Genomic DNA, 57,671 nt, shown 5'->3' with positions numbered 1-57,671 from the left:
GTAGCCTCATACCCATCCATATAGGGCATCTGAAGGTCCATCAATATCAGCTGGTAGTCTTCACGCAAAACGTGGTCTACTGCATCTATTCCATTTTCCGCAATGTCGTACGCCACGCCCCACCGTTGAAGATATTTAGAAACAACCAGCACGTTTACAGGGTTGTCTTCCACAAGCAAGAGTTTAACACCATCAATGGAATGCTCTGGCCAAGTGGCTATATCTTCTGCTATAGAGACATGTTCCTTAGCAACTTTAAGACGAAGGTTGAAGGAAAACTCGGTGCCCCTACCCTCCTCGCTTCTAACCGAGAGCCTGCTGCCGTACAAGGCAAGCAGCTTTTGGCTAATAGCTAAACCCAGACCTGTTCCACCGTACTTCAGGTTTATATCGTAACTGGCCTGCGTGAACTCTTCGAATACCTTTTCCAGCTTGTCCTGCGGAATGCCCATGCCGGTGTCTTCAACCTGAAAGTTTACAGAAACTTCCTCATCTGTCAGCTCCTGCACTTGCAGTTTTAAAGAGACGGAACCCTCATCGGTGAACTTTACGGCGTTGCCGAGCAGGTTGGTGAGAATCTGGCCGATTTTCACCGGGTCACCCAGTACCTGGTCCGGCAGTCTGTCGTCCAGGTCTACCTTCATGGCAAGCCCTTTTTCCTCTGCCGTTATACTTACGCCATAGAGAAGAGAATAAACCTGCTCTCTCAGATTCATGCTTCTTTCGACAAGTTCTACCCGGCCAGCCTCGATCTTGCTGTAATCCAGAATGTCGTTGATGAGGTGAAACAGGTTATCGGCAGATAGCTTAAGGGTTCTAAAGTACTCTTTGTGATCTTTTGTATGGTCTGTTTCCTGTAGTAGGTTCGCAATACTTACAATCGCGTTCAGAGGTGTGCGGATTTCGTGGCTGACCGTGGACAGAAACTCGGCTTTTACTCTGGCCGCCTCTTCCGCCTCTTTCTTTGCCCTGAGCAGCTCCTGCTCGTACTTCTTACGGTCCGTGATATTAAAGACCATTGTACGGTTTAGCAGCGGTTTTCCGTCGTCACCCTTAATCTGTGTGGTATTTATAAGAACCGGGAGCCGTTGGCCTTGCTTTCCTTTCAGATCAAAGTTTATTTCGCTAACAGAACCCTGCATCTGAAGCAGTGGGCCATAGTGCGTCTCATAATACAACTTACCGCCTACGGGCAACAGGTCCTGAAACTTTTTTTGGTGCACAAGCTCCCCTGCCTCATATCCGAGCCAACGCAGTAATGTCTTATTTACTTTAACAATAGTGCCGTTCGGCAGCGTAGAGAGATAACCACAAGGAGCATTCTCATAAAGATCCTCAGCACTTTCCTCTATAAAATCTTTATAATCCATTCTGTTTTCTTCATTCTCTCTTGCCATGCTTTATCTGTTACGTTCCAAGAACGTCTTCATTGCAGCTATAGTTTCTTCAGGCGCACTTAGGTTTGGGCAATGGCCCGTAGCATCTAGCACAACCAGCTCACTTTCTGCAACCTGCTCATGCACATACTTCCCCACTTCCATCGGTGCGATCACATCTTCGGAACACTGCAGAATAAGCGATTTTGCTTTGAGTTTCTGTAAATCCGAACGGTTATCGGACAGGAAGGTGGTGTGGGCAAAGTGCTTGGCAATCTCTGGGTTTGTCCTGCAGAAGCTGTTAGTGAGTTCCTCCCCCAACTCCGGTCTGTTCGGGTTACCCATGATCACTGGTGCCATGGCTGCGGACCAGCCCAAGTAGTTACTGTCCAAAGACTCTAATAACTCATCAATATCCTCTCTAGAGAAACCACCAATATACCCCTCATCGTTAATGTAACAAGGGGAGGGGCCTATCATAACCAGTTTATCAAATCGGCTGGGGTCTTTCACAGCGGCAAGCGCTCCAATCATAGCGCTTACAGAGTGGCCGACAAAAATAGCATTCTCCAGGTTCAGTGTTTCGCATATGGCCAGTACATCATCTGCGTAACCTTTCAATGTTTCGTACTTTACCTTATTGAATGCAGCGGTATCAGATTTACCAGCGCCTACATGGTCAAAAAGCACGATTTTGTACTCATTCTCGAATGCAGGTGTTATGAACCGCCACATGTTCTGGTCACAGCCATAGCCATGGGCAAAGACCATAGCCTTCTCGCCTCTGCCGCTTACATGTACATTGTTTCTCTTAAGAACTTCTATCATTGTATTCATGAAATTTGTCAAAGGGAGCATTACTCAATATTCAAATATAGAAGTTTTTTTTCTGGCTTATCAGTATTGAGGCGTATTTGTTTTATCAAGTCCTGTTTGATGAACACAATAAAAAAGTCTTCTTAACAGGGAGTTGCACAAATATATAGCTGCCATGGGTAATCTGCATAATCGAATTCTGGCAATCTAAATCAGGGCATCATCGAGATCCAAACTGACAAGTCATGTGTTACAAGTAAATATGTCTGGGAGTTTTTAGATGCCTGGTACCCTTATTACTAATGGTGTCGGCTCCCCAACTTTAGAACTATCTGAGTTCCTCCCCGGTTTTAGAATGAGCTCCTCCCATTTTTAGGACTGGCCAAAAGTAGAGAATTCGGACTTCACTATATTAATTTTTACCCACTCTTCCGGCGTTATGTCACCCAATGAGCTGTGGGGACGGAAGTGGTTATATTCTTGTCTCCAGGCTTCAATCTTCTCTTTGGCATCCTCCAGGGAGAGGAACCAGTTGGTGTTCAGGCACTCGTCTCGAAAGCTACCGTTGAACGACTCGATAAAGGCGTTATCCGTAGGTTTCCCAGGTCTGGAGAAGTCCAGCGTCACCTTGTTGTCATACGCCCATTTATCCAGCGCCTTGGAGATAAACTCACTCCCATTATCTACCTGTATACGCTTGGGTACAGCATTGTTTTCCTGTTTTAGCTTTTCCAAGGCAGCGACCACGTCTTTTCCCTTCAGGGACTGTCCCACCAGAATAGCTGGGCACTGTCGGCTATAATTATCCACTACAGTTAAGCAGCGGAACTTCCTGCCGTCAAATAGCTGATCGGCTACAAAGTCCATACTCCAGCACTCTTGGTTAGTGGAAAGCTCTGGACGCTCCTGCCCCCCCAAGGAGTCTACGCAAGGAATGCTTGTCAGCACTTGGCACAGAGTCTATTTGATTGGCCTAACCAGGAATGAGCTAAGGAAAGACTAGTAAAGTCTTTTTCGCTCTGACAGGTATGGGATTGCTCATTTGATGAAGATTTATTCCTCAGCTTTCTCTGAAGAATACTTTCTATCGAACATATCCACTTGCTTGTAATTATAACCCATTGGAATAGTCAAAGTGACATGGTGTGTTAGGCTGCTTCACAGAGAGCGCTTGAGTATCAAAAGCAATTCAACCATTTTGACAAACCGTGTCTCCTGCTTTAAACAACCTCACATTTAATAAGATGCATTAGCTGATTTTTATTTACATCTGCTGCACAAACCTGTCGATATGTTCACTCGCTGTTTCTGCTCCGTTTTCTTGCCTGACTACCTGCGCTGCCTCCTGAGCCGCCGCCGCGTAAGCAGCATCATTTAACAATAACTGTAGCGCCTTCCCCAGCCGTTCCTTTGTAAAATGGGCACTGTAAATGTAACGCCCTACTCCGAGCCGCTCCACCCGAAGCGCATTATCAGGCTGATCGAACGAGTGCGGAATAACCAACATAGGTTTTCCTGCCCGCAAGGCTTCCATGGTGGTGCCAATACCTCCATGGTGGATAATTAAAGCACTCTTCTTGAACAAGGAAGCATACGGGAGATAAGGCCCCAGCAGTATATTATCGTTGTGCGCATACTTTGCTTTTGCTTCGCCACTCAGCGTGTGGGCGGCACCGACAAAAATGGCTCTTTTACCCATTTCCGTTATTACCTCCTGGCAACATTGGTATACCGCTTCTGCATTTAACACTACAGATGAGCCAAGCGCAACCACAACAGGAGGTTCCCCCCGCTGAATAAACTGCTCCACCTCCATCGGCAATTCTTTATTTTCCTGGAAAAAAGGAAAGCCTGTAACGCTGGCATGAGCAGGCCAATCAGATTGTTTACGGGCCATCACGTTAGAAAATAAAGCCAATACCTGGTAGGGAGAATGCTGCCCCTCCATCAGCGGGTGCTTACGATTGGGTAAACCGAGTTCTTTGCGGAACTGGTAAATAGGCGCGCACCACTGATGCGTCACCATCCTGACTGCCTGCATGAGCAAGCGGTTAGGCGTAAGCCCCAGGCCTGGCAGGTGCACCATCCATGGGTACATAGGTATAACCGGCGAATCGTGGGGTGACCAGAAATTGTTCGGCGACAGGTTGCAGGAAATCCAGGGGATACCTGTTTTTTCGGAGACGATAGGGCCCGCAAAGCAATAGGAATGATTGATCAGTAAGTCAGCTTGCTGCACCGCCTGCGTCAGATCGTTATAGTTCTCCCGGATGTACGGAAAAATAAGTTTACGTGCTAAGGTTTCTGAACCAGTCCGCAGATCCATCGCCGATTTCATGGTAAGGCTGTCGCTGAGGTCCAGGTTGGGGCGCAGCGGGGCGAATGCCAGACCAAGTTCTTCTACTTTCTTTTGCAACGACACGCCACCCGCAATGGTTACCTGGTGCCCTTTATTTGCCAAAACCTGACCAATAGCAAGATATGGGTATAAATCTCCTAAAGACCCGTACGTACTGATAACAATTCTTTTTGTCGCCATAGTTAAAAAGGTGGTGTGGTAAACCTGTTTGATACATGATTTTCGACACCTCTTCAGAGCATCCTCGATGATGTGGCTAAGTTCTCTATCATTTCAATTTCCAAAGGTTTACCGTTCAACATACAGACGGGATGTTGGTCGTCTACCACCAATCCCATATGAAGCTCCTGCGAAGGACTAAGGTAAGCTGCACACCAGAAGTCCAGTAAAAAGGAAAAGGTGTCATTGGCCTGTTCCAGGCAGGGAGTTATGGCGTCCAGCAGCGGTCCTGGGTCAGACTGGTTGTTATCAGCTTTCCACAGGGCTTCTTTCAGTACCCAGTAACGGTACAACTCATCCCGCTGCACCCGCTGCTGCTCCAGCACTGAAAGTCCCTGAAATACATGCTCTACCTGTATCGTCTCCTCTACCTGCACATCCACCCCTATGGCATGGCGCGCTACGGCAATAAGCACATGCCGCCCCGAATGTGCCAGGTTAAAAGCAAAATCGCCCTTCAGATAAGGCTTCTGCTCTTTGGTATAAAGCAGCTGAATCTCTTTGGCCGAACCGCCCAGGTACCAGGAAAGCACTTGCTTTAATAAGGCTCTCCCGAGCACAAACTGGTGGCGTTTGATGGGGTTTAAAAGACGCTCGTAGCGCTGAAATTCCTTAGCATCTAAATACTGCAGTGCGCTTTCCATTGAACTACTAAAATAGCGGTCTGTCTTAAAGTACCACAGGTGTACTTCATGCTCCGCCAGGTGGTATATAGGTTTTTCAAGCATGATGGTCCAATATTTCGTTTTCAGAATAAGTTGGTAAGGCTACAGAAGCGGACACTCCAAATGCCTTTAGTAGCTGGACACGCTGCTGCAAAGCAGCTTCCTGAAGAAGCCTTTTAGCGACTTCAGCCACTTTCCTGTTTTCAATGGCTTCCATAGGGCTTCCTTTTACCCAATCGTTAAAGGCACCCATGGCCGGGCCGCACCAAATCTGATAATCCATGGCTCTTTCAGCCACTCCTTTCACTGCCCATTTAGAAGATAAGCCCAGGTACCAACGGAATATCAGTGCCATTTTCTTCTTCGGATGCTGACGGGCAGCTTCTAGTTTATGCGGATCATTTTTCTGGAAAAAGGTCTCCACATCGCTCCATATTTCTGAAACAGGCCGCTGCAACAACTGCTTTTCCAGTTTAGCCATCTCGTCGGCAGGTATATCTGATAAAGAATCATACTGTGTGTACAACTGGTAGAGTTTCTTTGCCCGGTTTGCGTACAGCGTTCCCCGTTTCAGCACCTGCACAGAAACACCCATTTCAAACATATCTGCCGAAGGAGCCAACACCACATCCACGGAAGTAGCTTTTGCCAGTAGCTCTTTTACCTTCAGGGAAGTACCAGACTCCATGCAGGATTGGTTAACCGAACCCGTCACTACATAATCGGCACCCAAGGCAAAAGCAGCTACCACAGCAGCAGGAGTACTGATACCCCCGGCTGCCCCTATGCGTGTTGGTCTGGCATAATTATGCTCCTTCTGTAGGCGCGCTTTCAGTCGGATGATTTCTGGCAAGGAGCACACCAGCGGCTGTTGGTCTGTGTGCCCCCCCGAATCTGCCTCCACCGTGATATCGTCAGCCATAGGAATAGCTTTTGCCCACTGCATTTGCTCCGGAGTGATTTTCCCCTGCAACACCAGTGCCTCCAGCATGGTATCAGGAGCAGGAAGCAAGAACGGACGCGCTACCTCAGAGCGTGAAATTTTAGCAATGACTTTATTCTGTGCCCTTATCTTACCATTGGCATCTTTCACCAGTCCTACGGCACGGTAATAAACAAGGGGCAGCGAAAGCTCCATAAAAGCCGAAGCCTCCAAGGTGCGTACTTTGTACCGCAAATACATTTCTATTAGCCGCATTTCCAGCCCATCGTCTGCTGGCGAGTGAATGAGGTTGAAAGCATATGGGCCTTCAGGTAACGCTTCCTGAATTCTGACAATAGCCTGTTCTACCCTGTCCGGGCTTAAACCTGCCGCTCCGAAAGATCCCAAAAACCCTTCCTGCCCCAGCGCAATGACCATTTCTTCAGAAGCAATGCCATTTGCCATTGCACCTGCCATATAAGGGTACTTTACATGATGCGCCTCTAAGAATGAGGCATTGCCCAGCTTTTCGACAGGGAGTGCCGGCAAATGCCCCACTACTTTGTACACGCTGTTGTGGGAGTTACTGAACGAGAGGTAATGGTTTGTATCGATACCCTGGTATAAATAACAAGACCTGTTCACTTCCTGTAGCACCCTTGCACTTTCTTTTAACCGATAAATGCCTTCATGTTGCTTCGGTACTGTACCGCCTGCAGTTGCCACATAGTTTAGCTGCTCAAGCACTTCTTTGTCAATAACAGGTTCGATTCCTCCTGAAGAAGCTGGAACCGCAACTGCTGGCTTGGCAATAGGCACTTCATAGAACGGAAGGTTTATTGGGACGCCATGGCTACACAGCACACTACTCATCTGCAGCAACGACTGGTAGTCAGACACTCCTTTTTGATTGATGGACATGGCAACATGGCGCTGATCAGTCAAAATTTCACCTACCAGCCGGGAGCACCAGGACTTTGGCCCTACCTCAATAAACACATTAACGCCATCCTGGTACGCTTTCTGAATCTGCGACACAAAATCTACGGGCTGGCAGTAAGTATCTGCTGCGTTCTTCGCCAGCAGTACTTTATCCAGGGGCAGCACCTCCTGCGTAACACCTGAATAAAAACGCACCTTAGGTTCTTTCTCGATATCAAGCAGGTGCATCTGCTCAAGCTTTTCGTGCATAAAACCTATGGGCGGGCAGTGCGCCACATTATATAAATCCACCATCATTCCTTCATAATGGTGCCGCTTCATCCAGGCCTCCCCCTCTGCTCTGTCACCAGAAAGAATGACGTTTCCCGGGGAGTTGATAAATGTTAGATACAGGTTTTCGGATTCTGCTAATTGAGGCTCCACTTGCTCGGCAGGAACGTTCAGCACCCAATGCGTCCAATTTTTAAAAGATGCATCAAGCTGAAAAACAGGAGATTGCCTTACCCTGTCGCGCAGGTGCTGGAAACCCCATACTTCCATGGCAAAAAACATCGTGATGCCGCCCATACTATAGCCAAGTGCTGCCTCTGGCTCCAGTTTAAACTCTTTCCGCAGCACCTGGGTAGCATAAACGCTCAACGAGATACTACTTTCAGCAGCTGCGACTGTATTGTTCAGGAACTGTGCTTCCCGTTTTTTCCGCACCTCCGGCTCGGGCTGCTCTAAAAACCTTGGATGCACCAGCGGCTGATGCACCAGTTCATGCAGCTGATCCAATTTTGAACTATAATAGTCGAAGTGTTGCGGGAATAGCTGGATGTTATCCTTTATCATGCCCACATAAGCACTTGCCAAACCAGGATAAACGAAACCAATTTTGGCAGACTTCCCTAACGGCTCAGGAGAAAAGTAGGACCCCATTGGTGTCTGCCACGTTTTGCAGGTAGCAAAAGCAGCCTCAAGGCCTCTCCGGGCAAATGAAATTTCGCGTAACAGCTGTTTTTTATTGCCTGCTATCAGGCTTATGGTATACTTCCCTGCTTTCGCCAAATGCTGCTGGTATAGCTGCTCAGCCCATTGGTGCGAGAAGGAATCAGCCTCTTTTTCCAGTCTCTCCAGACCAGCCTGCAGCTCCGTAGTATCGTTACCTGATACAAGCAGCAGCTTTCGGTCCTGTTGCCTAATATAGGCCATAGACTTGCTGGCTGCAGGCTCTGCCTCCTGCAGTTTCAGGAGCACCTCTTGTGTATCGTCTTTGAACACGATGGCAGCAATTCGCTTTTCGTCACTGTTTTCTGGTATCCAGGTAAAGGAATTCTCAGGTGCATAAAACAGCTGGGCATCCCAAGCTGCAAGCTGTGTCATATTTTGATGCTTTCGAAGTGCCGGAATGAAACGATAGTGCAGACACAGGCTTACTTTTATCAACCTTGCCAAATCTTGCAGACCTGCATGAGGTACTATCAAAGTTCCCAAAGCACACCTGGGTATTTCCTGGTGTCCATCAGGAGTAAGGGCCATGTTATCGGGCTTTATCGTTGGATCCACATCCAGGTAGTTTAGCTCCGCCATTAGCGCATCGAGGCTGGAGGAGGTAAACGGCTGTCCATTGCTTAATACGGCATAAGGTGGCTGTTCTGCTTTTTGGGCTTCGGAAGAAACCATGAGCCTGACCATCGCCTCTCCTCCTGCATGCTGCGCGCAAATAACAATACTACTGTCCTGGTTCTGGTGCAGCCAGCTTTGTGCTGATGCCATAGCCTCCGGAAAGGTGGAAACAACCATGATTTCTTCCGGACCCATTTCATCAACTAAAATCTCTCTCAGATCTCCGATATGTACCATCGCCAAAGGCTTGTCCCCTCCCGCCTCTTTGCGCATTTTCTGGTACATGGTAGCAAACGAGGCCGTCGCTTCGGATGCCTCTAAAGAAAGGGCATCTGGAAATATTCCGTCGTAAACAGTACGGTGAAACTGGTCGAGATTCTTTATACCTGGCAGGTGTATGTCCATACCTACTACCGCCAGTGAATCGGTAGTTTTAGGGAACATAGCGAGCAGTTCCTTGCTAACTGTAAGCGTTATACCTTCAGCTGCTACCAGTACTTTTCCAGTGGAATTTATGGCAGTGGCGTTGCCTACCACTTTGTGCCCCTGCTGCTCTGTTACTTCCAGATGAACCCAAAAAGATTCATCAAATGGCAGCGGCTCATAAATAATCATACTTCCCATACTGGAGGGAAGGCAGGAAGCATCCAGGTGGTGGAATGCCCACACCAGAAAGCCCTGGCACATGGCATCGGTCGCAAAGGTTTTGGACCTCTGCAACGGAAACTGCCCTTGCATCTTTGCATCAGGTTCAGCCAGCGCGCAGGTATACCACAGCTCCTTTTCATCCATCTGCCATAGTGCTTCTATGCCCTGGTAGGTAGGTCCATGAAACAAGCTGCCTTCTTGGTATAGCGTTTCGCGGGTTTTAAGAGGCGTTTCGCCAAAGGCAGGTAACTCCCGTGTTGGTGGCAGCACTGGCGGTGCCGACAGCAGCAGTACATCGCTACCGTAGTGGTAGCGGCGGCGGCCCTGCTCGTCGTTACTCCACACTTTACCTGTTAAGCGAATAGCCTCTTCATCCTGTTGCACCACCTGTAAATCCAGGAAATATGCGCTGGACTGCTTTCCGTTAAAAATGATACCGTTAAAGAGCTTACTATTCTGGCACTGCACCAACTGGTAACTCGGGAACAGCTGCTCGGAAGCATTGGAAATCCAGGCTATACCTGTAACGAAGGGCATCACGGGAAAACCTCCGATTACATGATGCTCCAGAAAAGGGTTTTCTTCCCGTTTCACCCCTTTTTTGAGGTGCAGGATCTGGCCATTTAGCGGGAATAACTTTTTAGGTGCAGGCATTTTATTGTTGACGATGGTTACTCCTCCTCCTTTTTCCTGAGAAAGCAGGTTCATGAAATGTGCTACTCCTTCCTCTGCCTGAATGAGCATCACGCCTCTTTTCTTAAATTCCTGCTGCACATATGGCGTGATCATACCTGAATTCCACGGCCCCCAGTTGATGGCCGTCACCTTTGTCTCAGGGTGTTGGTTTTGATAGGAAATGGCCCATTTATTCAGCGTGTCATTGGCTAAGGCATAATCTATTTGGCCCTCATTGCCATAAAACCCTACGATGGAAGAAAACAGCACCACGTTTTTTAGCCGTGTAGCATCTACAGCATTTATAACATTCAGTAAGCCATGTACCTTGGTGCCATATACTTTAGCAAAATCCCCTTCCGTTTTTTTCTCTATAAGCTTATCTGCCAGGGCTCCCGCACCATGAATTACTGCTGTTACCATTCCCCATTTTTCCTGTTGATCAGATAGTTGCTTTTGGGTGGCACCTGCATCACCTATGTCGGCTTGCAGGTATACAGCCTTTCCTCCTGCCTCATGTATAGCCTGAATGGTCTTTTTTATACTTCTGGATGAAGTTAGCTTTTGATAAACTTCCTGAATCTCGACTGGACGAGGCATTTTACCAGACTGCTGCAACGATCGAAAGATCTTTTGCTTCAGCTCTTTCTCATCTTTAATGCCATGTGCCCAACTCGGTTCCTCAGCATGATAAGAAGTCCTACCCATCAGAATAAACGTACACGGACTGGAATTCGCGAGCGCAATAACACACTCCGCCGTTATACCACGCGCTCCTCCTGTAACCACTACCACATCAGAAGGTGCCAAATTAACAGGAGGCGTTACTGCCTTTGGCGTAAAACCAGTATCTTCCACAGCCAGTGTTAACCTTTTTAAAGCGGCATCATAACCTACCTCTGCCAAGGCAAAATCGATATCCTGCAGTTCTGTCAGAAGGCAGTCAACCACTTGTTCAGGGGCTAATGACGGATGAAGATCCACAGTTCGGCAAAACACATGCGGCCACTCACGGTTCAACGACTTTATAAGGCCTGATAATCCTCCTGCCTGCCAATCGAAGTCAGTTACCGAACCATACCCAAAGCTACCATTCAGGCGAGTGACGACTAAAAAGCTACAGCGACTTTGCGGTTTCTTGTGAAAGTTAGCCTGCAGGTGCTTAGCTAACCAGAATATTGACTTAGCCAGATCATCACGCTGCTGACCAACAGGATGCAGGTGGATGAACAACTGAACCTCTCCTAGCTGCTGTACCTGGTGCACTATGTTTCCGATGGCGTTATCACTGCTGTCATCCAAAGAAAACACTGTTACGTTCTCCAGTTTTATACTTTCTATACCTGGAAAATTTAACACCACTACCCGCAGCCCCTGCTGAATCAGGACCTGGGCAAGCTGCAACGTAACAGGCGTACCGTCATTGGTAAGCAATGCCAGCTCACCTTCCGCCCAAGTCTGTTCCCATTTGAATGGGTGAGGCAAAGGTTTTATTCTGACGTGATATTGAGGGACATGAGCGTGTAATTCTGACATAGCTATAGGAATTATGAACTGTGAGAGTTAATGAATTGAATTGTATAAGTTAAGCAGGACGGTATAGGGCATAGCATCAGGTTTAGCAACAGATTATCAATAGAGTATTCTGCAAGAAATGAAACCATTCCTACTGTTCATGCCGCAGCACCTTTATCGGATTATGTTCGGGCGAACACCTCACAGCAGAAGCTTTGCTGGTGATGACAAGGCGTACCTCACCCGTTCTGGAAAAGAAGCCAATAGTAACTGTAGTGCGTCATAGCCGCCCCAGCTCCTTTGCTCCTCTTCCTTTTGCCTTATCTATCGTACAGCACTCAAATGCTGCGCGACTAGTTGTCCTGTGACTGAGAGTTTACAGTGCGGTTGTCAACACTTTTTTTTCAGTGCCATACATGATGAGGTCTATCACGTCGCTGATCGTTTTTAACCCGATTAGCTGTTCAGGGCCCATCTTACTAAGCGTATGATACTTTTCTCGCACGGCACCCATTATTTCCACCTGCTTGATAGAGTCTATACCTAAGTCTGCAGTCAGCTCCATATCCAGGCTCAGCATCTCGGCAGGATATCCTGTTTTTTCGGCAATAAGCGCCAGTAGGGCTTCGGTGACAGCATCTGCGTTGAGGCCTGGTGCCGGTGCAGGAGGAGTTGGTGCAGGTTTATGAAGTACCTGCCCCACCGTTTCTGTTACAGGCGAACTTGCCTCCTGCTTATCTACAATATTGCTGGTATGATCAACTGGCTTTAGAAGAGATTCTTCAGGAACACTTGGAGAAGCTATATTTTCAGAGGGTTCTGCAGCAGCTACAGCCTGAGGTGGAGATGCAAAATGCTGATTCACCTTGTCCACTATATCACTTATGGTTTTAATCTGGAAAAGCGCCTCTGTCTGATATTGTTCTAATACCGGGTACTGCTCCCGTAAGGCTCCAAAGATTTCCACCTGCTTGATGGAGTCTATACCTAGATCGGACACTAATTCCATGTCCAGGCTCAGCATCTCGGCAGGATATCCTGTTTTTTCAGCAATAAGAGCCAGAATGGGAGCTTCTGAGATAGCGGCATTACTGTTCACAGGCATTTCTGGCTGCACTGCAACTGGCTCACTTATAATTGGTTTTGCTTCCGGAACAATCTTTTGCTGGTGCTGCTGCCCGTTAGACACTTGATGCCCATTCTTGGTACTATGACCGTTCATTTGATGTCCATTAGTCGTATGGTGCCCGTTACCGTTTGATGTCAAAGAAGTTAAAGCATCAGGCAATGCAGGCATCGCAGCTGTGTTTGGAGAAACTGCTTCTTTCACATCATGGCCGTTTGTATGTTCTTCCGAGAACAGTTGACTTATCTGCTCTTTGTAAGCCTCAAGTAATATCCGGTGTTGTTCCAAAGCAGCCTGCTGTTGCTGATGGAATTTTAGCATCTCTTCCATTAAGTCTAGTTGTTTTTGAATGATGTGTTTTTTTGAATGCACGGTATTGGCCACCTCTTCTGAAGGTGCGGACGCAGCAACCGTTTTCTGGTCAGCTAAAGTTGCTTTACCGTTAGTAGCTATGGTTGGCTGTTTGGCGGGTTCGGTAAGCTGAACAACTTCTATCTTTATGTTCGGTGCACTTACCTTATCAGAAGATTCCTGCAAGGCCTGCTCCCACTGTTCTTTAGATTTTTCACTTACATAGTTGCTCGCGCTTATCTGAACTTTCATCTTTGGCTTATAGGTATCCAGCTGATCAGGCTCCAGTTTGAATTGGTCTGCCGCATCTAAGGAAACACCTGCCACTAACAGCTGCGCGAGCGCCAGTTGGTACAGCATAGCGCTGTCAGGCTTAGGATGGTTGTTGATGGAAATAGCTTTATAGTCGCTGTTCTGAAGCGTGCTCTGAACCAGTTTTGACAAAATGTTTCTCGGCCCTACTTCAACAAACACCCTGGCTCCTGCCTCATACATGTTTTCTATCTGCTTCTGAAACTGCACCGTAGAAAGCATGTGCTCTTTAAACTTTTGCTGAATCGTAGCACCTGTTGCAGGGTATGCCTGCCCCTCCATGTTGCTGTATATCGCATACTTAGGATTTTTGAACTCGGTGCTACTGATGGCATCTGCCAAAGGACGTTGCGCATCTTTCAGGCGGTGCGTATGAAAAGCCGCTGATACAGGGAGTACTTTCGCATTGATTTTATACTTGTCGAATATAGCAACAGCTCCTCTCACTTCGTCTGTAGAACCACCCAACACCACCTGGTCCGGCGCATTGATGTTAGACAGATCCAGGGACAGCTGTTCCTCTCTTATAACTTTTTTTACAGTCTCTACATCGGCCTGTACGGCCAGCATCCCGCCGGCATCTTCGCCTTTCGCGGCCTGCGCCATCACCTGTCCCCGCAGGCAGGCAAGCTTAAGGTAATCATCCTCGTTGATAACACCGGAAGCCCATAATGCAGTAAGCTCGCCAAAGCTGTGACCGCCCACCATATCAGGTTCAAAACCAGCCTTCATCAGCATGTTGTACATACTCATGCTCATCACACCAATGGCCGGTTGGGCATATTGCGTCTGGGTTAGTGTCTGTTCTTGCTTTTGTAAGGTGGCATCGTCAAAAGCAGGGACAGGGTATACTTTGTCAGACACCGTTTGCCCGTACATCGTATGCATGATTTCATCGGCATGCTGAAAGTTCTGACGGAATTCAGGGTACAGGCAGGACAGGTTCCTTCCCATGTTCAGGTATTGCGAACCTTGCCCCGAAAACAGCACAGCTATTTTACTGCCTGGTTTCATTCCTTGCGGACTATAGCTGATGCCTTTCGGATGATCCCAAGATTTTGCCGGGTTTGCCTGCTGCAGTGTTTGAAGACTTATGGTCAGGCGCTCTAGCAGCTCCGTTTTATTTTTGTAGGCAAAACCAAGACGGGGAGATTCCTGCGGAACAGAAACAGGAACAGGCAGTGGTTTAAAAGCTTTACTTTGCTGCGTTGCGTTTAGCACCTCCAGGCACTTATCTTTCAGGCTTTCATAATCGTTTGCATACAATACACAGGAATGATAAGGAGACCAGTTGCGGTAAGCATTCTTGTGCTCTGGCTGATACTCCTCTAGCGTCATATGAAAGTTAGTTCCCCCAAAACCAAACGCACTGACACTTGCCCTTCTGGGCGTACTGCTCATAGACTGTATCCAGGGCCTTAGCTGTGTGTTTATGTAAAAGGGAGAAGATTCTATGCCAAAAGCAGGATTAGGCTTCTTAACATTAATGGTAGGCGGCAGCACCTTATGATGCAGCGCAAGCGTGGTTTTAATTAAACTGGCAGCACCCGCAGCCGTCTTGGTGTGGCCGATCTGGGATTTAACGCTGCCTAGGGCTATCTTCTGCTGTTCAGCATCAGCACCTTCAAACACAGAGGAAATGGAATGAAACTCCACGCGATCGCCGGTAGGTGTTCCGGTACCATGAGCTTCCAAAAGACCAACGGTAGCAGGGGAATAACCTGCCTCATTGTAAGCCCGCTGCATAGCAAGTTGTTGCCCTTCGCTTACGGGTGCATAAATGCTGGAGTTTTTACCGTCGCTGGAGCTACCGATTCCTTTTATAACGGCATAAATGGTATCGCCATCCCGTTCGGCATCGGCCAGCCTTTTCATCACCAGCATACCAATGCCCTCCCCTATTACAATACCGTCAGCCTCTGCATCGAAAGGAGTACTCCGGTTTCTCTTCGAAAACGCAGGTGTTTTACTAAAGCTCATGTACGCCATCGGAGTGTTATCGGTATCCACACCACCCGTAATCATCATATCGCAGCGGTGCTCCAGCAGTTCCTGTATCGACATTTTTATCGCACTCAGCGAGGCGGCACAAGCAGCATCCACAACACAGTTTGTACCGCCCAGGTCGAAGCGGTTAGCGATTCTGCCAGCAATAACATTCCCCAAAAACCCAGGAAATGCATTTTCCTGCCAGGAAACATAAGCAGTTTTCATTTTTTCTACCACCTCTTCAATCGCCTCGTCTGATAAACCATACTGCGACAACACTTTACGCCAGATAGGATATTGCAAGCGGCTGCTCAATGGCCCCGACAGCTTTTGCGCACCGCCCACACCTAATATTATCCCGGTGTTCCTCCTTATTTGTTCTGTGAAGCGATCCCCCACATACTTCGCATCCTCCAAGGCCTGTTTTGCCATGATAAGCGAAAGTATCTGAGACGAATCCGTCACCTCCAGTATGTTAGGCGGCAAACCAAATTCAAGCGGATCAAAATCAATATCAGGTAGGAAGCCCCCAACTTTGCTATAGGTCTTATCAGCCTTTTTTGGGTCAGGATCATAATAATCTTCTATGTTCCAGCGTGAAGATGGCACTTCTGTGATACAGTTTGCTTGCTCCACAATATTTTCCCAAAACGCTTCTAAGTTCTGTGAGCCGGCAAATAATCCTGACATACCTATGATGGCAACAGGAGTTTGTTGTAGAGATAGATGATTATTCATAAAACAACCTGGCTATTTATCAATAAAACATTTTTTTATTAAACTTTCAATAGAACATATTTCACATTGAATCAATCTCAGATAGCAAAATACATTCATTATCAACTGTTTATTATCTTTTACCTTTTATCATTCAGAATCCAAATAGTAGAAGTGTTGGTTGTTGACTGGTATATCAAACGCTTAGATAATCTCAAATTGATCCCAAGTGCTTAACCTGGAAAAGCAGCTTTGAACTGTTAACTAATCTAATGAATGCAGTTTGTAATAGAATTAGTATTCTTTCTAGAATAAAATAAGGTGTTTGATTAGGGTGATCAGGTATTGGGTTAGGCTTTAGTAAATGAAGAAACACTTGCTTGGCAGGTTACTTGAAAATAACCTAAACACAAACTATTTTCGACACTAGCTATTTACATTAACTATATTTTATTCTATATATCGCTCAACAATAACAATATTATAAAGTTATAAAAAATTATAATATTTTAAACAATAATATTAATTATTTAAAAATATTACATAACCACAACGGTAAGCTTATATTTTTGTTTTCAACTAATTAAAGTGCCCTATAAATAAAATAAAATTAAATTAACTAGTTATTATTTACGAATATACATTTTTATATGGCATTTAAAAACAAAATAATAAAATAAATTTTATTTTATTATTTTGTGAAGCAGCTTGGAAAAGCAGAATATATAAAAATTATTAAATTATTTTATATAATTTAATAATTTTGATAAAAACGCCCAACATAACACAGTAGCAATTATTATATTCTTAAAACATTATTTTATTGTTATTTCACATTAGTTAATTCAATTTAATAAAAAATACATATCTACTTTTATTATTAAAAAATTAATATTTAAATTTATATACATTTTCTGAAGCAATTAACCTAAACGTTCTTATATGAAAATTTTAGCAGTTTTATGTGGTTTGTTACTAGGAATATCTGTTTCATGGGCTCAAAGTGTTAATCTAGCTAAACAAACTATACGAGGACGTATAGTTGATGCTCAGTCAAAGTTTCCATTAATAGGAGTTAATGTAGTTGTACTTAATGCTGATCCAGTAATAGGCACTGTGACTGATGTGCAAGGATATTACACCTTACAAGAAGTACCTCTTGGACGTCAGACCCTGAGAGTTTCTTATATGGGCTATAAAGAACAAGTGGTTCCCAATGTAATGGTCACCTCAGGCAAGGAAGTAGTGCTTAATCTGGAGCTAGTTGAGCAGGTAATTAAAGGCGCAGAGGTTGTTATTACCGCTAAACCTAATAAAACGATAACCAACAATGAGTTTGCATCAGTCAGTTCGCGTTCCTTTAACCTGGAAGAAACCGGACGTTACGCCGCCAGCCGCAATGACCCAGCACGCATGGCTGCTAACTTTGCTGGTGTGGCTGCTAATAATGACGATCGCAATGATATTATAATCAGGGGCAACTCTCCTAGTGGTTTATTGTGGCGCCTGGAAGGAATCAACATCCCCAACCCAAGTCATTATGGCTCGCTCAGCGCAAGCGGAGGCCCTATTAGCCTGTTAAACTACAACCTTTTAGATAAATCAGACTTCATGACTGCCGCCTTTCCTGCAGAATACGGCAATGCACTGGCCGGCGTATTTGACTTACAACTCAGAAGCGGGAATAGCCAAAAACATGAGTTTCTGGGACAAATTGGTATTAATGGCCTGGAAGTTGGAGCAGAGGGGCCCATTTCAAAAAAATCAAGAGCCTCCTACCTTGCCAGCTACCGCTACTCTACATTGGGTGTGTATAAGGAAGTGGGGTTGAACTTTGGTACAGGGTCTGCTACACCAGAATACCAAGATTTAACTTTTAAGATTGATATTCCGATCTCTGAATCAGGAAGGTTTACTTTCTTTGGCATAGGCGGGAAAAGCAACGTTGACCTTATCAATAGTAATGAAGACGTTGACGTGATTTATGGCAATAGTTTTACCAATGACTACGCTGATTATAAAACAGGAATTCTGGGTTTGTCTCACCAGTACTACTTTAATTCTACCTTTTACTATAAACTTTCATTATCTGCATCAAGGCAGGAAGAACACCTTTACCGGGATTCTTTAAGTTTAGTAGATCAAACGCCCATCCCAGCCGGAAAAGCAGATTATATTAACAACAAATATTCAGCACACCTGTTACTGAACAAAAAGTTTAGCGCCCGAGACAACGTTTCAGGAGGGGCAATACTGGATTTATATGATTTTGATCTTTCTAACCGACGTTTAGTTCCTGGTCAGGAACGAATTAATCGTGATGTAGATGGTCAAAGCCTGCTTTCACAGACCTATATCCAATGGCAGCACAGGTTCAGTAACACACTTACACTAAACACTGGTGTAAACTATCAGCAGTTTGAAGTAAGTAACAGTAAAGTAATACAACCCAGAGCCGGACTGCAATACGACCTAAGTGACCGCCAGACATTGGGCTTAGGCTATGGACAGCACAATCAGATTCAGCCACTTGATATTTATTTTGTTCAGACGGTACTGCCAGGTGGAACTGTAGCGGAAACAAACCGCAACCTAGACTTTACCAATAGCCAGCATTTTGTTTTATCCTACGAATATAGGATTGCTACTAATCTAAGACTGAAAGCTGAAACTTACTACCAAAAAATTGATGCTGCAGCTGTCGAGAAGCATCCTAGTTCATTTTCCCTACTTAATGCTGGAGTAGATTTTGAACCCATTAATGTAGATTCTTTAGTCAACAGCGGTGAAGGAGAAAACTATGGCATCGAGTTTACCCTTGAAAAGTTTTACAGTAAAGGGTACTATTTCCTATTCACTACTTCTTTATATAAGTCTCATTATAAGGGGAGCAACAATGAGTGGCACAGCACTGCCTTCAACGGAGGTTATATTGCTAACCTGTTGGGAGGAAAAGAGTTTAAGATTGGAAAAAAAAACAACACGTTTAGTGTAGACGGAAAATTTACCACATCCGGTGGCAACCGCTATACTCCCATAGATTATGCCCGTTCAGCCCAATTAGGCTACGAGGTCCACCAGGACGACTTAGCATATTCTAAAAGTTTAAAGCAGTATGTGCGAGCCGATCTAAAGCTGTCTTATCGGATAAACCATCGCGGAAGTACGCATGAGTTTGCTCTCGACCTTCAGAATATTACCAACAGACAAAATGAATTTGCCCGCATCTATAATCCTCGCTCCAACACCGTACAGACGCAATACCAGATTGGTTTTTTTCCTGTTCCCCAGTATAGAATAACCTTCTAACCTCGACAACCATGAAACAATATATTGCGCCTGTAGCAAATTACACTGTAGCAGCAGCACTGTTCATACTGGCCTCTATTTATTTAGTAAAGTCTAGCTTTATGCCTTATCATAGCCAGGCAGTATCTCTTCCATGGAATGAAATTGAGACTTCAACCCAAGCCTTGATATTAGCTCTGATGCGCGTTTGTGGAGGAGGGTGGCTAGCTGTTTCACTAACAACAATTTTTCTACAATGGCATTTCTCCCAAAACAGGCTTTCCTGGATTCCTGCCCTTATATTAATAATAGGGCTGCTATCTATAGTATCAACCTTATATGCTACATCAATAGTATATTTTAACACACCAGGTCGCCCACCAATACCTGGGTTATTTGTGCTGATCTTTTTGCTAGTGGTTGGCTACAGACTCAATGTAGCTGAAATTAAAAAGTATCAAATCACTTAAGTTTTACTGTGTTGCAGAAAATATTTTAAGCACGTGTCACCAGCAAAAAACAATAATAAACTTCCTAAACTTTTAAATAAATCATGAATTATACATTGATAACAGGTGCTAGTAGAGGAATTGGCGAAGCTTTAGCAAGACGTTGTGCTTTAGATGGGCATCATCTGATTCTGGTAGCACGCTCTAGGCAAAAGCTTGAAGCTTTAGCCATTGAGTTACATCAGACATACAATGTAAGAACCCAAGTTGTGCCGCTTGATTTGTTACAACCTCAGGCCACCTTGCAACTATGGCAGATATGTAAAGAAAACAAATGGAGGGTACGTATTCTTATAAACAATGCCGGGTTTGGATATTGGGGAGTTCATTCAGAAGCAGCTTTAGCCAACCAAATGGAAGTCTTGCGCTTAAACGCAGAAGTGTTAGTTGAAATGTGCCATCTCTTTGTTCCTCTGCTGCAAAAAGAAAAGGACGCACACATACTAAATATGGGCAGCATTTCAAGTTACCAACCCGTTCCCTATTTTAGCATGTATTCCGCCTCTAAAGCTTTTGTCTTATCCTATTCACGCAGTCTTCGAGTAGAGCTTAAACCCTTGACAATTGGTGTGTCTTGTCTTTGCCCAGGTTTTACACAGTCATCTTTTTTTGAAAAAGCAGGCACAGCGCCCTTAATAAGCTCATCTAAGTTCCAAATGAAAGCCGAAACTGTGGCTGATGAGGCAGTGCGGGCTATGAAGAAGAATCAGGCTGTAATTGTTCCAGGTTTAGCATTTAAGCTTTGTACATGTTTAAGCAGGTTCCTGCCTGTAAGCCTCACAACTTACGTGCTGAATAAGTTCTTTAGACCTGCTACTCTTGCTGTTAAAGTAGAAGTGGCTTAAAAGAATTTAATTAATCGACAGGAAACTTCATTTTACTTGGTGGGAAACTACTGCTTTGGTCTTTCTCCATTCCTCCACATAAACCCGTCGCAAAACTACCTTATTGTTTGGGTAGGTTTTTCCAAACCACTCCATGAACTCAATTAACTCATCTCTTTTCATTCTAGTATCTTAATTTCTAACAGCTTGTTTCTGTAATGGCCCTATCAGCAACCACAAAAAGGAAACCTGCGAGTTACATTGTTATAAATTATCTATATATACTGATATACTTATATTAGGTTTAATAAAATATCTTAATCTTCTGAATTGGGTAAATTACAGCGTAGGAATTTCAGTGTGATATAGCTAAAGCATTACCCTCAACCAAACCACAATGGCGATTATTCTGCAGAAGTACGGCACTTGCCAGAATTGCTATTTATGACTAGAAAACCGCTAGGTTAACCTTACTCATGTAGCGCAACAGCAATGCAAAAGTCCCTGCAAACACTTTAAATAAGCAAACTGTTAAAAAGAGGATGAGACTGTAGTTTTTTCAGAAGCGGTTGAAGTTGCCTCTATAAGAGCATTAGTCCGCCACGCTACGAGTGCTGTTAATTACGCTTACTCCTACTCGCCCTTACCACCAACTGGTACGTATGGATAGTAACTTAAATTTTTCCGAGCTTCTCCTAAAACAAAATGACCTTTAACATAAAGCTTAGGACAGACAGCTTCATGTTAAAGGTTAAAATTTCAGTACTTGATTTATGTTATTCGTTACACAAGAGTGTTAGCTTTCGAAGCAATGTGCAACTGTGCCTGCTTCTTGAACTCATCGGGAGTTTGCCCAGTATGTTGTTTGAAAAAACGGGTGAAGTAAGGGTGGTCAGTAAACTCAAGCTGGTAGGCTATTTCTTTGATGGTATTTTCACTGTGAATTAGCTGCCTTTTTGCCTCCAGTATAATCCTGTCATGTATCAGCTGCACCCCTGTCTTTTGTAGCTTTTCCTTTAATATCTGATTCAGACGTTTTGAACTTATACCTATCTTATCAGCATAAAAATCAATATTCCGGATATGCAGATAGTGCTCTTCCAGCAGTAACATAAACTCGTACACTCTTTTCTGATTTACATCCTGCGTCGTGAACTCATGCTCTTTAATGCGTATAATATTCAAGAGAAATGCCTTTAGCAGGGATTTAATGATCAAAATGCTACTGTCTTCTTTTTGATATTCTTCTTCCATCAGATCATATACCTTGCATAGTTGATCAGACAGTTCCTCACTTACTTTGATACATGAATATTCCCCATGAATATTAAATATCTTGAAGACATCAAGTGAGAACTCTTTAGCATCTTCGTCTAGTAACTCTCTTTTAAAGGAAAGCAAAACCCCTTTTTTTCCAGCTTTATTTAACTGATGAACCCTGTAAGGGGGTAGCAAGTAAATCCAATGTCCTTTTTCGGAATGGTCTCCTTCCTTTACTGCATGCAAAGCATATTCATCCTTCAGCCACACTACTTCAAAAAATTCTTTTCTACTAGGGTCGTTCAAGTAGCTAGGAGGGCAATTATTAAGGTTTCTTATGTATATAAGCGTTTTATTCAGTTCGTCGCTTATTTTTTCTTCTATCATCTGTTTCTCCTTCAGTTTCACTAAGGTTAATACAGGACTCTCCCATGACCAACCTTAGCTATAACAGCCAAGCAAAGCTGCATTATGCTACAAAAGTACAATATCCCTGGTTTATTCTAACATTGCTACTGCTGACAGAGCAGAATAGCTATCCCTGCGGTTTCTTAATTGTCCAACACATTGCGCTGATAGTATAACCCCCCTTACCACCTCCTACTCTACCTTTGTACCAGCTTTAGGGAACAAGGTTATCACATTAAAACTCACTTTTATCAAAATAATGCCTGAGTTTTGAAAGATAAAGAAGGTACTATGAATGAATTAAATAGCAAAGACATAGCTAATGCACTGCAGGCTAATGTAAAGTTAATATTAGAAGAAAATAAAAAGGTAGCTGATAAAATAGAATATAGCCAGATAGCCTCAGTAATTCCATTTATTCAGAATGCTGAACGGATTTTCTTAATTGGTGCGGGGCGCTCTGGCCTTGCCTTACGTTCTGCTGCTATGCGATTGATGCACCTGGGCTTAACAGTGTTTGTAGTGGGAGAAATAACAACGCCTGCTATAGGCAAAGGAGATCTGCTTATAGCAGCGTCCGGATCTGGCACAACCAGCAGTATTGTGAAAGCGGCAGAAAAAGCTGTGGCAGCCGAAGCTAAAGTAATAGCACTTTCTACTACAGCCACCTCACCACTGGCAGAACTGGCTATGCATGTTGCTGTAATTCCGGCTGCGCAAAAGCAGGATCATGGCACTACCATTTCAGAACAATATGCCGGTAGCCTGTTTGAACAGTTCATCCTGCTCCTGACTGATGCCATCTTCCAAACCCTCTGGAGTATAGACGGAACACCTGCTGAAGAACTATGGAAGCGACATGCAAACCTGGAATAGAATCAGAATAAATAAACTATAATTAACTAAATATAAAAATGGCAAAATTACAAGTTGCAATCGACTTATTAACAACAGCAGATGCTTTGGCCCTTGCTGAAAAAGTAGCTCCATATATCGATATCATTGAACTAGGAACTCCTCTTATTAAAAGTGAAGGTTTAGCAGTTATTACGGCTATGAAAAAAGCTTTCCCTGACAAAATAGTTTTTGCAGACTTTAAAACAGCAGATGCGGGCGCACTTGAAGCTGAAATGGCTTTTAAAGCTGGTGCTGACTTAGTTACTGTACTAGCTACCACTGGTGACGCCACCATAAAAGGTGCTGTAAAAGCAGCAAAAGAACACGGCAAAGGAGTTGTGGTTGACACCATCGGAGAAGCTGACCGTGTAAAACGTGCGCAGGAAGTAACAGCACTAGGTGTTGAATTTGTTGAACTGCATGCTGGTCTTGACGAGCAGGCACAACCAGGTTACTCTATCCAGGTTTTAATTGATGAAGCTGCCCGTGTTGGCGTACCTGTTTCTATTGCTGGAGGTGTTAATATCAATAACATTGCTGCAGTAAAAAAAGCAGGTGTTAAAGTTGCCGTTGCAGGTGCATCACTTTATAGTACCGCAGACCCGGCTGCGGCGGCTAAAGCTCTTCGTGAAGCACTTGACGCAGCCTAATCACAAAAATGCTGCTTGCAGTTTAGAATAATCCTTAAAAGACAATGGCTTTAACAGTCATTGTCTTTTTACTTCCAGCACATTTCCAGCAGCCCGAATAACAAGAATATTCATTACAAGAAGCTCATGGAATGTTCTCTAAGCTGGTGTTGAATCCAGTTTATAAGCAGAAAGTACCTTCTCCACCATTTATCTAATGATGATATATTAATATGAAGATACATAATAAATAGTAGCTTTGTTTAATTGAAGGGAATACATGATGCAGAATAGGTTGCCACAAAGCAGAATATTTAGTATGCAGAGCATTTTAGTCAAACTATTCTGTTAATAAATGCATATAAACTCTAAATGTTATTCTACTTATGAACGATTTACAATATGAATTTGGAATGGTCGGCCTTGGGGTAATGGGCAGAAACCTGATGCTCAACATCGCTGACCATGATTTTTCTGTTATAGGCCTTGACCTGGACCCAGTAAAAGCGGCAGCTGTGGAAGCTGAAGCAGGAGCCAATAAGCCTGTTCGTGGCACAACTTCCACTGAAGAGTTTGTGCAATCGCTTCGCAGGCCCCGGGCTTTGATGCTGCTCGTACCAGCCGGCAAACCTGTAGATGCCGTTATTGCCACTTTATTACCCTTTCTGGAACCAGGAGACATTGTTATAGACGGAGGAAACTCCTATTTCCCTGATACTGACCGCCGTGTAATAGAACTGGAAGAAAAAGGAATCCACTTCTTTGGCATGGGTATTTCCGGGGGCGAAAAAGGTGCCCGCTTCGGACCAAGTATGATGCCTGGAGGAAACCGTGATGCATATGAAAGGCTTCGCCCTGTTTTTGAAGCTGTTGCCGCAAAAGTAAATGGCGAGCCATGTGTTACTTATTTAGGAAATGGCTCTGCGGGTAACTATACTAAAATGGTGCATAACGGCATTGAGTATGGTATTATGCAACTCATAGCGGAAACCTACGATTTACTGAAGCGTGGCGTAGGATTGAATGACGACGAGTTACAAACAGTTTTCGGGGACTGGAACCAAACCGAACTGCAGTCGTTCCTGATTGAGATTACCGGAGAAATTCTAAAGAAAAAAGACGATGAAACAGGACAGCTGTTAGTGAGCCTTATTTCGGACAGAGCCCGCTCTAAAGGTACCGGGAAATGGACTTCTCAAAATGCCATGGACCTACAGGCACCCGTTCCTACCATTGATATGGCAGTGCTTATGCGCGATATGTCCAAATATAAAGAAGAACGTGTTGAAGCCGCCCATTCATTACCCAATAACACGCTACAGGCAACGACTGATGTAGATCGCCAGGAAGTAGTAAACCAAATGCGAAATGCCTTTTACTTCGCCATGATCTCTACCTATGCGCAAGGTCTTGCACAGCTAAGAATGGCTTCAGAAGCTTATAATTATGGCCTGCAACTGCAGGAAGTGGCCAAAATATGGCGAGGAGGTTGTATCATTCGCGCGGCTTGTCTTTCAGACATTCGTGCCGCTTATAAGCAGAACCCTACATTGCCAAACCTCCTGTTAGACCCTAAAGTGGGCGGTGACTTAATGGCTCGCCAGGAAGATACGCGTGCTGTTATTAAACTAGCCATTGATAAAGGAATTCCAATGCCCGCTTTTATGGCTTCCTTATCTTATTTTGATGCGTATCGCACAGAAACGTTGCCCACCAATCTTATTCAGGCGCAGCGCGATTATTTTGGAGCGCATACTTACGAGCGTTTAGATAAGCCAGGAATTTTCCATACGCAGTGGAATTAACATCTTTTAGAAGAAAGCATTTTTCTACCGGAGAAATTGCTTTCTTTAGTTCTTACCTTATTGATTTGACTTATGAAATCAGCCAATAAAGCGACACCCACTATAGCAGTTATTTTCGGTGGAACCGGAGACTTAGCAAAACGTAAACTGGTTCCTGCTTTTTACAATTTATTTCTGGACGGATGGCTTCCTGAGTCTTTCGCACTGATCGGGTTAGGGAGGTCTTCTACTGATGATACTAATTACCAGAACCATCTGCGGGAAGGAGTAACTGAGTTTTCACGTAGCGGTAAACCAAACGAAGAATCCTGGAATACCTTTAGCAACTCTTTATTTTACCTTCAGTCTAACATCAACGACCCTGCTTCTTACCAGCTGCTAGCCGATAAGATACATGCTTTGGAGGATGTTTGGGGCACACGGGCTAACAGGTTGTTCTACTTGTCTGTCGCCCCCAATTTTATTGAACCTATCACTGTAAATCTGGGTAAGGTAGGCATTGCCAGTGACGTGGAGCGGGACAGAATTGTAGTCGAAAAACCTTTCGGTCATAACCTGGAATCAGCCAAAGAACTGAACCAGCTCCTCACCCGCACGTTCCAAGAGTCGCAGATATACCGGATAGACCACTACCTTGGAAAAGAGACAGTGCAGAACATTCTCGCTTTCCGCTTTGCAAATGCACTCTTTGAACCACTCTGGAACCGGAACTACATAGAGTACGTCCAGATTACTGTGGCAGAAGAAGTAGGTGTAGAAGACCGTGGTGGCTACTATGAAGGATCAGGTGCTTTACGTGACATGATACAGAACCACCTCCTTCAGTTAATGTGCATGGTAGCCATGGAACCTCCTGTTACTTTTGAGGCAGAAGAGATTCGTAACCGTAAAGTCGACGTGCTGCATGCCATTAAACGATATTCCCGTGAAGATGTAGGCAAATATGCTGTGCGCGGGCAATATGGTCCAGGCTGGATGAAGGGAAGCCAGGTGCCCGGCTACCGGGAAGAACATGGCGTAAATCCGAATTCAGGAACTGAGACATATGCGGCAGTAAAATTTTTCCTTGACAACTGGCGCTGGCAGGGCGTACCGTTCTACTTACGTACTGGCAAACGGATGCAGGATAAGAGCTCATCAATCACCATTCAGTTTCGCCCGGTACCCCATCTGACTTTTCCTTCAGCTATGTCGGAAAATATTCTGCCTAACCGTCTTATTATAAACTTACAGCCACAGATGGACATCCGGCTGCGCTTTATGGCAAAGAAGACTGGCCTGGATATGGCATTAACTCCTGCAGAAATGGTTTTTGATTTTAATCGTTGCTCTACACAGTCTCAATCGCCGGAGGCGTACGAAACGCTGTTATTAGATGCCATGCAGGGCGATGCTACATTATTCATGCGCTCAGACCAGGTGGAAGTCGCCTGGGATGTGATCACACCTATCCTGGAAACCTGGGAGTCCCGCCCATCGTTGGAATTTCCTAATTATGCGGCTGGTATGTGGGGGCCAGAAAATGCCGAGGCTTTGATTGCCCGCGAAGGGCATACCTGGACAGTCACATTACCACATTAACAACAGAGTTATGTTACATATTTTTGAAGATAAAGCTCATCTGAGCAAAGCGGCGGCTGAACTTTTTGTACAGACGGCCCGGGAGGCGGTACAGAAGAATGGCCGTTTTACTGTTGCGTTAACGGGAGGCTCCTCTCCTGTCCAACTGTACTCCTTGCTAGCACAGCAGCCTTACCTGGAACAAATACCATGGCAGCAGACTTTCGTTTTCTGGGGTGATGAACGCTGGGTGCCACTAACAGATGATCGCAGCAACGCTAAAATGGCTAAAGAAACGTTCTTAAACAAGGTGCCGGTACCTCAGGAACAGATCTATCCAATGTGGAAGGACAATATGGAGCCCGAAGCATTTGCGCAACAGTATGAACAACAGCTACAAAAACATTTCGGCCAGCAGGCCCCTGAATTTGATTTAATCCTGCTTGGTATGGGTGATGACGGACATACTGCCTCTCTTTTTCCGGGTACAGAAGTGTTGCATGAAGAGTCGCATTTGGTACAGGCTTATTACCTGGAGCCACAGTCTATGTACAGAATAACTCTAACTGCTCCGCTTATTAACCAAGCCAAGGCCATCTGTTTCCTTACATTTGGCAGTAATAAGGCTTCTGCCCTGTTCGAGGTACTGGAGGGAGAAAGGAACCCGGAGAAGTATCCCTCTCAATTAATCAAACCTCAGCATGGTAAAGTCCATTGGTTTGTGGATGAGAATGCAGCTTCCCTTTTAGCTAAAAAACAGTAGTTTTTTCTTCTGATATATTTTCAGGCGGGGTACTAAGACAAAACGCCATCTAAAAGCACAGGAAATACTTTTAGATGGCGTTTTAAATTTAAAAAATTTACAGGCAGGTGTGTTGCTCTATAATTGCTCCCGAACCATCTATCTTGTTCCTATTATTTTGCCACACTTCTTTCAATCTCGCGCAGATTCTCCATTTTCTTGTTTCTCAGGAAGCCATTGATGTCCTCAAAATGCTCTTTAATGCGTTTATTGCCAAACTCAAATACTTTGGTAGCCAGCCCGTCCAAAAAGTCTCTGTCGTGTGATACCAGTATCAGCGTGCCGTCAAAGGCTTTAAGGGCCTCTTTCAGAATATCCTTTGTCTTGATATCCAGGTGATTTGTAGGTTCGTCTAAAATCAGAAGGTTTACAGGCTGTAAAAGCAGTTTGATCATGGCGAGGCGCGTTTTTTCTCCTCCAGACAGCACTTTTACCTTTTTCTCAATGGTATCCCCGCTAAACATGAAGGCACCAAGTAAGTCTTTTATTCTGGTGCGGACATCTCCTACAGCTATCAGATCTATCGTCTGAAAGACAGTCAGGTCTTCATCCAGCAAAGAGGCTTGGTTCTGAGCAAAATAACCAATCATGCAGTTGTGGCCCAGTTGCAATTTCCCTTCATACTCCAACTCCCCCATAATGGCTTTCACAAGCGTAGATTTACCTTCGCCATTTTTTCCGACAAAGGCTATTTTCTCACCACGTTCAATAGTAAGAGAAGCATCTTTAAAAACTGTATAGTCTCCATACTTCTTTGTAAGATCTTCTACAATAACCGGGTAGTTGCCAGAGCGTGGTGCTGGCGGAAACTTTACGTTAAGCGCAGAGGTATCTACTTCGTCTACCTCCACGATCTCCATTTTCTCCAGCATCTTTACCCGCGACTGCACCTGCAGTGTTTTTGAATAAGTACCTTTAAACCTATCTATAAAGCCCTGAATCTCGGCAATCTCTTTTTGCTGATCATCATACTGTTTTTGCTGTTGCTCACGTCTCTCCTGGCGCAGCTGCAAATACTGCGTGTAGTTGACCTTATAATCATAAATGCGCCCCATGGTTACCTCAATGGTCCGGTTGGTAATGTTATCAACAAAGGTCTTGTCGTGAGAGATTACGATCACTGCCTTGGCATTATTTACCAGGAAGTCCTCTAACCATTGGATTGACTCAATATCCATGTGGTTCGTTGGCTCATCCAGCAGGATCAGATCGGGCTTTTGCAGCAGAATTTTAGCCAGCTCTATGCGCATACGCCATCCACCACTGAACTCGTTTGTTGGTCTTGTAAAATCTGTTCTCAGGAAACCAAGACCCAGCAAGGTTTTTTCTACCTCGGCATCAAAGTTTATTTCCTCAATAGAGTAATATTTTTCGCCTAATTCCGATACCTGCTCAATCAGCTTATAATACTCATCAGAGTCATAGTCAGTCCGTGTCTCCAGCTGTGCATTTAGCTCATCCATCTGCGCTTTCATATCCAGCACCTTGGCAAAGGCTTTAGAGGCTTCCTCAAACACGGTGCAGTTATCCTCAGTTAATAAATGCTGGGGCAGGTAAGCAATAACAGCATCTTTAGGTGCCGAAATTTTCCCACGTGTAGGTTTATTAACCCCTGCTATAGTCTTAAGCAAGGTAGACTTTCCTGCGCCATTTTTACCCATGAGCGCTATTCTGTCATTCTCGTTAATGTTAAAGGAGATATTGCTGAAAAGAGCCGAACCGTTAAACTCGACTGTAACACCGTCAACTGAAATCATAGAAGTATAAAATAAGGCTGCAAAGGTACTAAAATTCATCATTTAAATGGAGTAACAGCCAACACTTTACCAGTGAATTAATTGTAAATGCTCCTGCTGCTCACAATGTATAACAGTGCTGTTCAACGGCAAGCCAGGGCAGAAATTCTTTATCGAAAAGCCCCATTACAGTTTAGAAAGTACTCCTGAAACAGAAGGCGTGCTTATAGGCAATGAAAAATTACCTGATGCAAAAGGCCATAAAACCATTAATTTTGGAATAATTCAGTTCTAAAAGAAAACGCATAGTTGGAGATGGCAAATGAGGAGGAGCAAAAAGCTTCTGCAAGTAATGGCATAGGTGTACAAAATGAGCGTTCGCTGCACGCTTCTCTAAAACAGTGGTATGCGCAGCCGGATGATAAGTTTGAGGTACCGCTTAAAGGCTTTTTTATTGACCTTGTTCGGGGAGAGCAACTGGTAGAGATACAAACCCGTAACTTTTCGGCAATACGCCATAAACTGCACATGCTGTTGAAAGAACATAAAGTGCATCTCCTGCACCCTATCACTTATGAAAAGTGGGTACTGCAGGTTAACCCTACAGGCACTAAAGTGTTATCGCGCCGCAAGTCTCCGCATCGGGGCCGGCTAACGGATATATTTGAAGAATTGGTTCGACTTCCTGAACTGCTACTGCATGAAAATTTCACCATTGAGTTTCCTCTTATTCGGGAGGAAGAAGTACGTTGCCGCGACGGCAAAGGCAGTAAGCACAGAAAGCGTGAAAGCATAAAAGACCGTAGGCTGCTGGAAGTAATCAGTACCCATCATTTTACCAAAACCAACGAATTCTTACAGTTTATCCCTGAAGATTTGCCCCGTCCTTTTTCAAATAAATGTTTAGAGAAAGCACTTGTACTACCTATACACCGCTGTCGCCAGATCACCTATTGCTTACGCAAAATGGAAGTAATTACTGTTGTTGGCAAAAAGAGAAATGAACTTATGTTTGATGTTTTTAAATGAATGCATCAACTCTTCCCCCGAAAAGGGAACATTAGTCCACATTTGCCTGCCTGTTACAAAATTGCAACCAACATATAAATTGAGCTTCTAAAACAGTTAATTTCCGTACAGCTAAGACGGCAATCTTAGTTAAAAATAAAGACACCAACTTATATACTACNAATGAACGCCCTTCGCGTTTGCCCTGGCGTACTCCACCGGGCTCATCCCTCCCAGGCTGTCATGGGGCCGCAGTTGGTTGTAGTCCTTCAGCCAGCTTTGGGCGATTTGCCGGACCTGATCGAGCGAGTCGAACAAGTGTGCATCCAGCACATGCTCCCTGAAGGTGCCGTTGAAGCGCTCGATAAAGGCGTTCTGGGGCGGTGTGTATGCACAGCTGTATGCAACGCAAAGACAAGGTAAACTGTTAAGCATGTTCTTATGCAGCCCCATATCCGGTACCAGCTGGCAATGGGTAAAAACCGCCATGGAAATACGCAGGTTCAATCAGGAAAGAAGCAGTATACAAGAGTGGCTCGCTATGATTAAAAATACGGTAATGGGGCTTTTAGGTAGTTATAAAGCTTATCAGAAGTTTTTCACTCAGTTCTGCATCAACTGCAATAAAGGTTATGATGTAAATAACTTAGTCCCGCTTATGGTAGATCATGTAAATGCCAGGCCGGTTAACCGCACTAACCTTTCGCTGCTGTTGTACTACGGGCTACGGAAGCTAATAAACCCAGGCTTTAAGATAACTGTAACTTACGGAGATAACGATATTTATGGTAATAGCCCGAAGTATATCAGAAAAAGGTATCCGACTTCCGCCTTTGTCACCATTACTCAAAGCAGTCATTTTGCCTGGATACAAAATAAAAAAGAGTTTCTTAATGTGCTGGCTGAGCATTACAAGATGTAATCTCACATTGCATCAGCATGAAACATGCATTAACAGATTAGCAGTAAAAGGTAAGGTTTTACTGCTAATCTGTTAATGCATAAAAGCAAAAAGTAAAGCAGTGGCTTCTTTAAAGGCGTCTTCTTTGAATTCTCACCGGGAAAAGGCGGTAATCTTTTGTATGGAGCGCATAGGTAAAGCCTTTCCAGTGGATGACAGGTACAAACTCTGTTTGGTCAGAACCATTATTATTATGTAAGGTCATCAGGGTGTTTCCTACGTAAGAAATAATGTTTCTATCTATACCGAGATGAGCAGAAATGCTTAGCAGGAAGCTTTCTTTTTCTTGATCAGTCGATGTAAAACTTATTTCACCAGATATTAACCCATCAGTAGTATACTTTTTAACATAGAAAACTTTAGAAAAGGTATCTATGGAGATGTCTGGTACCACCATGCCTGCCACCGAGGCTTCTGCTGTAAGGTTAGAACCATTTACTTGCTTGGCTTGCTCAGGAACAGCACTCTTCCCCCTGTTTCTCTTTAATGCTTCTGATGCAATATCTTTCAGTATGTTATTACCTCCTGATGCTGATTTTTCTTTAGTTTCTGTTTTTAATGGAGAGAATATACTTGTTGCATGCCGTTGGTGTACATCAAGTATCACAGTAAAGGTATTAACAAAATTGTCGGTGTTTTGAAGATGGAACATCTCCAACTCATGCACTTTTTTTTTAGAGACAAGATAAGTATGTATTTCTTTTGTCTTTTCATAGACATACTTAAGCTTATACTGATGCGGTGTATTTTTGTACCGGTTATATAAGTCATGAAGAACTGCCAGCCTCACATTAGAATCTTTGATGTACTGCACATCTTGTATATCTACACTTGCAGGACTTCCAGCAACGGACCTGTTTTCCGAAATACCTCCAAAACCAAAAAGAGAACGCATGAACTTTATCATTTAGAAAGTATTCTCTTCAGGTGCAGTGTTTCTATCTCGACTTGTATTTTTTCAGATGCTTTTACATCTTCAAAAAAATTGTCCAGCTTTTCAATGTACATATCCAACAGAGCATCCTGCTCCTGCGTCAGGACACGCTGTTGCGTTGCATCATTATTATATTCATTAGCCATTATTCCACTTCAATTTGCTTTGATTTGCCAAACGTGCCGATTACTTTACTGTTGAGCTCCTCCTGTACTGCCGCCAACTCTTTAACTGCCTCTGCCCTTTTCTTGCTTCCTTCCTCCGATATTTTTATGACAGCATCCAGCGTCTCTACCATATCCCGATTCACTTTTTTCAGCGTCTCCACGTCTACTATGCCACGCTCGTTTTCCTGGGCAGCAGTTACCACGTTTGTTTTAAGGAGCTGTGAGTTCTTAAGTAACATTTCATTGGTTGTATCGGTAACTTTCTTCTGAATTTCCAGCGCTTTCCGTTGTTTCTCCAGCCCCAGGGCAATAGCCACCTGCTGCCGCCACACAGGTATAACAGTAACAATGGAATTTTGTATTTTCTGCGCCAACACATCATTCGTTGTCTGCAGCATCCTTATCTGGGGCATAGACTGTGTGGCAATGGTATGCGACAGTGTAAAGTCATGCACTTTTTTTTCTAGCCTTTCCTTAAACGCAATCATATCGCTGAGGCGCTGCACTGCAAGTTCATCCTGATCGCTGGACTCTACTTCGGCTTGCAACTTAGGAATAGTAACGGTTTCTATTTCCTCAATTTTCATTTTTCCAGCAGCAATAACAGACCTGATTTCCTGTATATACTCTACTGCCTGGTTAAACATCACCTCTAAGCTGGTGGTGTCTTTCATAACACTTTGCCTGGTCTTTTCCAGCTTCACTACCACATCATCCACATTCTCAGAAATAGTATTGTACTGGCTGGCTATTCTCTTAGACTTGTCGACAAACTTTTTCATGAAAGGAATCCGTGAAAACATCCCCGGCTTCTCCTCCTCGTCGATCTTTATCATATTGATCTGGTTGAGCAGTTCGTTGATAGCTTCCCCGGCATCGCCAGAATCTTTTGCTTTAACTTTGGTAAGCAACTCATTTGAGTAGTAACCAAGTTTACGCTGTGTCTCTACGCCAAAATTACTCAGGCTTTCAGGCTTGCTCAGATCAATTGTTTGAGAGATAGCCTCTGCTTTTTGCTGGATTAGCTCCTTATTATCGGCAATTGAAATATCAGTCTTTTCCATGTTATTTATTTCAAAGTAGGTTTTGGTGTGTAACAGTTATGGAGTTCAGGTACTTTTTTATGTTTTCATGTCGTTCAGTGGTCTCGTACCATTCTATTTCATTTAATGGCAGATATTCTCCCAATAAACCATGCACCTCTTTCAGCAGCGCATCTCCTTTCTTTGTCCTGAATTCGGGTTTTTTATAAAATGCACTGAGATACTGGACTTTTACCTGCCCCCTTTGGGTAACTGCAAGCTCTTTGACCTCCACTACAAGTTCTGAAGATTTGTTATTATCTGTAATGATGGTTTTATACACGCCTTTATTTCCTTCTTCCAGTGCAGTTACGCATTTTTCCCTGACTTCTTTAATTGCTTTACGCAATCGTTGTTTCGGCCTTATATGGTATCCATAAATATACCCCAGTACTGCCCCCAACACAAATGTCCAAAAAATCAACATAGGTATTTTATTCTTTATGAGTTCATATAAATATACGCTTTACAACGTCAGCTAGCTATGCATTATCTATAAACCATTTTAATATCACGACAAAAGAGGAATCATTCACGACTAATGTACTATGGCTCATTCTGTATGATTAACAGGAAAAGTGTAGCAAATCCACCAGAAAAGCTATAACATCAGTTTAAAGCTTAAATCCAGAAGCCTCTCGTATTATAGTTTTCATAATTTACTTTTTTTGTAACGAAACTCCATAATTCTACCCTGTTTTTCAATTAGATTGAAACCAGAGAAAACTGCAGTTCTTTGGCAGATGTGTCTGAAAGGTTAAACAGCTTTAGCAATCTGAATGATAGTTGAGCCACTTTCCGGGCCGTTGCTGCTTGCTTTACATTGACAGGATCAGGCGTAACACCTTCTTTTAAGAGAAGAATTTCTATATCAGCTGCAATATTTAAGATAAAAGTGACAGAGTTTAAAGTATCTGGCACAGTAGTTACTTTATCACCTGTGATATAAACACATACATAAGTACATTGCCATTCCGGCAGTAGCTATTTTACCATGTAATCCGTCTTTATCTGATTGGCAGCAACGCTAAAAATATTATAAGAAGAAAGATAACAAGCCACTATATACAATGCTATGTAAATTGCTTATTTAAGCTTTTTAACAGGCTTCTATCATTTAAAATGATATTTTATAAATCTTTATTGCAGAATAAACCGTAAAGTGAGAAAGTTAAATATATTGTTCAATATATCTTACATTAATCGTTGCTATTATTAATGTAGGAGTAAAAACTTAAAACATGAAAAAGTTATTATTAGCAGGTACTGTTGTTTTAGGATCTCTCAGCCTATATTCATGCGGCGGCAACGAAGGAGCATCTACAACAAGCGACAATGAAATGGTAATAGACCAGGATACTGCCGTATCTGAATATGAAGTAGACAGAACTGTTGTTGAAACTGATACAACAACTGAAAGCCAAACCATTGAGGCTGATTCAGTACAACAATAATTGCACAGAATTTGAGGTAAAGGTTATTTACTAGTAACAATAAGATGTGGTAAGATAGGTGTAACTTTATTACATTTATCCTACCACTTTTTTCATTCTACAGACTCTCTTTAACTTTACCTATTTCCCTCATTAACTGCTATCCCTGAAGCCCTTCGCCAGGTGGAGCTTAAAGTACAAAAATCCTTCCTCAACTGTCGTCCTGTCTTCATCTCATAAACCCACAGCTGCTTAAGTCATAGACTACTTCAAGTGTCTTAAAGCTAAGTCAGCCCTTTAAAGTCGGTTGGTCTTATGCCTAGCAACTGATAAAAGGTATTGCTGAAAGCAGAAACGCTATTATAACCTACTTCATAGGCAATCTCACTAACTGACTTCTCTGACTCCAGCAGCAACTCAATAGCCCTAATCACACGGCTCAACTTCAGGTACTGCAAAAAAGAAATACTCATCTTTTGCTGGAATAAGCGCGACAAGCTACGCACGCTAAAGCCAAACTCTCCAGCCACCAAGGGTAAAGTCAGTTGACTTGCCAGATGTTCTTGAATAAAATTTACGACTGGTTCCAGGCGCTCACTGTCTGTGGTAGGCAAAACAATAGGTAAAGGATATTTACTTGTCTCTGGCAGCAGGTTCATCATTGTGCTCAGAAACTGAAACCTTAACGTATCTTCCGGTGGAATATCCCCCTTCCATTGTTCTGTGAACAGGATCATCTCCAATAATAAAGTATTTACAGGATAGATACCCATTTGCCCGAAAAACGCCTGCTCTGCTTCGTTTGCAGTATTAAAATAGATGTTACGAACAATCAAAGTATCGCTGGAGTGCTGCACGAAATGCTCCAGTTCAGCCGGAATCCAGACATAGTGGCGGGCTGGCAGATAATATGTTTTGTCTTTTGTGTTCAAATATGCCAACCCACCCTCCACATACGTTAACTGCCCTTTTTTATGTTTGTGCAGCGGAATACGCTGCTCCTGTTTTTCGTGCAACACATACACAGAGGCGGCATTTCGGTCAACATCATTCAGGAAACTGGAAAGCTGAGGCTGTTCTTGCATGGAGAATAGTTATATGGCCGAAATTAGCAAATGTTTGGCAAATTAGATAAAAGCACATGGCTCTGTTTTTGTGAATTTTGCACTGTAAACAGAGTGAATCTATGAAATACGATACCAAAATTAAGTTAATCGTTTTATCACTCCTTTTTCTGTTGATAAACCAGGTACAGGCGCAGGATACTCCACAAAACGAACAACACCTGACACTGGAAGAGGCCTGGAAGAAAGCGGAGGATAACAACAAAAAGCTTCAGATGCAACTGCTGAAAGTGCAGGCCAGTGAAGAGTACGTAAAAGATGCGCACGCTGAACGACTGCCAGAGCTTTCAGCCGGAGCCGAATACGCCCGCATCAGTAATATGCCAGTTTTTGAAAGTGGGTTATTCCATGAGGCTGTTCAGCCCCCGGTTATCCATAAAACATACGGCGTGGAGGCAGAGGCTTACCTGAACCTCTATAATGGACATAAAACCAGAACCCATATAGAGGCTGAAGAGGTAGCACACCAACTGGTAGAGGAACAAAAAGACATGACAGCTTCTGAAATAAAACTTCGAGTAGCTGCCATATACCTCGACCTGCAGCGAAACATTGTTTTCAAAGATCTTATTGAAAAAAACATTCAGGAGAGCCAGAAACGGCTGGAACAGATAAATGAACTGCATAAAAACGGGGTGGTGCTGAAAAGTGACCAGCTACGCGCTGAGCTACAGCTATCAAAACAGCAAATGACACTGGTGGAAATTAAGAACAATATTGAGCTGGCCAATCAGAAGCTAAACATTATGATTGGCTTACCCGAAACAGTACAGATAAAGCCAGAAGATGAATCAGATGCAACGGATTTAGCTGTGACAGGAGGATATGAGGCTTATTTAAATGAAGCTTTAAATGAAGCTCATGAGCTAAAAGTTTCCCGAAAGGAAACTGAGCTTAGTGAACTTCACCTTAAGGCTGTTCAGGCAGGCAACAAGCCTAAGCTTGGCTTATTCGGTCATTATGGCTATTCCTATCCACAAATATTCTTATATCCATATACAGATGCCGGGTATGCCATAGGTCAGGCTGGTGTAAAGCTCTCCTACCCTATTTCGTCGCTGTACCACAACAAGCATAAGGAAGCGGCTGCTACAATAGACCTGCAAAGGCGGGCGCTGGCTCATTCTGATGCAGAAGACAAAGTACGTCAGGATGTAAAAGAGGCTTTTGTACGTTACCAGGAATCTAACAAGCGTGTGGAGGTAGCCGAACTTAATATAAAGCAGGCGACGGAAAGCTACCGCATTGTGAACAATACCTACTTTAATCAGCTGGCTTTGCTCACAGACCTGCTTGATGCTGACACACAGTTGCTGCAGTCACGATTCGAACTGGCATCTGCACAAATTGCCACACAACTAAAATATTATCAACTTTTAAATACCATCGGTAAACTATAAAACTATGAGTTCCCCTAAGAAGAATTATACAGAAACAGATAAGTTAATCACCAGAATTACCGCTTGGGCAGCGTCTGTTATTCTGGTAGTATTGGCTGGTTGGGGAGGGTATACCCTTTACCAGCTATGGAGCTACGAAGAGACAAATGATGCGCAGGTGGAAGAATACATTAACCCTGTCACCAGCCGTGTAACTGGCTATATCAGCAAAATATATTATACCGATAACCAATCGGTAAAAGCCGGTGATACACTAATAGTACTAGATAATAATGAGTACCAGATACAGCAGTACGAAGCAGAAGCTGCTTTGGCAAATGCTCAGGCACAGCTGGTGGTACTGCAAAGCAGTATCGCTACTTCCAGCACCAATGCCCTTGTAAGCCAGGCTCAGATTGGGGCAGCAAAGGCAAAGCTTTGGAAGCAGGAACAGGAATACGACCGTTACCAGAAACTACTAAAAGCAGAATCGGTAACACAGCAACAATTCGAAAATGTGAAAACAGCGCTGGATGTGGCACGAGCCGAATACCAGGCAAACCTGAACGCTTACCAGGCTTCTCTGGGTAAAACAAATGATATTGAAGCCCAGTTGGCTGTAGCACAGGCCGAGGTAAAACGGCGTGAAGCAATACTGGAAAGAGCCAAACTGGATGTTGACTATACTGTTATCAGAGCTCCTTATGATGGAAAGATGGGCAGAAAAACAATTCAGAAAGGGCAGCTGATACAAGCAGGACAAACGCTGGCTTTTATAGTAGACCAGGAACAAGGTAAATGGGTGATCGCCAATTTTAAAGAGACTCAGATTAAAGATATGCACGAAGGGCAAGCAGTTATTGTGGAAACAGATGCCTTCCCAGGAGAAGAATTTCATGGAACAATTGAGTCTCTTTCTCCGGCCACTGGTTCCCGTTTCTCCCTTTTACCACCAGACAATGCCACTGGTAATTTTGTTAAGATTGTGCAACGCATACCGGTGCGCATCAAGCTAACAGATAATGTCGATAAAGTTGATCAATTACGTGCCGGCATGAACGCAAATGTATCTCTCAGGAAAGGGCAGAACTCATGAATCAAGCTTTGCCCGTATTTAAAAGCTGGGTGCCCGAATGGCTGATTCGGGCTTCCATTTTCCTGGTGTTGCTCCCTTCCATGTTCATCCTGGGCATTTATGCTGCCAACATAACACAGGCGGCAGGATACTATGGCATAGAACCCACCGACATACAATACTCTATCGTGATTTATTATGCAGCACTGGCAGCCTTCTTTCCGATGGAACAGCGCTTCTTCAGCTATATAGCTACCCGAAATTACTTTATTATAGGTACCATCTTATTGATTACCTGTAATGCCATTTTCTATTTCAGCAAAAGCCCTGTTGTCTTTATTTCATTGCGTTTTCTGGAAGGTGTTTTAGGTAGTGGTGTGGTAGGCACTTGTATTACGCTGATATTTTCGAGGATGCAGACAGAACGATCCAGGGCAATGGGATATTCCGTCTTTTATGGAATTCTTCTGAGTTCTTCTCCTCTAGCCATGCTGGTGGCAGCGTGGGTACTGGAGTACTTTGAGTTTAACGTGCTTTATAAAGCACTGCTCTTCCTGCAAATTCCGGGGGCTTTACTGCTTATCCTGATCATGAACAATGTACGGATAAAGCGCCGGATTCCACTCGTACAACTCGAATGGGTGAGCTATGTTTTTTACTCATTGCTTTTGTGCCTGGTCGGCTATGTGCTGGTTTATGGGCAACAGCTTAACTGGCTGGAAGATTCGCGTATATGGGGCAGCTTAATTGCGATCGTTTTCCTGATCGCGTTCTTCATCATCCGGCAGCGTACTATCAAGAGACCTTACCTGAACCTGAACATCTACAAGTACAGAAACTTTAGAATCGGGATTATACTAATGGTGATCTTCTATGTATGCAGGAGCACTACCAGCGTCACCTCATCCTTTTTCGCCAATGCTTTAGGCATGGATCCTATTCATATTTCATACGTGATGCTGGCAAACCTGCTGGGTATTGTGCTTAGCCTGGCAGTTACTGGCCGTTTTATTCTGTTAAAGAAAAGCATGCGGATGATTTGGCTTACCGGCTTCGGCTTTCTGCTGATCTTCCATGTGTGGATGTATTTCCTATTCTCCACGCAGGCGAACGCCACCTCGTTTATCCTGCCCCTGTTTATGCAGGGCTTGGGCTCCGGTGTGTTGATGGTGTCCATTGTGGTGTTTACGGTGTCTTCCGTGCCAGCTCCTATCAGTGGCTCTGCCTCTGCCACAGGTGTGTCATATCGTTTTCTGGGCTTTTCCATGAGTATGGCTTTGATCAGCTTTTTTGGGCTGCAACAAAGGAGCATACACTACCAAAGCTTTCAGCAACACGTAACGCAGCTGAACCCTGTTGCAACGGAAAGAATGGCCCAGTACAAGCAGGCCTTGCTTCATACAGGTGCCGGTCAGGAACAGGCCGCACAGCTATCCAGTGGCTTGTTGAGTAAAGCTGTAGCGCTACAAACGCAACTACGCTTCTCCATGGACTATTATGCCATTATTAGTGTGGTTTTAGCTTTTGTAATGTTATTGATAGCGCTAGTTCCGCATATAAGAAAAACCATTATCAACTTCAGAAGCAAACCTATTCCTTTTTAAGAAACCGCCCTTGCTTTTATTATCTGATTTACTCCAATTTGTTCACATTCTGTTGTGTTTCCGTAAGAGAAATTAAATCTTTAGAAAAGAAATACATGAACAGCAAAGGCATACTTCTATCACTGGGAAGTGTAAATAAAGACATACAAGTACGGGCAGACCGTTGGCCAGAGCCCGACGAAACACTTATGGCTAAAGATCTCTTGACCATAAGTGGCGGAAAGGCTGCTAATAGGGCATATATAGCTTCCAAATTAGGGGCTCCATCAATCTTGCTGGCACGTTTGGGAGACGATAATGAAGCAGAGGAGGCACTAGGTCCATTAAGAGAGATCGGTGTTAACCTGGATCATACAAAAAGACTCCAAAACCAACGTACGGGGCTAGCGATGATAACAGTACGCCCTGATGGCAAGAAAACTATCATTGCAGCCGGAAACGCTAATTCTAACTGGGAAGCGGGCAGTGCTGATGAAGTGGAGCGTGTTATTTTAGAGGCTCCAAGTAATTCTGTACTCACCCTAGACTTAGAAATTCCTGCTTCAGTAGTAAAAAAGGCTTTAGAAGCTGCCAGAAAAAGAGACTTCTGGGTTGTGTTCGACCCATCTCCTACCAGCCAGGTGAAAGAAGAATACTATGAATTGGCAGATTTTATGACGCCAGACCTTACTGAAGCAGAAAGATTAGTGGGCTTTAACATAGAGACCAAAGAAGATGGTTTTAACGCCTGTGAAGCTATTTTAAAAAAAGGTGCTCGCCATGCGCTCTTAAAAATGGGAGACAAAGGCTACATTATGATTACAGATGGAAAATCAACGCATCTTCCTGCCCCCGATGTACAGGTAACAGACACTACAGGTGCCGGCGATGCTTTTGCCGGAGCTTTTGGTTTTGCTTTATGGGATGGGCAAACTCCGGCAGATGCCATGCGCTTTGCCGCAGTCGCCTCCTCTTTGGCTGTAGAAACTTACGGCTCTCAACCTGCTTACCCCGACAGGAATGCCATTGAGAATAAACTAGCTGAAATTAGTACTTTTGAATCAGGAGCTAAATAAAATTATGCTTGACGTTCTTTAAACCCTTAATGTATTAGATACAGTATACCTTATCTAACAAGTACGCTCAGTTCTAAGGTTGTGCGTACAAAACTATATAATAAAAGTCAGAACTATGAAAGACCAAACAGGCAACGAAATAGCTATATTTCACCAGGTTTGCGAGGTAAACGAACTGGACCCACAGGTAATTACAAAAGAAGCTCAGGAACGTTTTCCTGATAAATTTAAAGAAGATAAAAATGCGGAGCGCCTTATCTGGACCGCCTTAGACCACCGCGCAAAAGCCTTGATTGATAGTATTAGTGCAGATATAAGCGGAGAAGTTAAGGGGGAAGGAGAAGAATACACTATTGATGGTGACCCGGCAGCACCAAGCTTCATGATTCATGATGAATACATCCACAACAAATACAGCGAAGAAGAGGCAGCAAAACTTATTGACGTACTCGGCCAGGTACAGCTTCCCATCACAGCCTAAAGAGATAGTTACTGGTGCTGTTAAAAGACATTCTTTCACCTTTAACAGCACCAGTAACCTTAAACATCAAATTACAGTTGGCCTTTTTTGCTTTCTATCAACAAGGTAGCTGTTCTTTGCTTAAGCTTACTCAGGTAAGGGATGTATCTTTCCATTGTATCGGCATCTGGTTCATTTTCAAGCTTGCTACGCAGGTACAGTAATTTTTCTTCGCATTCCACCAAATCCATCTGCTCAATCTCATCCAAAGCAAAAGGTACTACCTCTGGGTTAGCCATATTATATTCTAATAGATTTTAAACAATTGTATTATTCTCAACATACTCTTTTAAGACAACAGGGTTCAATAATGCGGCTCCTCTTTTTAAAAGATAGTTTGCTGTACATTAAATTTTCTTCTTGTTCTGGTCTCCTTCCAGTATGTCGTTTATGCTCATGGCTGCACTGATAAGCCCGAGGTGTGTAAAGGCCTGCGGGAAATTGCCCAGGTGTTCCCCTTTCAGCCCAAGCATTTCCGCATAGAGGCCAAGGTGATTGGCATAACCAAGCATCTTCTCAAAGTATAGCCGAGCTTTATCCACTTGCCCTGACCTTGCCAGGCACTCCACATACCAGAACGTGCACATTGAGAAGGTACCTTCGCCACCTTCCAAGCCATCAAGGGCTTCATTTACACGGTAACGGAAGACAAGTGCATCAGACACAAGCATTTCTTCTATTCGCTTCAGGGTAGAGAGCCAGCGAGGGTCTTTGGGCCCTATAAAGCGAATCATAGGCATAAGCAGCGTGGCAGCATCCACGGTATCCGCACCTTTGTATTGCACAAAGCATTGTAATTCTTCATTCCAGAATTCATGATGAATGGAGAAAAATATTTTATCGCGTTCTTGCCGCCATCTTTCAGGAAGCGGGAAAGAATGTTTTTCGGCTATTTTCATAGCCCTGTCTATTGCCACCCAGCACATCATTCTGGAGTAAAGGAAATGTTTCTTACCTCCACGTACCTCCCATATTCCCTCATCTTCGCGTTGCCAGTTATCACAAACCCACTCCACCTGTCGTCTCAGATCGTTCCAGAACTCAAAGGAAATAGGTTCACCATACTTGTCATACAGGTAAACAGAGTCTAAAAGCTCTCCATAAATATCCAGTTGTATCTGACTGTAAGCCCCGTTACCGATACGAACCGGACGGGAACCCATATAACCTTCCAGGTGATCTAGCTCAATTTCTTCCAGATCTTTTTTTCCGTCTATAGCATACATGAGACTAAGATGCCCTATATCACCTATATCATCACATTGCCTGTCTACCCATTCTACAAAAGACTTTGCTTCTTTCCGGTAGCCTAGTCGCAACAGGGCATAAACAGTAAAAGAAGCATCCCTGATCCAGGTATAACGGTAGTCCCAGTTTCGCCCGCCTCCTATCTGCTCAGGTAAGCCAAAAGTCGGAGATGCCACAATAGAACCGTATTTATGCGAAGTCATCAGTTTCAGTACCAATGCAGAGCGATTTACCATCTCCAGCCAACGGCCTTTGTAATTGCATTTGGCAATCCAGTCCTTCCAATAGTTAATGGTATCGTATAGACTCTGCGTTACAAACTCCTCCATAACAGTAGCAGGAGGTGTGTCACACTCAATGTAATCCAGTACAAAGTCTGCTGTATCACCTGTTTTCAAAGTAAAAATTGCCTTAGCATCTCCTTCTTCTATCTGCAATGGTATTGAGCTTTTAAGCCTGATAATAGTGCCATCCAACCCTTGACTGGTAAAAATAATCTCATTTTCATTTACCTGCCTTACTGTATGAGGTGAGCGAGCATAGTTAAAACGTGGGCCACAGTGCATGTTAAATGTCAGGTTGCCATGAACGCAAGAGACTCTTCTGATTAGTTCCTTTCCCTGATACAGCTCCTCTACGGGCATAAAATCAGTAATTTCACCAATGCCCTCATCCGAAAGGAACCTAGTGAGCAATACATTTGTGTCCGGGAGGTAAAGTTGCCTGTTTTTTGCTCCATCGTCTGTGGGCTGTATCGAAAAGTAACCTCCTTTGTCTTTATCCAGCAAAGCTGAGAAAACACTAGGAGAGTCGAAATCAGGAAAGCACATAAAATCGATCGAGCCATTGAGGCCAACCAGTGCCACAGTGTTCAGGTCGCCAATTACTCCGTAATTCTCTATGGGTTGGTAATTCATACTGCTTTTGTTTTTTGTTGATATACCCGATAATCCAGAAGTAAGTTTTGAGGCTTCAGAGGAACATCCTGCACTGTAATTTAAACGAAAAACAGAAGGTTATAAAGGAAAGATAAGTGCCTTAGGGCTGTCTGCGCTTAACAGGTTTTCAGTTCCCTCTTTTTATCAGGCAGTTGCAAACTAACCGATACGGCAAAACTAAACCAGGCACGCAGCAGTTCTGTAGCATTTGGTTTCAACGATGAAAGCAAATGCTATCACACTAGTGAACGCTTTATTAAGTTTATTCACTCTGATGTTTTACTTACCGGAGGAGTGATCATGATGTGAGCACCGTGCGTACCCGAGTGCATAATCCAGGGCATAGAGGGAGCTTCGGGTTTTAATGGCAAACCTGTACTTTCGGCTGTAGCATACGGTGTATACACCACATAGCGTAAGTAACCATCTTTTACCTCACCTGTCACTTTATTAAAAGACTCATCCGGGGCAGAAAACACAAACAAGGTAGCAGGCTGCTCTAGCATAATAAGCTTCCCTCTTTTTGCCTCAGCTTCTCTGGTTTCAAAAATTTCCTTCGTATTTTTTCCGGCCTTTCTAAGCTCTCTGCCCCGTGCCATAAACGGCTCCAGGTCTTTATGATAGCAAGCTACCGAGAATCCTTTCTGATTAGGATCATCAGCTAAACAGATCATTTCATTAGTTCCTTTCCGCAACTGCTACAGTTACCCTTTTGGGCTATAACCATATATCGTCGCCGCCTCCCGTTTTTTAGACGGAGCAGCCAGCTCAGCAGATTTTATCTGAGCCTCCATAGAAGGAAAATTAATTTGAGCCTGGGCCATAAAACCTAAAAAGGCGAAAGTTACAGTAGCGATAGTTCTTTTCATATAGACATTGAATTTCTGATATTTATTTACTTATACAAGTAATTTGCTATCAACTGAATTTACTTAAACTGAAGCATATTTCCCAGCTTTACCAACTAAACATGTATAATCAGCTGTAAACAGATCTGTAAAAAATTAAAGCCAAAGAAATCACTTCTGATATTCTTTTATATAAAGAACTAGTTATTGCTTAAGAACTTTAAAAAGCTATCTTTAAGTATGATAAAATTCAGCCCGCTTCAACAAAGGTTTCATTTATTCTTTTCGCTGATTCTAGTAATAACATCATGCCAGACTCAGGAGAATAGTGAAACTTACGATCTTCTTCTGGAGAAAGCCTCTGTGATAGATGGCACAGGAGAAGCTGCTTATGTAGCCAACATTTTAATAAACGGCGATTCTATAGCTTTAATAGCTACAGACACTACCGTTTCTTACTCTGCAACAAAAACGATTAATGCCAGGAGTATGGTCGTTACACCAGGCTTTATAGATACTCATGTGCATGGCAACCCCTTAAAAACGCCGGATTTCAAAAACTTTGTTTCTATGGGTGTTACTACTATATGTTTAGGGCAAGATGGCTTTAGCCCCGAGCAGGAAGATCTCAGCGCCTGGATGGACAGTGTTAGTGCTGTTAAACCTGCTGTTAACATTGCCATGTTTGCAGGCCATAATACCCTTCGGATGATGTCTGGCACGGAATACGATACCACTCCTTCAGAAGAGAACTTTGCTGCGATGGAAAAACTTTTGGCAAATGCTATGGATGCTGGTTGCTACGGAATGACAACCGGCCTGGAGTACACACCAGGATATTATGCTGATAGTGCAGAACTGAACAGATTAGCAAAAGTGGTTGGAGCAAAGGGTGGGTTAATTATGAGCCATGTTAGAAACGAAGATGATAGTTTTGTGGAAGCATCATTACAAGAGCTGCTGGCTCAGGGGAAGTATTGCCCTGTACATGTTTCACATATTAAAGTAGTGTATGGCAAAGGAGAAAAAAGGGCCAAAGAGATACTACAGCTTTTGGTCAGAGCAAGAGAAAACGGAATAAAAGTCACAGCTGATTTCTACCCTTACACAGCCAGCTACACAGGCATTGCCATTCTGTTCCCTGATTGGGCTAAAAAACCTTATGATTACCAGGAAGTACTGAAAACAAAACGAGCAGCATTAGCCGGCTTCCTGAGAAACAAAATTATACAACGAAACGGGCCTGAAGCAACATTAATCGGAACAGGCCCATATAAAGGGAAAACACTTGCTCAGATTTCCGAAGAGCTAAATAAACCTTTTGAAGAAGTACTTATGAATGACATAGGCCCTTATGGTGCAAGTGGCGCTTATTTTATAATGGATGAACCACTGCAGGAAACGTTTTTCAAAAACCCTTATGTCATGATCTGTACCGACGGCGGACCAGAGCTAAGCCACCCCAGAAGTTCCGGCACCTTTGCCAAAGTAATCCTAACGTATGTTAATGATAAAAACCTATTACCTTTAGAGGAAGCTGTTCGAAAAATGACAGGTCTACCGGCACAAACAATAGGCTTAAAAAAACGAGGACTTATTAAAACTGGCTATAAAGCTGATGCATTAGTTTTCAAACCACAGGCTATACGTGAAAATGCTACTTATGAAAACCCACAGCAACCTGCATCTGGTTTCGAATATGTTATAGTAAATGGCAACATATTAAAAAACGGAACCAGCTTTTCTAGTAACCGATCAGGAAAGATGCTTAAGAAAGAAGATAAATAATATTGCAAACCTGTTTCTTCTCAGGTTCAGCAATGCATACAGCATAAGCTTGTTTCAGATAATTCTTCCTAAATTAAATTCTCCATCCCGGTTGTATCCTCTAGTTTTGTAATATGGAAATACAAGGAACCTGGATAAAAGACGAGGATGGCTACATGGAGTTTGAGACACCTGAACTCCAACGCTATTATGAGGCCGTAACAGATAAATATCACCACGTGTACAACCGTTACCTGAACGAGACGGATGATGAAGACGAGGCATATTACAAAGCTTTGAACGATGGCTATGAGATGGTGACGGATTATAAGACCATTGAAGGGAACAGTGAGTTTGCCACCACGTACACGACACCTGCTTACAAATTGGATGTCTGGTACAAGTTTGATGAAATCACCGAAAAAAGAATTTTTAACAAAGGCTTTATCAGAATCAGCAGTAAATGAAAAGCCAAGGCCGGTTTCTTGAAAGGACATTATGGAGGGAAGAACAATTAGTAGCACAGGCATGAGACAATTGGAGCAAAAACCTGCGCCGCAAGCAGAAGACCAAACAACCCGCCTGGAAAAAGAAATTGCTGCACTGGAAAAGGAGCTGCAAAAAGTGGAGCAGGAGCTAAATATTTTCACTTCTCAAATAAGAGCCCAGCTACACGTACAGACACATCGAGTAAGAGAACTTACTGAACTGTATAAGAAGCAGAAAGCAGCTAAAAGAGCAAAGCGTCTGGAGCAAAAAAAGCGTGGCAAAAATTATCATGAGCCGCAGGGCCTTAAGCTCCTAAGCAAAGACAAGAATAAAAATGGCAGGCTCAGCCAGGATGAACAGCAGGAATTGAAAAAGCTTTATAAAGAGACTATGCTACACGTGCATCCGGATAAGTTTGCCAATGAAGATGAGGACAAAACTCATCAAGCCAATAACCTGACCGCACATCTGAATGGCATCTACGATAGCGGCGATTTGGATGAGTTAAAAAGTTTTCATCAGCATATCATCAGTGGCAACGCCATGTCACATGTTCCTTACCAACCGGAAACAACAGCAGACTCCAAAGCCATGGTGGCTTATCTGCGTAAAAAGAAAGAGGAATTAACGCGTATACTGCAGGAAACAAAAGAATCACAGTTGTACACGGTGCTGAAAACCTACCCTGACACCCGTACCTTTATTGATGAAGTAAGGCTTCAGTTTGAGGATAAAATTGTTAAGCTGGAGAAAAGGACACGAAAAGGATAATAGTACATGCTTGTTCCAGTATAGTAGCTATACACTTTCGGCTGGCTTAACAGCTACTTATTTTTAAAAATCCCCGACCTTTGATGTACCATGTCTACTTCAAACCAATTCACAACATTACCCGATTTACCCGTTAAAGAAGTACTTCCGAGACTGCTGGGAGCATTAGACAACACCAATCGTGCGGTGCTGGAAGCACCTCCTGGTGCCGGTAAAACAACGCTGGTGCCACTGGCGCTGCTGGAAGCCGGCTGGCGAAACAACGGCAAAATATTAGTGCTGGAGCCCCGAAGGTTGGCTACCCGGGCAGCTGCGGAGCGCATGTCTGACCTACTGAACGAAACTGTTGGGCAGACTGTAGGTTATTGGGTGCGGATGGATCATGCGGTTTCTAAAAAGACTAAAATTGAAGTAGTAACAGAAGGTATTCTTACCCGCATATTACAGGACGACCCTACATTAGAAGGAATTGCCGCTATTATATTTGATGAGTTTCATGAACGTAACCTGCAAGCCGATTTAGGCTTAGCACTGGCACTGGATGCTCAGGCTGTTTTAAGACCGGACCTGCGCCTGCTGGTAATGAGTGCCACCCTGGATGCCACCGCTATAGGCAACTGGCTTAATGCACCGGTTATACAAAGTGAAGGCCGGCAATTTCCGGTGCAAACACATTATTTACCTTTAGCTGAAGTTGCTGCTGCGGGTAACCGCCCCGCAGAGCGCTTAGCTCAGTTAGTACCCAAAGCTATCGCTCAAGCTTTAACAAATGAAAAAGAGGGAGACATACTTGTCTTCCTGCCGGGTATGGGTGAAATGCGAAGAGTAGCACAAAAACTGGAAGAGAAGTTGCCACTTGAAACTGATCTGCATCTGTTGCACGGCGACCTGCCACTATCTAAGCAGATGGCCGCAATTCAACCTGCTCCGGTGGGTAAACGCAAAGTTGTACTGGCGACTAGTATTGCGGAAACGAGCTTAACTATTGAAGGTGTTAAAGTAGTTATTGATAGTGGATTTGCACGGGTTCCTAAATTCATTCCCCGCACTGGCCTTACTACCTTAGCCACTGTTCCGGTCTCCAGAGCTGCTGCCGACCAGCGTCAGGGGCGTGCCGGAAGATTAGGGCCAGGTGCTTGCTACCGCCTATGGTCTACCGCTGACCAGCTACAGCTTCCGCAACGGCAGGACCCTGAAATATATGAGGCTGATTTAACCGGTCTGGTACTTGAGATTGCCTTATGGGGTGTAAAAGATGCCTCACAACTTAACTGGTTAGATACACCTCCTGTAGCTGCCCTGTCATTGGCACGTGACCTGCTTCATCGTCTGCAAGCTATTGATATTACCGGAAATCCAACTCCGCATGGTAAGGCATTAGCTGCATTAGGTTTACACCCACGCTTGGGCCATTTGGTGATGCGAGGTCATGAGCTTGGCTATGGCGCCACAGCATGCTCGCTGGCAGCTCTTCTTTCTGAAAGGGACTTCCTGAAGCCGGTTCAGCAGAATTGGGGCAACGGCCTGCCAGACCTGCAACTGCGCCTGGAGCTTATTGACGGACACCGGTCGCCTACTCCAGGCTTTGTGACAGACGAAAATGCTATGCGACGGGTCCGGGAACAGGCACAGAACCTGCGACAGCGCTTACGAGAACCAAAAGACTTGCTAAATCCTGACCATGCCGGCTTACTTACAGCACTTGCCTACCCTGACCGCCTGGCGCAGAGGGAACTCTCCGGACGTGTCCGGCTTGTTAATGGCCAGCGTGCTGGCTTAGCCACGGAGTTATTCGGAGAGGCCGCTTATTATGGTGTTGCACACCTGGAACTGGGGAAACAGCCAAGAGTCTTACTGGCTGCCCCACTTACAAAAGCAGAGGTACTGAAACATTTTGCTGATCAATTGGATGAACTGGAGGAAGTTCATTGGGACACGGCAAGCGAACAGGTAAAAGCCCGGAAAATTATCCGATTAGGAGCCTTAGTACTGGAAGAAACAATACAAGTAAAACCAAATCCTGATCTGGTAGTGGAAGCGCTGCTCAAAGCTTTATTGGAGAACGGAGTAGATCGGTTACCCTGGTCAGGTGAAGACCTTGGTATTCGCAGGCGCCTTGCTTTCCTGCATGAGCTGGACCCTGAGCAGTGGCCGGATGTTTCCGATGCAACCTTAGCAGCCACTATAGAATACTGGCTTAAACCGCACCTTCACGGCCTGCGCTCATTGGAACAGGTAACCGGGCTGGATTTTAAAGAAATATTACTGACAAATCTTTCCTGGGAACAAAGGCAAGAAATGGATCGGTTGGCCCCTTCCCACCTGCAGGTACCCAGCGGCTCCCGCGTTGTACTGGATTACTCTGATGCAAAAACACCTGTGCTGGCTGTACGTCTGCAAGAGGTTTTCGGCATGCTAGATACTCCAAAAATCGGGGGAGGTAAAATACCTTTACTAATGCATTTACTCTCTCCAGCTTCCCGCCCAGTGCAGGTAACAAAAGATTTAAGAAGTTTCTGGAGCAATGGCTACTTTGAGGTTCGTAAAGACCTTCGTGGTCGCTATCCTAAACATCATTGGCCCGATGATCCACTTACGGCAGCTCCAACCAGAGGTACTAAAAAAAGGCCTGTATAAGCAGTGCAGTTTGTAAAGTATATTAGAAATAAAGGAGCTAAATCCTGTTATAGGTTTAACTAGCTGGTTAAATTCAGGAAAATGTAACATTGCAGTTTTCTACAATAAACCCACAGTTCTATTTATACTAATAAGCATAACCGGATCAGCCAAAAGTAGTACATTTGAAATCTGATATAAAACGGCAACACTTTTATTATTACCTCTCGTTTTAGGTAAGTAAAGTATGTAACGATATAGAGGAAGCCTGGAAAAGAAATTAAAGAGTAGCTTAAGTAGTGATATATGGTTTCGATAAACGAGCCAAAAAGATTATTTGATTGCCTCACTTATCAACTGGAGAATTTTCCGTTAGAGGACATGCTTAGTGCCAAAGAAAACGGCCTGTGGAAAAAATATTCGACACAGCAAGTCCGCGAAAAGGTAAACCAAGTTAGTACAGCCTTATTAAGGCTGGGCATTAGCAGCGGAAACAAGACAACTGAAGACAGAGATAAGGTTGCCATAATTAGCCAGAACTGCCCGGAATGGATGATCGTTGATCTTGCCATCCAGCAAATAGGTGCAGTATCTGTTCCTGTTTATCCTACTATCAACATCAATGAACTCGAGTTTGTACTTCAGGATGCGGCTGTTAAAATGGTGTTTGTGGGTGATGAAGGGCTTTATCATAAAGTAGGTAGTATCTGGGATAAGTTACAAGCCTTACAGGCTGTTTTCACCTTTAAACCAGTAGCTGATGCCCGCAATTGGCAGGAGTTGTTAAGTGTTTTAACACCAGAAAATGAGCAGCTGCTAAACGAATGTCGCCTGCAGGTAAAAGAGTCTGATCTGGCTACCATACTATATACTTCTGGTACTACAGGTACACCTAAAGGAGTAATGTTGTCTCATCGCAACATTCTCAGCAATGTTTTTAGCAGTGCTTTGGTAATACAAGAAATAGGTGTCTTTAAGAAAAGAGCCATTAGTTTTCTGCCACTTAACCACGCTTTTGAAAGAATGGCCACCTACTGTTTTTTCTACTGTGGTGTGTCTGTTTACTATGCTGAAAGCATGGACAAGATTGGGGAAAATTTGCGTGAAGTAAAACCGACACTTTTTACCACAGTTCCCCGCCTGCTTGAAAAAGTTTACGAAGGCATAATGGCCAAAGGCAATGAACTAACTGGTATAAAGAAGTCGCTCTTCTTCTGGGCATTAAAGCTAGCCGAACAGTTTGAGGTAAACTCCCCTTTAAGCTTACGTTATAAACTACAGCTGTCCCTGGCCAACCAGCTTATCTTCAGTAAGTGGAGAGAAGCCTTAGGTGGAGAGGTAAAAGCTATAATTACAGGAGCCGCTGCCTGCCAGGTAAGGTTACTTAAAATTTTCACTGCTGCCGGTATTGTCATTCAGGAAGGATATGGCTTAACAGAAGCCTCCCCTATTATTAGTGGAAACCGCTACAGCGAAAAAAACAGGATGTTTGGTACTGTTGGCCCTCTTCTGAAAGATGTGGAAGTAAAAATAGCGGAAGACGGTGAAATTCTGTGTAAAGGCCCCAATATGATGATGGGGTATTATAAGCGTCCAGACCTAACGGCAGAGGCAATTACAGGTGAGTGGCTGCACACTGGCGATATTGGAACTATGGTTAATGGTAAATTTCTGAAGATAACTGATCGTAAGAAGGAATTGTTTAAGACCAGTGGCGGCAAGTATGTTGCCCCACAACCTATTGAAAATAAAATGGTGGAAAGCCGCTGGATAGAGCAGGTAATGGTAGTTGGTGAGTTGCAGAAGTTTGTAGGTGCCCTTATTGTACCTGCTTTTAACGCACTGAAAGATTGGTATGCAAGTCAGGGGCAGTTATATCCTGGCGACCATGCAGTTATTAAGAATGAACAAGTACGGGCAATGATTTCAGAAGCAGTTAACCAGTACAACCAGTTTTTTAACCATGTGGAGCAGGTTAAAAAATTTGAGTTGATTCCAACAGAATGGACTATTGAAGGCGGAGAGCTAACTCCGACTCTTAAGTTGAAAAGAAAAGTAATTATAGAGAAGTACCAGGACTTTATCAGTGTTATGTATTCAAAAAGATTCATTTAATTTAACCTGCTTCAAGAGATAAGTGTCCTGCTTTTCCAGCTCACCTGTCTAGTGAGCTCCGGGGATAGTATAGCAACAGTTCTAAAAAGTTCAGTTAACTGCTACTCTTACAAGGTTGACCGAACTTTTTAATAACACCTCCATTTTGTTCCGTTCTACTACTATAACAAGACATGTGCTTTTTTTATGAGTAACTCTGCTGTACATTTTAAAGATTTTCCCTATTTTAGCTCCGCAATAAGTCTTGGCGTTAGTTAGCAGAGGTTCCTTACCCCATAAAGGAATTGTTCAACTTACGCTTAAAAGCATAAACAATATTTTAACAAACAACACTTAATCACTCTTTATAAACTTCCCCTACAGGATAGGTAAGAGTACGGTTTTTCCTTTCGATACATACTATGACAACATTTGAAGAAACAAAGAAGCTGCTGGAACATTCTACTTTCTACTATATTATCGTTACAAATATGGAAGGGAAATATAGTTATGTAAGTAACAGCTACAAAGAAAGCTTTGGCCGTATTCATGGTCCGATAGAAGGACAATCTTATGAAATTACAATGCACCCGGATGACACTAAGGTGTGTGAAGAAGTGTCTGTAAAATGCTTTAACAACCCCGATAAAGTTTTTCCTGCCACCATACGTAAACATGATGGCAAAGGAGGTTATGTCTTTACGCAGTGGGAATATAAAGCTATGTTTGATGAAAACAATCAGCCATCAGGCATCTTTTGCCTCGGCTTTGACATTACAGATTATATGTCTTACCATGACCAACTAAAAGATGTGCAGTCTTTGCTGGATCAAAAAGAAAAAGTACTAAAGGAAATAGCCCATACCCAATCTCATGTTATCAGGAGACCTCTGGCTAACATCATGGGCCTTTCCATGATATTAGCTAAAATGGAAATTGACCAAAACCTTAAGAATGTTTGTGACATGATTATAGAAAGCAGCAGGCAGTTAGATAATGTCATAAAAGCAACAGCAGACAAAACATATAACTAAAGGAAAAAACACTGTGGACTGTCATAATGCTAGTCAGTCCATTTTACTGCCCCCTGCTACAATAAACATACTTACTACAGAAGCACCTCTGGGCAGCTAATATTAAAAACAAGTGTCTCTTCAAAACGGGAGGCCACAATTACTTCGGTTCCATCTGCATGTGTTGTAAACAGCTCCTTAACCAGTTCAGGGCAGTTATTATCCTTTGAAAGATGCGACAAAAGCACATGGCTCATGAATGAGGGCTTGTATGCAGCAAACAGTGCCAGCGCCTGCCTGTTAGACAAATGTCCTCTTCCACCCCGAATCCGGCTTTTTAGATAATAAGGATAATGCCCCCGATCCAGTAAATCCTCATCATAATTAGCTTCCAGAAACACAGCATGGCACTGCTGAAAATATTGAATCACATTCTCACAGGGTGCCCCTATATCAGTAAAAACGCCCACTTTAATATCATTATAAGCAACAACAAAACTATGCGGGTCTGCGGCATCATGTTGTTTCGGGAAAGCTGTAACAGTTAAACTACCTATCTGAACAGGTTCAAAAGCCTGAAAGGGTTCAACAGAAAAGTTCTCGAAGAGTAACTTTGAGTTTTGGAGGGTATGGGGTGTAATAAAGACTGGTAACTGATATTTTCTCGCTAGTACCGGTACACCCCGTATATGATCGGAATGTTCATGCGATATGAAAATTGCTTTTACTTTATCCATAGACAAACCAAGGCGCTTCATCCGCTTTTCGGTTTCGCGACAAGATATACCAGCATCCACTAAAACTGCCTCTTTCTCGTTTCCGATATAATAACAGTTACCGTTACTTCCCGAATTTAATGATGTAATAAATAATTGCATGAGAATACAAATAAACTTGTTTTTTATCTAATATTCAACAAGTTATTCCTGCTTACAGTAGATATTACAGCCACCTTAGCTTACCTATAACTAAAAGAGCTATCAAGTATAAAGATCCCCTTTTTACATATGCCTCTGTTCTACAATTAAGCTGAAGCTAAAAGCCCGCTGCCGCATCATCACCTCGTGGATCGGCTCCGCCCTCAAGCCTTCCATCTGGTAAAACAAGCACTGCATCTACTCTGCCAATCCCACTATTGGGAACTGTTTTGTGCCCCTTTAGCCACAAGCGCAGAAACTCTCCAAAGCTAAAAGCCCTCCATTCCGCCAGTACACCATCAGGTTTCCATTGGTGATGAAACCTACCTGCGTTTACAGCTCCCTGCATGGTAAAACCATGCTCAACAACATTTAAAATAGTCTGGTAAACCGAAGTGATAATAGTAGACCCTCCGGGACTGCCTACAACCATGAACAGATTCCCGTTCTTCTCTAGGATTGTCGGTGTCATAGAACTTAGCATGCGTTTACCCGGCGCTATAGCATTAGCCTCCCCTCCTACCAATCCATAGATATTAGGGTAGCCAGGTTTTACACTGAAGTCATTCATTTCATTGTTCAGCAGGAAACCTGCTCCGCCCACAAATACTTTAGCGCCAAAACTGCTGTTTAATGTGGTAGTAACAGACACAGCATTCCCCTCCTGATCCACAATGGAGTAGTGAGTGGTATTAGGGCTTTCGTATGGAGCGGGATTACCGGCAGAAATATCGTCACTGTCAGTGGCTTTCTCAGGAGAGTAGTCAGACATTCTTCCTTTTATATAAGCCCTATCCAGCAAGCCCTCTACAGGAACATCATAAAAAGCAGGATCACCGAGATGTTTAGCCCTGTCAGCATAAACCCTTCTTTCAGCTTCTATCATCAGATGGGCAGTTTCCAGGGTATTCCAGCCCCACTTCTTCAAAGGATAATCTTCCGTTATAGTTAAGAGCTGAATCAATGCAATTCCACCACTAGAAGGAGGCGGCATTGAGATAATTTTATAATCTTTATAATTAGAAGTAACAGGCTCCCGCCAAACAGACTGGTAAGCTTTTAAGTCTTCTTTACTGATGATGCCGTTACCTCGCTCCATTTCTGCCACAATCTTATCGGCTGTTGCTCCTTCATAAAAGCCAGCCCTTCCTCTTTCCTTAATCAGTTCCAATGTCTGTGCAAGATCTTTCAGTTGGAGTGTGTCTCCTTCCTCCCACTCATCATTTAAGATAAACTCAGGTTTCTCAGTACTATACCGGATGAAGTCTTCCCTTTGCTCATTCAGCTTTTCTGCTTCTTTCTCTGTTAATGGAAAGCCATTAGCCGCAAGATCTACAGCTGGCTGTACAAGTTCTTCCCAGGGCATACTGCCATATTTCTCATGCGCCCGCACCATACCATCTACCGTACCCGGAACACCTGCAGCAAGGTGCCCTTTCACACTCAAGCCCTCTATAACTTCTCCTTCCTCGTTCTGGTACATGCTCCTTTGTGCCGCTGCAGGAGCTTTTTCTCTATAATCTAAAGCATCAATATTTCCATTATGCTGGCGTAACACCAGAAACCCTCCCCCACCAATGTTTCCTGCATCAGGATACACTACCGCCAAGGCAAATTGTACCGCAATGGCGGCATCAACGGCATTGCCCCCACGTTTTATTATTTCCGCCCCAACCTCAGAAGCGAGAGGATGTGCCGAAACGACCATTGCCTCATCTGTAACCAAGCCTTTTTCATCCAGGTCTCTTTTACTACAACTTACAATGCAAAAGAAAATCAACAGAGGAAGTAAACCTTTCACCATAAAAATTTTATCTCATTTAGTTCTGCACCTATCTGCTAATGCACGTCCAAAACAGGCAGGCTCTTTATCTATTCAACCCTAGGTTTACGAACAAAACAGCAAAAGGCGATAGATTCCACTAAATCTCACCTTTTTGGTGAACAATACTAGGTAACTAAACGAGTTAAAGCACATTTCTAGTCAGCTTATAAATAATGTTCAATAATTCAGTTACCAACATTTTAACTCTTTTCAGACCCTACTATACAACCTGTTTACAGTAGTTCACTGACATACATCAGCTAATCCTCATATAAATAAGCTTTGATGCTTAAAGACACACCTGCTTAAGAGTAAGCAGGTACTATATTTTAACATTCCTAAATATTTAAAACCATGTCACAGTAAGACTAACCTTAATAAACAAAATTTAACAGTATAAACAAGAATCCAAAATCACTAAATATAATTCAAAATATAACTATACAATGTTTAATATATAAATATGATTATAACAATTTAATACCAGGTGCTTATCCAAAAAAAATAACCAATAAATATCTTAAAAAATTTTTTTATATGGTTTTAGTTTAATTATTTCGCCTATCAATAAGGGTATTTATTCAAATAACACAAATTATTGAATTAATGATCAAGATCATCTTTTATTATACAAGATTTAGCATATTATAAATATGCACAAGTATCAGCACAACAAAAGATATTAAAATATTAATAATATATTTACAAAAGTACAATTACAAGCTACCAACAAAATCCTAAACCAATTTAAATGATGCAAGTTTATACAAAATCAATTTTTGTAGTTTTACTATTATGGAGCCAGCTTTTCTCTAGTGCTGTTGCACAGCAACCGGAAGAGAGAA

The 57,671-nt window shown here is 43.4% G+C and carries 44 protein-coding genes and 1 pseudogene (1 of these 45 running past the window's edge); 23 read left to right on the top strand and 22 right to left on the bottom strand.

All coding sequences use genetic code 11. The features are described 5' to 3' along the window. From LN995_RS18200 to LN995_RS18175, 6 genes and pseudogenes are all read right to left on the bottom strand, one after another. Positions 1–1,397 carry the 5' portion of a PAS domain-containing hybrid sensor histidine kinase/response regulator gene (locus tag LN995_RS18200; protein ID WP_229962515.1) on the bottom strand. It extends 643 nt beyond the left edge of the window, so the window shows 1,397 of its 2,040 coding nt (coding positions 1–1,397); it begins with the start codon at positions 1,395–1,397; the stop codon falls past the left edge of the window. 3 nt (positions 1,398–1,400) lie between these two features. Next, on the bottom strand, positions 1,401–2,204 hold the full coding sequence (locus LN995_RS18195; RefSeq protein WP_229962514.1) for an alpha/beta fold hydrolase: 804 nt from the start codon (positions 2,202–2,204) through the stop codon (positions 1,401–1,403). Between the two features lie 360 nt (positions 2,205–2,564). Further along, positions 2,565–3,095, bottom strand: a pseudogene (locus tag LN995_RS18190) (IS3 family transposase); the annotation flags it as partial. 361 nt (positions 3,096–3,456) lie between these two features. Further along, positions 3,457–4,731, bottom strand: a complete 1,275-nt coding sequence (locus LN995_RS18185; RefSeq protein ID WP_229962513.1) for a glycosyltransferase — start codon at positions 4,729–4,731, stop codon at positions 3,457–3,459. Positions 4,732–4,784: 53 nt separating this feature from the next. Next, entirely contained in the window at positions 4,785–5,498 is a 714-nt protein-coding gene (locus LN995_RS18180) for a 4'-phosphopantetheinyl transferase family protein (RefSeq protein ID WP_229962512.1), read from the bottom strand. Beyond that, positions 5,491–11,766 (bottom strand): PfaD family polyunsaturated fatty acid/polyketide biosynthesis protein, encoded by a 6,276-nt coding sequence (locus LN995_RS18175; protein ID WP_229962511.1) that lies wholly within the window; start codon positions 11,764–11,766, stop codon positions 5,491–5,493. The genes LN995_RS18180 and LN995_RS18175 overlap by 8 nt, the downstream gene beginning before the upstream one ends. 118 nt (positions 11,767–11,884) lie before the next feature. On the opposite strand from LN995_RS18175, the gene LN995_RS18170 reads away from it, so the two are divergent. After that, the gene (locus LN995_RS18170) at positions 11,885–12,031 is read left to right on the top strand and encodes a hypothetical protein (RefSeq protein ID WP_229962510.1); all 147 of its coding nucleotides are present in this window, start codon (positions 11,885–11,887) and stop codon (positions 12,029–12,031) included. Between the two features lie 90 nt (positions 12,032–12,121). Here LN995_RS18170 and LN995_RS18165 read toward each other — a convergent pair whose 3' ends face one another. Next, a complete protein-coding gene (locus tag LN995_RS18165; protein WP_229962509.1) occupies positions 12,122–16,261 on the bottom strand; it encodes a type I polyketide synthase in 4,140 nt (1,379 codons plus the stop codon). Between the two features lie 921 nt (positions 16,262–17,182). Here LN995_RS18165 and LN995_RS18160 point away from each other — a divergent pair. From LN995_RS18160 to LN995_RS18150, 3 genes are all read left to right on the top strand, one after another. After that, positions 17,183–19,549, top strand: coding sequence for a TonB-dependent receptor (locus LN995_RS18160; protein ID WP_229962508.1), 2,367 nt, complete (start codon positions 17,183–17,185; stop codon positions 19,547–19,549). 11 nt (positions 19,550–19,560) lie between these two features. After that, positions 19,561–19,998: a hypothetical protein gene (locus LN995_RS18155; protein WP_229962507.1), complete on the top strand. Its 438-nt coding sequence runs from the start codon at positions 19,561–19,563 to the stop codon at positions 19,996–19,998. Between the two features lie 83 nt (positions 19,999–20,081). Then, positions 20,082–20,882: an SDR family NAD(P)-dependent oxidoreductase gene (locus tag LN995_RS18150; RefSeq protein WP_229962506.1), complete on the top strand. Its 801-nt coding sequence runs from the start codon at positions 20,082–20,084 to the stop codon at positions 20,880–20,882. Positions 20,883–21,644: 762 nt separating this feature from the next. Here the strand turns inward: LN995_RS18150 and LN995_RS18145 are convergent. Further along, the gene (locus LN995_RS18145) at positions 21,645–22,508 is read right to left on the bottom strand and encodes a helix-turn-helix domain-containing protein (RefSeq protein WP_229962505.1); all 864 of its coding nucleotides are present in this window, start codon (positions 22,506–22,508) and stop codon (positions 21,645–21,647) included. A 291-nt stretch (positions 22,509–22,799) separates the two neighbouring features. Between LN995_RS18145 and hxlB the strand changes: the two genes are divergently transcribed. From hxlB to pgl, 5 genes are all read left to right on the top strand, one after another. Beyond that, positions 22,800–23,405 (top strand): 6-phospho-3-hexuloisomerase, encoded by a 606-nt coding sequence (gene hxlB, locus LN995_RS18140; protein ID WP_229962504.1) that lies wholly within the window; start codon positions 22,800–22,802, stop codon positions 23,403–23,405. 38 nt (positions 23,406–23,443) lie between these two features. After that, positions 23,444–24,076: a 3-hexulose-6-phosphate synthase gene (gene hxlA, locus LN995_RS18135; RefSeq protein WP_229962503.1), complete on the top strand. Its 633-nt coding sequence runs from the start codon at positions 23,444–23,446 to the stop codon at positions 24,074–24,076. Between the two features lie 365 nt (positions 24,077–24,441). Then, the gene (gndA, locus tag LN995_RS18130) at positions 24,442–25,860 is read left to right on the top strand and encodes an NADP-dependent phosphogluconate dehydrogenase (RefSeq protein WP_229962502.1); all 1,419 of its coding nucleotides are present in this window, start codon (positions 24,442–24,444) and stop codon (positions 25,858–25,860) included. Between the two features lie 72 nt (positions 25,861–25,932). Further along, positions 25,933–27,441 carry a glucose-6-phosphate dehydrogenase gene (gene zwf / locus LN995_RS18125; RefSeq protein ID WP_229962501.1) on the top strand — a complete coding sequence of 503 codons (1,509 nt, stop codon included), beginning with the start codon at positions 25,933–25,935 and terminating at the stop codon, positions 27,439–27,441. A gap of 10 nt (positions 27,442–27,451) precedes the next feature. After that, entirely contained in the window at positions 27,452–28,183 is a 732-nt protein-coding gene (gene pgl, locus LN995_RS18120) for a 6-phosphogluconolactonase (protein ID WP_229962500.1), read from the top strand. Positions 28,184–28,335: 152 nt separating this feature from the next. On the opposite strand, the gene LN995_RS18115 is transcribed toward pgl, so the two are convergent. Further along, the gene (locus LN995_RS18115; RefSeq protein WP_229962499.1) at positions 28,336–29,979 is read right to left on the bottom strand and encodes an ABC-F family ATP-binding cassette domain-containing protein; all 1,644 of its coding nucleotides are present in this window, start codon (positions 29,977–29,979) and stop codon (positions 28,336–28,338) included. A gap of 294 nt (positions 29,980–30,273) precedes the next feature. Between LN995_RS18115 and LN995_RS18110 the strand changes: the two genes are divergently transcribed. Further along, positions 30,274–30,987 (top strand): hypothetical protein, encoded by a 714-nt coding sequence (locus LN995_RS18110; RefSeq protein ID WP_229962498.1) that lies wholly within the window; start codon positions 30,274–30,276, stop codon positions 30,985–30,987. 156 nt (positions 30,988–31,143) lie between these two features. Here LN995_RS18110 and LN995_RS18105 read toward each other — a convergent pair whose 3' ends face one another. Continuing rightward, complete coding sequence (locus LN995_RS18105) at positions 31,144–31,419, bottom strand: integrase core domain-containing protein (protein ID WP_262910524.1); 276 nt, start codon at positions 31,417–31,419, stop codon at positions 31,144–31,146. 34 nt (positions 31,420–31,453) lie between these two features. On the opposite strand from LN995_RS18105, the gene LN995_RS18100 reads away from it, so the two are divergent. Further along, entirely contained in the window at positions 31,454–31,888 is a 435-nt protein-coding gene (locus tag LN995_RS18100) for a hypothetical protein (protein ID WP_229962497.1), read from the top strand. Positions 31,889–31,997: 109 nt separating this feature from the next. On the opposite strand, the gene LN995_RS18095 is transcribed toward LN995_RS18100, so the two are convergent. From LN995_RS18095 to LN995_RS18075, 5 genes are all read right to left on the bottom strand, one after another. After that, positions 31,998–32,834 (bottom strand): hypothetical protein, encoded by an 837-nt coding sequence (locus tag LN995_RS18095; protein ID WP_229962496.1) that lies wholly within the window; start codon positions 32,832–32,834, stop codon positions 31,998–32,000. After that, entirely contained in the window at positions 32,831–33,007 is a 177-nt protein-coding gene (locus LN995_RS18090) for a hypothetical protein (RefSeq protein WP_229962495.1), read from the bottom strand. The genes LN995_RS18095 and LN995_RS18090 overlap by 4 nt, the downstream gene beginning before the upstream one ends. Further along, the gene (locus tag LN995_RS18085) at positions 33,007–34,092 is read right to left on the bottom strand and encodes a toxic anion resistance protein (protein ID WP_229962494.1); all 1,086 of its coding nucleotides are present in this window, start codon (positions 34,090–34,092) and stop codon (positions 33,007–33,009) included. The genes LN995_RS18090 and LN995_RS18085 overlap by 1 nt, the downstream gene beginning before the upstream one ends. A gap of 10 nt (positions 34,093–34,102) precedes the next feature. Then, a complete protein-coding gene (locus tag LN995_RS18080) occupies positions 34,103–34,537 on the bottom strand; it encodes a hypothetical protein (RefSeq protein ID WP_229962493.1) in 435 nt (144 codons plus the stop codon). A gap of 278 nt (positions 34,538–34,815) precedes the next feature. Continuing rightward, entirely contained in the window at positions 34,816–35,031 is a 216-nt protein-coding gene (locus tag LN995_RS18075) for a hypothetical protein (RefSeq protein ID WP_229962492.1), read from the bottom strand. A 320-nt stretch (positions 35,032–35,351) separates the two neighbouring features. Between LN995_RS18075 and LN995_RS18070 the strand changes: the two genes are divergently transcribed. After that, a complete protein-coding gene (locus LN995_RS18070) occupies positions 35,352–35,564 on the top strand; it encodes a hypothetical protein (RefSeq protein WP_229962491.1) in 213 nt (70 codons plus the stop codon). 263 nt (positions 35,565–35,827) lie between these two features. Here LN995_RS18070 and LN995_RS18065 read toward each other — a convergent pair whose 3' ends face one another. Continuing rightward, positions 35,828–36,628 carry a helix-turn-helix domain-containing protein gene (locus LN995_RS18065; protein ID WP_229962490.1) on the bottom strand — a complete coding sequence of 267 codons (801 nt, stop codon included), beginning with the start codon at positions 36,626–36,628 and terminating at the stop codon, positions 35,828–35,830. Between the two features lie 101 nt (positions 36,629–36,729). Between LN995_RS18065 and LN995_RS18060 the strand changes: the two genes are divergently transcribed. The 5 genes from LN995_RS18060 to LN995_RS18040 all read left to right on the top strand — a co-directional run bounded on the left by LN995_RS18060 (position 36,730) and on the right by LN995_RS18040 (position 42,261). Further along, positions 36,730–38,067: a TolC family protein gene (locus LN995_RS18060; RefSeq protein WP_229962489.1), complete on the top strand. Its 1,338-nt coding sequence runs from the start codon at positions 36,730–36,732 to the stop codon at positions 38,065–38,067. A 4-nt stretch (positions 38,068–38,071) separates the two neighbouring features. Beyond that, positions 38,072–39,142: an HlyD family secretion protein gene (locus LN995_RS18055; protein WP_229962488.1), complete on the top strand. Its 1,071-nt coding sequence runs from the start codon at positions 38,072–38,074 to the stop codon at positions 39,140–39,142. Further along, positions 39,139–40,725, top strand: a complete 1,587-nt coding sequence (locus LN995_RS18050; protein WP_229962487.1) for an MFS transporter — start codon at positions 39,139–39,141, stop codon at positions 40,723–40,725. The genes LN995_RS18055 and LN995_RS18050 overlap by 4 nt, the downstream gene beginning before the upstream one ends. A gap of 95 nt (positions 40,726–40,820) precedes the next feature. Next, positions 40,821–41,780: a ribokinase gene (locus tag LN995_RS18045; protein WP_229962486.1), complete on the top strand. Its 960-nt coding sequence runs from the start codon at positions 40,821–40,823 to the stop codon at positions 41,778–41,780. 115 nt (positions 41,781–41,895) lie between these two features. Then, positions 41,896–42,261 (top strand): hypothetical protein, encoded by a 366-nt coding sequence (locus LN995_RS18040; protein ID WP_229962485.1) that lies wholly within the window; start codon positions 41,896–41,898, stop codon positions 42,259–42,261. Between the two features lie 71 nt (positions 42,262–42,332). Here the strand turns inward: LN995_RS18040 and LN995_RS18035 are convergent, their stop codons facing one another. The 4 genes from LN995_RS18035 to LN995_RS22200 all read right to left on the bottom strand — a co-directional run bounded on the left by LN995_RS18035 (position 42,333) and on the right by LN995_RS22200 (position 45,355). After that, complete coding sequence (locus LN995_RS18035) at positions 42,333–42,539, bottom strand: hypothetical protein (protein WP_229962484.1); 207 nt, start codon at positions 42,537–42,539, stop codon at positions 42,333–42,335. A gap of 108 nt (positions 42,540–42,647) precedes the next feature. Continuing rightward, a complete protein-coding gene (locus LN995_RS18030; protein ID WP_229962483.1) occupies positions 42,648–44,465 on the bottom strand; it encodes a glycoside hydrolase family 15 protein in 1,818 nt (605 codons plus the stop codon). A 287-nt stretch (positions 44,466–44,752) separates the two neighbouring features. After that, entirely contained in the window at positions 44,753–45,160 is a 408-nt protein-coding gene (locus tag LN995_RS18025) for a hypothetical protein (protein ID WP_377470817.1), read from the bottom strand. 30 nt (positions 45,161–45,190) lie between these two features. Beyond that, the gene (locus tag LN995_RS22200) at positions 45,191–45,355 is read right to left on the bottom strand and encodes a hypothetical protein (RefSeq protein WP_377470819.1); all 165 of its coding nucleotides are present in this window, start codon (positions 45,353–45,355) and stop codon (positions 45,191–45,193) included. Positions 45,356–45,574: 219 nt separating this feature from the next. Here LN995_RS22200 and LN995_RS18020 point away from each other — a divergent pair, with 219 nt between their 5' ends. From LN995_RS18020 to LN995_RS17995, 6 genes are all read left to right on the top strand, one after another. After that, the gene (locus tag LN995_RS18020) at positions 45,575–47,122 is read left to right on the top strand and encodes an N-acyl-D-amino-acid deacylase family protein (RefSeq protein ID WP_229962482.1); all 1,548 of its coding nucleotides are present in this window, start codon (positions 45,575–45,577) and stop codon (positions 47,120–47,122) included. A gap of 113 nt (positions 47,123–47,235) precedes the next feature. Further along, complete coding sequence (locus LN995_RS18015; RefSeq protein WP_229962481.1) at positions 47,236–47,568, top strand: hypothetical protein; 333 nt, start codon at positions 47,236–47,238, stop codon at positions 47,566–47,568. Positions 47,569–47,629: 61 nt separating this feature from the next. Beyond that, positions 47,630–48,361 (top strand): hypothetical protein, encoded by a 732-nt coding sequence (locus LN995_RS18010; protein WP_229962480.1) that lies wholly within the window; start codon positions 47,630–47,632, stop codon positions 48,359–48,361. 90 nt (positions 48,362–48,451) lie between these two features. Then, the gene (gene hrpB, locus LN995_RS18005) at positions 48,452–50,998 is read left to right on the top strand and encodes an ATP-dependent helicase HrpB (RefSeq protein ID WP_229962479.1); all 2,547 of its coding nucleotides are present in this window, start codon (positions 48,452–48,454) and stop codon (positions 50,996–50,998) included. 285 nt (positions 50,999–51,283) lie between these two features. After that, on the top strand, positions 51,284–53,092 hold the full coding sequence (locus tag LN995_RS18000; RefSeq protein ID WP_229962478.1) for an AMP-dependent synthetase/ligase: 1,809 nt from the start codon (positions 51,284–51,286) through the stop codon (positions 53,090–53,092). A gap of 401 nt (positions 53,093–53,493) precedes the next feature. Next, on the top strand, positions 53,494–54,105 hold the full coding sequence (locus LN995_RS17995) for a PAS domain S-box protein (RefSeq protein ID WP_229962477.1): 612 nt from the start codon (positions 53,494–53,496) through the stop codon (positions 54,103–54,105). Positions 54,106–54,179: 74 nt separating this feature from the next. Here the strand turns inward: LN995_RS17995 and LN995_RS17990 are convergent, their stop codons facing one another. Together LN995_RS17990 and ggt are read right to left on the bottom strand one after the other, a co-directional pair. Further along, the gene (locus tag LN995_RS17990; protein ID WP_229962476.1) at positions 54,180–54,962 is read right to left on the bottom strand and encodes an MBL fold metallo-hydrolase; all 783 of its coding nucleotides are present in this window, start codon (positions 54,960–54,962) and stop codon (positions 54,180–54,182) included. A 157-nt stretch (positions 54,963–55,119) separates the two neighbouring features. After that, a complete protein-coding gene (gene ggt / locus LN995_RS17985) occupies positions 55,120–56,805 on the bottom strand; it encodes a gamma-glutamyltransferase (protein ID WP_229962475.1) in 1,686 nt (561 codons plus the stop codon). Between the last annotated feature and the right edge of the window lie 866 nt (positions 56,806–57,671).

It is taken from the genome of Pontibacter silvestris (assembly GCF_020907275.1).
In the GTDB taxonomy this organism is placed as follows: domain Bacteria; phylum Bacteroidota; class Bacteroidia; order Cytophagales; family Hymenobacteraceae; genus Pontibacter; species Pontibacter silvestris.
The sequence above is the reverse complement of the archived record's forward strand: the minus strand, read 5'-3'. Positions and strand labels throughout refer to the sequence as shown.

Coding starts and splice junctions, on each gene's coding strand:
- LN995_RS18045 (WP_229962486.1), top strand. CDS start 40,821: ATGAACAGCAAAGGCATACTTCTATCACTGGGAAGTGTAAATAAAGAC.
- LN995_RS18165 (WP_229962509.1), bottom strand. CDS start 16,261: ATGAATAATCATCTATCTCTACAACAAACTCCTGTTGCCATCATAGGT.
- LN995_RS18175 (WP_229962511.1), bottom strand. CDS start 11,766: ATGTCAGAATTACACGCTCATGTCCCTCAATATCACGTCAGAATAAAA.
- LN995_RS18155 (WP_229962507.1), top strand. CDS start 19,561: ATGAAACAATATATTGCGCCTGTAGCAAATTACACTGTAGCAGCAGCA.
- LN995_RS18170 (WP_229962510.1), top strand. CDS start 11,885: ATGAAACCATTCCTACTGTTCATGCCGCAGCACCTTTATCGGATTATG.
- LN995_RS18185 (WP_229962513.1), bottom strand. CDS start 4,731: ATGGCGACAAAAAGAATTGTTATCAGTACGTACGGGTCTTTAGGAGAT.
- LN995_RS18110 (WP_229962498.1), top strand. CDS start 30,274: ATGGCAAATGAGGAGGAGCAAAAAGCTTCTGCAAGTAATGGCATAGGT.
- LN995_RS18035 (WP_229962484.1), bottom strand. CDS start 42,539: ATGGCTAACCCAGAGGTAGTACCTTTTGCTTTGGATGAGATTGAGCAG.
- LN995_RS18195 (WP_229962514.1), bottom strand. CDS start 2,204: ATGATAGAAGTTCTTAAGAGAAACAATGTACATGTAAGCGGCAGAGGC.
- pgl (WP_229962500.1), top strand. CDS start 27,452: ATGTTACATATTTTTGAAGATAAAGCTCATCTGAGCAAAGCGGCGGCT.
- LN995_RS18080 (WP_229962493.1), bottom strand. CDS start 34,537: ATGTTGATTTTTTGGACATTTGTGTTGGGGGCAGTACTGGGGTATATT.
- LN995_RS18160 (WP_229962508.1), top strand. CDS start 17,183: ATGAAAATTTTAGCAGTTTTATGTGGTTTGTTACTAGGAATATCTGTT.
- ggt (WP_229962475.1), bottom strand. CDS start 56,805: ATGGTGAAAGGTTTACTTCCTCTGTTGATTTTCTTTTGCATTGTAAGT.
- hrpB (WP_229962479.1), top strand. CDS start 48,452: ATGTCTACTTCAAACCAATTCACAACATTACCCGATTTACCCGTTAAA.
- LN995_RS18150 (WP_229962506.1), top strand. CDS start 20,082: ATGAATTATACATTGATAACAGGTGCTAGTAGAGGAATTGGCGAAGCT.
- LN995_RS18040 (WP_229962485.1), top strand. CDS start 41,896: ATGAAAGACCAAACAGGCAACGAAATAGCTATATTTCACCAGGTTTGC.
- LN995_RS18180 (WP_229962512.1), bottom strand. CDS start 5,498: ATGCTTGAAAAACCTATATACCACCTGGCGGAGCATGAAGTACACCTG.
- LN995_RS18000 (WP_229962478.1), top strand. CDS start 51,284: ATGGTTTCGATAAACGAGCCAAAAAGATTATTTGATTGCCTCACTTAT.
- LN995_RS18085 (WP_229962494.1), bottom strand. CDS start 34,092: ATGGAAAAGACTGATATTTCAATTGCCGATAATAAGGAGCTAATCCAG.
- LN995_RS18145 (WP_229962505.1), bottom strand. CDS start 22,508: ATGATAGAAGAAAAAATAAGCGACGAACTGAATAAAACGCTTATATAC.
- LN995_RS18025 (WP_377470817.1), bottom strand. CDS start 45,160: ATGATCTGTTTAGCTGATGATCCTAATCAGAAAGGATTCTCGGTAGCT.
- hxlA (WP_229962503.1), top strand. CDS start 23,444: ATGGCAAAATTACAAGTTGCAATCGACTTATTAACAACAGCAGATGCT.
- LN995_RS18055 (WP_229962488.1), top strand. CDS start 38,072: ATGAGTTCCCCTAAGAAGAATTATACAGAAACAGATAAGTTAATCACC.
- gndA (WP_229962502.1), top strand. CDS start 24,442: ATGAACGATTTACAATATGAATTTGGAATGGTCGGCCTTGGGGTAATG.
- LN995_RS18090 (WP_229962495.1), bottom strand. CDS start 33,007: ATGGCTAATGAATATAATAATGATGCAACGCAACAGCGTGTCCTGACG.
- LN995_RS18020 (WP_229962482.1), top strand. CDS start 45,575: ATGATAAAATTCAGCCCGCTTCAACAAAGGTTTCATTTATTCTTTTCG.
- LN995_RS17995 (WP_229962477.1), top strand. CDS start 53,494: ATGACAACATTTGAAGAAACAAAGAAGCTGCTGGAACATTCTACTTTC.
- LN995_RS18030 (WP_229962483.1), bottom strand. CDS start 44,465: ATGAATTACCAACCCATAGAGAATTACGGAGTAATTGGCGACCTGAAC.
- LN995_RS17990 (WP_229962476.1), bottom strand. CDS start 54,962: ATGCAATTATTTATTACATCATTAAATTCGGGAAGTAACGGTAACTGT.
- LN995_RS18065 (WP_229962490.1), bottom strand. CDS start 36,628: ATGCAAGAACAGCCTCAGCTTTCCAGTTTCCTGAATGATGTTGACCGA.
- LN995_RS18100 (WP_229962497.1), top strand. CDS start 31,454: ATGGAAATACGCAGGTTCAATCAGGAAAGAAGCAGTATACAAGAGTGG.
- LN995_RS18095 (WP_229962496.1), bottom strand. CDS start 32,834: ATGATAAAGTTCATGCGTTCTCTTTTTGGTTTTGGAGGTATTTCGGAA.
- LN995_RS18010 (WP_229962480.1), top strand. CDS start 47,630: ATGAGACAATTGGAGCAAAAACCTGCGCCGCAAGCAGAAGACCAAACA.
- LN995_RS18115 (WP_229962499.1), bottom strand. CDS start 29,979: ATGATTTCAGTTGACGGTGTTACAGTCGAGTTTAACGGTTCGGCTCTT.
- LN995_RS18070 (WP_229962491.1), top strand. CDS start 35,352: ATGAAAAAGTTATTATTAGCAGGTACTGTTGTTTTAGGATCTCTCAGC.
- LN995_RS18050 (WP_229962487.1), top strand. CDS start 39,139: ATGAATCAAGCTTTGCCCGTATTTAAAAGCTGGGTGCCCGAATGGCTG.
- LN995_RS18015 (WP_229962481.1), top strand. CDS start 47,236: ATGGAAATACAAGGAACCTGGATAAAAGACGAGGATGGCTACATGGAG.
- zwf (WP_229962501.1), top strand. CDS start 25,933: ATGAAATCAGCCAATAAAGCGACACCCACTATAGCAGTTATTTTCGGT.
- LN995_RS22200 (WP_377470819.1), bottom strand. CDS start 45,355: ATGAAAAGAACTATCGCTACTGTAACTTTCGCCTTTTTAGGTTTTATG.
- LN995_RS18060 (WP_229962489.1), top strand. CDS start 36,730: ATGAAATACGATACCAAAATTAAGTTAATCGTTTTATCACTCCTTTTT.